57 protein-coding genes, 1 tRNA gene and 1 other annotated feature (1 of these 59 running past the window's edge) are annotated in these 54,916 nt (G+C 65.9%); of the genes, 18 read left to right on the top strand and 40 right to left on the bottom strand.

Annotation, left to right across the window (positions count from 1 at the left end; genetic code table 11):
- On the bottom strand, nt 1-804 hold the 5' portion of the coding sequence (locus AC0L6G_RS01685) for a TrmH family RNA methyltransferase (RefSeq protein WP_473252747.1). It extends 21 nt beyond the left edge of the window; 804 of the gene's 825 nt are visible here — the first part of the coding sequence; it begins with the start codon at nt 802-804; its stop codon lies beyond the left edge, outside the window.
- Between the two features lie 49 nt (nt 805-853).
- Between AC0L6G_RS01685 and AC0L6G_RS01680 the strand changes: the two genes are divergently transcribed.
- The 4 genes from AC0L6G_RS01680 to AC0L6G_RS01665 all read left to right on the top strand — a co-directional run bounded on the left by AC0L6G_RS01680 (nt 854) and on the right by AC0L6G_RS01665 (nt 3,112).
- A tRNA-Asn gene (locus tag AC0L6G_RS01680) sits at nt 854-928 on the top strand.
- A 279-nt stretch (nt 929-1,207) separates the two neighbouring features.
- Nucleotides 1,208-1,570, top strand: coding sequence for a hypothetical protein (locus tag AC0L6G_RS01675; protein WP_184273275.1), 363 nt, complete (start codon nt 1,208-1,210; stop codon nt 1,568-1,570).
- A 155-nt stretch (nt 1,571-1,725) separates the two neighbouring features.
- Entirely contained in the window at nt 1,726-2,337 is a 612-nt protein-coding gene (locus AC0L6G_RS01670) for a hypothetical protein (RefSeq protein WP_313634453.1), read from the top strand.
- Between the two features lie 70 nt (nt 2,338-2,407).
- Nucleotides 2,408-3,112: a hypothetical protein gene (locus tag AC0L6G_RS01665; RefSeq protein WP_184273269.1), complete on the top strand. Its 705-nt coding sequence runs from the start codon at nt 2,408-2,410 to the stop codon at nt 3,110-3,112.
- A gap of 27 nt (nt 3,113-3,139) precedes the next feature.
- Here AC0L6G_RS01665 and AC0L6G_RS01660 read toward each other — a convergent pair whose 3' ends face one another.
- The 12 genes from AC0L6G_RS01660 to AC0L6G_RS01605 are packed head-to-tail and all read right to left on the bottom strand — an operon-like array spanning nt 3,140 to nt 12,904.
- Nucleotides 3,140-3,688 carry a helix-turn-helix transcriptional regulator gene (locus AC0L6G_RS01660; protein ID WP_184273266.1) on the bottom strand — a complete coding sequence of 183 codons (549 nt, stop codon included), beginning with the start codon at nt 3,686-3,688 and terminating at the stop codon, nt 3,140-3,142.
- Nucleotides 3,573-3,860 (bottom strand): hypothetical protein, encoded by a 288-nt coding sequence (locus tag AC0L6G_RS01655; protein ID WP_184273263.1) that lies wholly within the window; start codon nt 3,858-3,860, stop codon nt 3,573-3,575. The genes AC0L6G_RS01660 and AC0L6G_RS01655 overlap by 116 nt, the downstream gene beginning before the upstream one ends.
- Entirely contained in the window at nt 3,857-4,456 is a 600-nt protein-coding gene (locus AC0L6G_RS01650; RefSeq protein WP_312205498.1) for a lytic transglycosylase domain-containing protein, read from the bottom strand. Before AC0L6G_RS01650 ends, AC0L6G_RS01655 begins: the two co-directional genes overlap by 4 nt.
- A complete protein-coding gene (locus tag AC0L6G_RS01645; protein ID WP_312205497.1) occupies nt 4,450-4,944 on the bottom strand; it encodes a S26 family signal peptidase in 495 nt (164 codons plus the stop codon). Before AC0L6G_RS01645 ends, AC0L6G_RS01650 begins: the two co-directional genes overlap by 7 nt.
- Nucleotides 4,941-6,089, bottom strand: coding sequence for a TraB/TrbI/VirB10 family type IV secretion system protein (locus AC0L6G_RS01640; RefSeq protein ID WP_312205496.1), 1,149 nt, complete (start codon nt 6,087-6,089; stop codon nt 4,941-4,943). The genes AC0L6G_RS01645 and AC0L6G_RS01640 overlap by 4 nt, the downstream gene beginning before the upstream one ends.
- Nucleotides 6,086-7,099, bottom strand: coding sequence for a TrbG/VirB9 family P-type conjugative transfer protein (locus tag AC0L6G_RS01635; RefSeq protein WP_313517761.1), 1,014 nt, complete (start codon nt 7,097-7,099; stop codon nt 6,086-6,088). The genes AC0L6G_RS01640 and AC0L6G_RS01635 overlap by 4 nt, the downstream gene beginning before the upstream one ends.
- The gene (gene trbF / locus AC0L6G_RS01630) at nt 7,078-7,761 is read right to left on the bottom strand and encodes a conjugal transfer protein TrbF (protein ID WP_312205881.1); all 684 of its coding nucleotides are present in this window, start codon (nt 7,759-7,761) and stop codon (nt 7,078-7,080) included. Before trbF ends, AC0L6G_RS01635 begins: the two co-directional genes overlap by 22 nt.
- 1 nt (nt 7,762) lies before the next feature.
- Nucleotides 7,763-9,196 (bottom strand): P-type conjugative transfer protein TrbL, encoded by a 1,434-nt coding sequence (trbL, locus tag AC0L6G_RS01625; protein ID WP_473252746.1) that lies wholly within the window; start codon nt 9,194-9,196, stop codon nt 7,763-7,765.
- Between the two features lie 11 nt (nt 9,197-9,207).
- Complete coding sequence (locus AC0L6G_RS01620) at nt 9,208-9,858, bottom strand: TrbJ/VirB5 family protein (protein WP_376856243.1); 651 nt, start codon at nt 9,856-9,858, stop codon at nt 9,208-9,210.
- Entirely contained in the window at nt 9,758-12,322 is a 2,565-nt protein-coding gene (gene trbE, locus AC0L6G_RS01615) for a conjugal transfer protein TrbE (protein ID WP_313040547.1), read from the bottom strand. The genes AC0L6G_RS01620 and trbE overlap by 101 nt, the downstream gene beginning before the upstream one ends.
- Before the next feature lie 7 nt (nt 12,323-12,329).
- Nucleotides 12,330-12,608, bottom strand: a complete 279-nt coding sequence (locus AC0L6G_RS01610) for a VirB3 family type IV secretion system protein (RefSeq protein ID WP_312205197.1) — start codon at nt 12,606-12,608, stop codon at nt 12,330-12,332.
- Nucleotides 12,608-12,904, bottom strand: a complete 297-nt coding sequence (locus tag AC0L6G_RS01605) for a TrbC/VirB2 family type IV secretion system protein (RefSeq protein WP_312205196.1) — start codon at nt 12,902-12,904, stop codon at nt 12,608-12,610. The genes AC0L6G_RS01610 and AC0L6G_RS01605 overlap by 1 nt, the downstream gene beginning before the upstream one ends.
- Before the next feature lie 493 nt (nt 12,905-13,397).
- Here AC0L6G_RS01605 and AC0L6G_RS01600 point away from each other — a divergent pair, with 493 nt between their 5' ends.
- Nucleotides 13,398-13,565, top strand: coding sequence for a hypothetical protein (locus AC0L6G_RS01600; RefSeq protein ID WP_313040548.1), 168 nt, complete (start codon nt 13,398-13,400; stop codon nt 13,563-13,565).
- 15 nt (nt 13,566-13,580) lie between these two features.
- On the opposite strand, the gene AC0L6G_RS01595 is transcribed toward AC0L6G_RS01600, so the two are convergent.
- The 5 genes from AC0L6G_RS01595 to AC0L6G_RS01575 all read right to left on the bottom strand — a co-directional run bounded on the left by AC0L6G_RS01595 (nt 13,581) and on the right by AC0L6G_RS01575 (nt 18,362).
- Nucleotides 13,581-14,390 (bottom strand): hypothetical protein, encoded by an 810-nt coding sequence (locus AC0L6G_RS01595; protein WP_313040549.1) that lies wholly within the window; start codon nt 14,388-14,390, stop codon nt 13,581-13,583.
- 75 nt (nt 14,391-14,465) lie between these two features.
- A complete protein-coding gene (gene trbB / locus AC0L6G_RS01590; protein ID WP_312205193.1) occupies nt 14,466-15,422 on the bottom strand; it encodes a P-type conjugative transfer ATPase TrbB in 957 nt (318 codons plus the stop codon).
- On the bottom strand, nt 15,423-15,869 hold the full coding sequence (locus AC0L6G_RS01585) for a hypothetical protein (protein WP_312205192.1): 447 nt from the start codon (nt 15,867-15,869) through the stop codon (nt 15,423-15,425). It abuts the gene before it with no gap.
- The gene (locus AC0L6G_RS01580; protein WP_313040550.1) at nt 15,862-17,736 is read right to left on the bottom strand and encodes a type IV secretory system conjugative DNA transfer family protein; all 1,875 of its coding nucleotides are present in this window, start codon (nt 17,734-17,736) and stop codon (nt 15,862-15,864) included. Before AC0L6G_RS01580 ends, AC0L6G_RS01585 begins: the two co-directional genes overlap by 8 nt.
- Nucleotides 17,733-18,362 carry a GntR family transcriptional regulator gene (locus AC0L6G_RS01575; RefSeq protein ID WP_312204909.1) on the bottom strand — a complete coding sequence of 210 codons (630 nt, stop codon included), beginning with the start codon at nt 18,360-18,362 and terminating at the stop codon, nt 17,733-17,735. The genes AC0L6G_RS01580 and AC0L6G_RS01575 overlap by 4 nt, the downstream gene beginning before the upstream one ends.
- A 230-nt stretch (nt 18,363-18,592) precedes the next feature.
- Between AC0L6G_RS01575 and AC0L6G_RS01570 the strand changes: the two genes are divergently transcribed.
- The 3 genes from AC0L6G_RS01570 (at nt 18,593) to AC0L6G_RS01560 (ending at nt 21,765) form a co-directional block, all read left to right on the top strand.
- Complete coding sequence (locus tag AC0L6G_RS01570; protein ID WP_312204908.1) at nt 18,593-19,078, top strand: helix-turn-helix domain-containing protein; 486 nt, start codon at nt 18,593-18,595, stop codon at nt 19,076-19,078.
- A 312-nt stretch (nt 19,079-19,390) separates the two neighbouring features.
- Nucleotides 19,391-20,005, top strand: coding sequence for a lasso peptide biosynthesis B2 protein (locus AC0L6G_RS01565; RefSeq protein WP_312204907.1), 615 nt, complete (start codon nt 19,391-19,393; stop codon nt 20,003-20,005).
- Nucleotides 20,006-20,007: 2 nt separating this feature from the next.
- Nucleotides 20,008-21,765 (top strand): asparagine synthase C-terminal domain-containing protein, encoded by a 1,758-nt coding sequence (locus AC0L6G_RS01560; protein ID WP_312204906.1) that lies wholly within the window; start codon nt 20,008-20,010, stop codon nt 21,763-21,765.
- On the opposite strand, the gene AC0L6G_RS01555 is transcribed toward AC0L6G_RS01560, so the two are convergent.
- From AC0L6G_RS01555 to AC0L6G_RS01540, 4 genes are read right to left on the bottom strand one after another with little or no spacing between them, the layout of a single operon-like run.
- Entirely contained in the window at nt 21,698-24,208 is a 2,511-nt protein-coding gene (locus AC0L6G_RS01555; protein ID WP_313040553.1) for an alpha/beta hydrolase family protein, read from the bottom strand. The genes AC0L6G_RS01560 and AC0L6G_RS01555 overlap by 68 nt on opposite strands.
- 9 nt (nt 24,209-24,217) lie before the next feature.
- Nucleotides 24,218-27,160: a TonB-dependent receptor gene (locus AC0L6G_RS01550; protein WP_313517770.1), complete on the bottom strand. Its 2,943-nt coding sequence runs from the start codon at nt 27,158-27,160 to the stop codon at nt 24,218-24,220.
- A 46-nt stretch (nt 27,161-27,206) separates the two neighbouring features.
- Entirely contained in the window at nt 27,207-28,214 is a 1,008-nt protein-coding gene (locus AC0L6G_RS01545; RefSeq protein ID WP_184273256.1) for a FecR family protein, read from the bottom strand.
- 13 nt (nt 28,215-28,227) lie between these two features.
- Nucleotides 28,228-28,731, bottom strand: coding sequence for an RNA polymerase sigma factor (locus AC0L6G_RS01540; protein ID WP_184273253.1), 504 nt, complete (start codon nt 28,729-28,731; stop codon nt 28,228-28,230).
- 465 nt (nt 28,732-29,196) lie between these two features.
- Between AC0L6G_RS01540 and darT the strand changes: the two genes are divergently transcribed.
- The 6 genes from darT (at nt 29,197) to AC0L6G_RS01510 (ending at nt 33,818) form a co-directional block, all read left to right on the top strand.
- A complete protein-coding gene (darT, locus tag AC0L6G_RS01535; protein ID WP_184273250.1) occupies nt 29,197-29,850 on the top strand; it encodes a type II toxin-antitoxin system toxin DNA ADP-ribosyl transferase DarT in 654 nt (217 codons plus the stop codon).
- Nucleotides 29,847-30,887 carry a type II toxin-antitoxin system antitoxin DNA ADP-ribosyl glycohydrolase DarG gene (gene darG / locus AC0L6G_RS01530; RefSeq protein ID WP_312205157.1) on the top strand — a complete coding sequence of 347 codons (1,041 nt, stop codon included), beginning with the start codon at nt 29,847-29,849 and terminating at the stop codon, nt 30,885-30,887. The genes darT and darG overlap by 4 nt, the downstream gene beginning before the upstream one ends.
- 258 nt (nt 30,888-31,145) lie before the next feature.
- On the top strand, nt 31,146-31,526 hold the full coding sequence (locus AC0L6G_RS01525) for a DUF2026 family protein (RefSeq protein ID WP_473252745.1): 381 nt from the start codon (nt 31,146-31,148) through the stop codon (nt 31,524-31,526).
- Nucleotides 31,519-32,747, top strand: a protein-coding gene (locus AC0L6G_RS01520) for an IS3 family transposase (protein WP_278448215.1) whose coding sequence is annotated in 2 segments (ribosomal slippage) — nt 31,519-31,807 and nt 31,807-32,747 — 1,230 coding nt in all. Because the reading frame shifts where the segments join, the coding sequence is not laid out codon by codon here. Before AC0L6G_RS01525 ends, AC0L6G_RS01520 begins: the two co-directional genes overlap by 8 nt.
- Nucleotides 31,800-31,914, top strand: a sequence feature (AL1L pseudoknot). Its footprint overlaps the gene before it by 115 nt.
- A gap of 64 nt (nt 32,748-32,811) precedes the next feature.
- Nucleotides 32,812-33,093, top strand: a complete 282-nt coding sequence (locus tag AC0L6G_RS01515; RefSeq protein WP_473252744.1) for a DUF2026 family protein — start codon at nt 32,812-32,814, stop codon at nt 33,091-33,093.
- Nucleotides 33,087-33,818: a hypothetical protein gene (locus tag AC0L6G_RS01510; protein WP_312205158.1), complete on the top strand. Its 732-nt coding sequence runs from the start codon at nt 33,087-33,089 to the stop codon at nt 33,816-33,818. Before AC0L6G_RS01515 ends, AC0L6G_RS01510 begins: the two co-directional genes overlap by 7 nt.
- A 32-nt stretch (nt 33,819-33,850) precedes the next feature.
- Here the strand turns inward: AC0L6G_RS01510 and AC0L6G_RS01505 are convergent, their stop codons facing one another.
- The 3 genes from AC0L6G_RS01505 to AC0L6G_RS01495 form a co-directional block, all read right to left on the bottom strand.
- Nucleotides 33,851-34,783: a nucleotidyltransferase and HEPN domain-containing protein gene (locus tag AC0L6G_RS01505; protein WP_184273241.1), complete on the bottom strand. Its 933-nt coding sequence runs from the start codon at nt 34,781-34,783 to the stop codon at nt 33,851-33,853.
- Between the two features lie 266 nt (nt 34,784-35,049).
- On the bottom strand, nt 35,050-35,190 hold the full coding sequence (locus AC0L6G_RS01500) for a hypothetical protein (protein ID WP_184273238.1): 141 nt from the start codon (nt 35,188-35,190) through the stop codon (nt 35,050-35,052).
- Nucleotides 35,191-35,867: 677 nt separating this feature from the next.
- Nucleotides 35,868-37,070, bottom strand: a complete 1,203-nt coding sequence (locus AC0L6G_RS01495) for a MalY/PatB family protein (RefSeq protein WP_184273235.1) — start codon at nt 37,068-37,070, stop codon at nt 35,868-35,870.
- A 145-nt stretch (nt 37,071-37,215) separates the two neighbouring features.
- Between AC0L6G_RS01495 and AC0L6G_RS01490 the strand changes: the two genes are divergently transcribed.
- Complete coding sequence (locus AC0L6G_RS01490; protein ID WP_260398553.1) at nt 37,216-37,377, top strand: Lrp/AsnC family transcriptional regulator; 162 nt, start codon at nt 37,216-37,218, stop codon at nt 37,375-37,377.
- Nucleotides 37,378-37,533: 156 nt separating this feature from the next.
- Here the strand turns inward: AC0L6G_RS01490 and surE are convergent, their stop codons facing one another.
- Complete coding sequence (gene surE, locus AC0L6G_RS01485) at nt 37,534-38,670, bottom strand: 5'/3'-nucleotidase SurE (protein WP_184273232.1); 1,137 nt, start codon at nt 38,668-38,670, stop codon at nt 37,534-37,536.
- 79 nt (nt 38,671-38,749) lie between these two features.
- Here surE and AC0L6G_RS01480 point away from each other — a divergent pair, with 79 nt between their 5' ends.
- On the top strand, nt 38,750-39,661 hold the full coding sequence (locus AC0L6G_RS01480; protein ID WP_184273229.1) for a LytTR family DNA-binding domain-containing protein: 912 nt from the start codon (nt 38,750-38,752) through the stop codon (nt 39,659-39,661).
- A 103-nt stretch (nt 39,662-39,764) separates the two neighbouring features.
- On the opposite strand, the gene AC0L6G_RS01475 is transcribed toward AC0L6G_RS01480, so the two are convergent.
- From AC0L6G_RS01475 to AC0L6G_RS01450, 6 genes are all read right to left on the bottom strand, one after another.
- Complete coding sequence (locus tag AC0L6G_RS01475) at nt 39,765-40,517, bottom strand: energy transducer TonB family protein (RefSeq protein ID WP_184273226.1); 753 nt, start codon at nt 40,515-40,517, stop codon at nt 39,765-39,767.
- Nucleotides 40,507-40,896 carry a YbaN family protein gene (locus AC0L6G_RS01470; protein ID WP_221415965.1) on the bottom strand — a complete coding sequence of 130 codons (390 nt, stop codon included), beginning with the start codon at nt 40,894-40,896 and terminating at the stop codon, nt 40,507-40,509. The genes AC0L6G_RS01475 and AC0L6G_RS01470 overlap by 11 nt, the downstream gene beginning before the upstream one ends.
- A 22-nt stretch (nt 40,897-40,918) precedes the next feature.
- Nucleotides 40,919-41,509, bottom strand: coding sequence for a biliverdin-producing heme oxygenase (locus AC0L6G_RS01465; protein ID WP_184273220.1), 591 nt, complete (start codon nt 41,507-41,509; stop codon nt 40,919-40,921).
- Between the two features lie 26 nt (nt 41,510-41,535).
- The gene (locus AC0L6G_RS01460) at nt 41,536-45,087 is read right to left on the bottom strand and encodes a TonB-dependent receptor domain-containing protein (protein WP_221434178.1); all 3,552 of its coding nucleotides are present in this window, start codon (nt 45,085-45,087) and stop codon (nt 41,536-41,538) included.
- 202 nt (nt 45,088-45,289) lie between these two features.
- Nucleotides 45,290-46,336, bottom strand: coding sequence for a FecR family protein (locus AC0L6G_RS01455; protein WP_184273213.1), 1,047 nt, complete (start codon nt 46,334-46,336; stop codon nt 45,290-45,292).
- A gap of 128 nt (nt 46,337-46,464) precedes the next feature.
- On the bottom strand, nt 46,465-46,968 hold the full coding sequence (locus AC0L6G_RS01450) for a sigma-70 family RNA polymerase sigma factor (RefSeq protein WP_473252743.1): 504 nt from the start codon (nt 46,966-46,968) through the stop codon (nt 46,465-46,467).
- A gap of 282 nt (nt 46,969-47,250) precedes the next feature.
- Between AC0L6G_RS01450 and AC0L6G_RS01445 the strand changes: the two genes are divergently transcribed.
- Nucleotides 47,251-48,216 carry a CsgG/HfaB family protein gene (locus tag AC0L6G_RS01445; RefSeq protein ID WP_311769968.1) on the top strand — a complete coding sequence of 322 codons (966 nt, stop codon included), beginning with the start codon at nt 47,251-47,253 and terminating at the stop codon, nt 48,214-48,216.
- Nucleotides 48,216-48,653, top strand: a complete 438-nt coding sequence (locus AC0L6G_RS01440; RefSeq protein WP_473252742.1) for a GNA1162 family protein — start codon at nt 48,216-48,218, stop codon at nt 48,651-48,653. Before AC0L6G_RS01445 ends, AC0L6G_RS01440 begins: the two co-directional genes overlap by 1 nt.
- A 110-nt stretch (nt 48,654-48,763) precedes the next feature.
- Here AC0L6G_RS01440 and AC0L6G_RS01435 read toward each other — a convergent pair whose 3' ends face one another.
- The 8 genes from AC0L6G_RS01435 to radC form a co-directional block, all read right to left on the bottom strand.
- Nucleotides 48,764-50,005 (bottom strand): DUF3363 domain-containing protein, encoded by a 1,242-nt coding sequence (locus AC0L6G_RS01435; RefSeq protein ID WP_184273354.1) that lies wholly within the window; start codon nt 50,003-50,005, stop codon nt 48,764-48,766.
- A 330-nt stretch (nt 50,006-50,335) separates the two neighbouring features.
- Entirely contained in the window at nt 50,336-50,728 is a 393-nt protein-coding gene (locus tag AC0L6G_RS01430) for a DUF2493 domain-containing protein (RefSeq protein ID WP_312165565.1), read from the bottom strand.
- 25 nt (nt 50,729-50,753) lie between these two features.
- A complete protein-coding gene (locus AC0L6G_RS01425) occupies nt 50,754-51,146 on the bottom strand; it encodes a GcrA family cell cycle regulator (RefSeq protein ID WP_473252741.1) in 393 nt (130 codons plus the stop codon).
- Between the two features lie 135 nt (nt 51,147-51,281).
- Nucleotides 51,282-51,689, bottom strand: coding sequence for a single-stranded DNA-binding protein (locus tag AC0L6G_RS01420; protein WP_184273188.1), 408 nt, complete (start codon nt 51,687-51,689; stop codon nt 51,282-51,284).
- Nucleotides 51,690-51,723: 34 nt separating this feature from the next.
- The gene (locus tag AC0L6G_RS01415) at nt 51,724-52,095 is read right to left on the bottom strand and encodes a single-stranded DNA-binding protein (RefSeq protein WP_184273185.1); all 372 of its coding nucleotides are present in this window, start codon (nt 52,093-52,095) and stop codon (nt 51,724-51,726) included.
- A gap of 122 nt (nt 52,096-52,217) precedes the next feature.
- The gene (locus AC0L6G_RS01410) at nt 52,218-53,255 is read right to left on the bottom strand and encodes a ParB N-terminal domain-containing protein (RefSeq protein ID WP_473252740.1); all 1,038 of its coding nucleotides are present in this window, start codon (nt 53,253-53,255) and stop codon (nt 52,218-52,220) included.
- 72 nt (nt 53,256-53,327) lie between these two features.
- Nucleotides 53,328-54,212: a toprim domain-containing protein gene (locus AC0L6G_RS01405; RefSeq protein ID WP_184273181.1), complete on the bottom strand. Its 885-nt coding sequence runs from the start codon at nt 54,210-54,212 to the stop codon at nt 53,328-53,330.
- A gap of 7 nt (nt 54,213-54,219) precedes the next feature.
- Nucleotides 54,220-54,903, bottom strand: a complete 684-nt coding sequence (gene radC / locus AC0L6G_RS01400) for a RadC family protein (RefSeq protein WP_184273179.1) — start codon at nt 54,901-54,903, stop codon at nt 54,220-54,222.
- Between the last annotated feature and the right edge of the window lie 13 nt (nt 54,904-54,916).

The following is a 54,916-nucleotide window of genomic DNA, read 5'->3' as shown; positions in this document are numbered from 1 at the left end:
GGTCAGGTGATGCAGGGCCGCCGCGCTGGTGGCGGCGACATTCAGCGAATCGAAGCCCCCGGCCATCTCTATGCCTATGGGACTGCAACGGGCGATCGTCTCCGCCGGCAGGCCCGGCCCCTCCGACCCCAGCATGATCGCGACCGGACCCTCGCGGCGATAGTCCGCCAGCCTTGCATCCGCCGAGGGGGTCAGCGCCAGCACCTCGACCCCCGCCCCGGCCAGAGCATCCAGAAGAGCGGACGACCCGGCGACCGCGAACGGCGTGCGCAGCACCGCCCCGACCGAGACGCGGATGGCCTTGCGGTAGAAGGGATCGCAACAGGTCGAATCCAGCAGCACCGCCCTGGCCCCGAACGCGGCGGCGTTGCGGAACAGACCGCCCATGTTGTCGTGATTGCCGATGCCGATGGCGACGACGAACACATCGTCCGGCCCGACCTGCGCCAACAGGCTTTCCAACGGCGGCGGCGCGGGCTTTTCGCCCAGGGCCAGCACGCCCCGATGCAGTTCGAACCCGGCGATCCGATCCAGAACTCCCTGCCCCGCCACATAGACGGGCGTGCCCGCCGGCAAGCGCTCGATCACGTCGCCCAGCGCCGCCACACGCTTTTCCGCCAGCAGCAGCGACAGGGGCCGCGCCCGCGCGGCGTCGGAGGCGAGCACCCGCACCACCACCTCCCCTTCGGCGATGAACAGGCCCTGACGCCCCGTCAGATCGCGCTCGCGAATGTCGCGATAGGCGGCGACGCGCGGGTCCTCGGGATCCTGGATAATTATCGGCAAGATGACTTTATTTCCCATTGCAAGATCGGAACCCCCGCTGCTATAGGCCCGCCTCCCGAGCAGATGTTCCGCAGTAGCTCAGTGGTAGAGCAGCCGACTGTTAATCGGCTGGTCGTAGGTTCGAATCCTACCTGCGGAGCCACTCGGGGGCATTAAGCCCATGAAATCGCTAGGCTTAATATTTAGCCCACAGGGCTTCCCATCCACCTTCCCATCCAGCAGCCACGGCAGTCGTTCTCGCGCTGACGTCGACTTGCACGGCTTTGCACCGCTTTTCAGGCTTTCGCGCGTTCGAAAGCCCTCATTGCCGTGCGCATGACGGCCGGCATGGCAGACAGACAAATGAGCCGCTCCTCTGAACTTCCGACCGATCCTGACGTATCCAAGCTTCACGGTTACCCCAAGGATCAGGAGAGGTTTCATGGATCGTCGTGTCGTTCGCGTTCGAGTGCCCAGCGTCGTGGAGTATGATGTCGTCATCGACGACGGCCGCCCCGTCTTCGTCGGGGCCGTCATTCGTCGCGAAGCCTCGCGCCAGGGCCCAGACGCAGGGAAATGGATCGACACACATCGAACCACCTGGGACGGGCGCGGCGGCCGCAGCGACGGCATTGAGCGCCATCCGCAAACAGGCCAGGCGCTCGGAACCCGCAGCATGGTCATCGAGCAGGCGATCGCCGTCCTCGCGGCTGATCCCACGGCGGGGACACACCTGAAGGCTCCCAATCAGATGGGGCGACCTTCCAGGGCTTCGCGTCGCGCTACGTCCGGAACGCCCGCCTGATGTCGAACGATCATGAAGACGACGCCCGCGAATTCGCCTGCGCCCTTCTTGAGGAAGTGGACCTGGCTCCGCCGCGCGAGCGCCTGGCCCTGGCGATCCAAGCCATTAGAGCCGCCCCCTCGCTATCCGACAGCTACAGCGCGGCGGCGGCGGCCATGCGCCAGAGCAGCCCCGAAGCGCTCGCCGCCTGGCTGGCGGCGCGCGAAATCACACGACGCGACGCCGGCGACCGAATCGAATCGGACGCAGGAAGGCTGGGAGACAACCTCTACGCCCGCCCCTATCTCAGGGCTTGCGTCGGCTATGCGCTGTGCGCGCTGGAAAACGGCGAACATGACGAAGCCTTAGCCCAGTTGCGCCAGGTGCTCGCACTCGATGTCGATGACCGGATCGGCGCTCGATACGCCCTGGCGACCGCTCTTCTCATCGCCGGACGGTTCGAGGATTTCACCGCCCTGCGAACCACGCAGACTGAGGATACGACGGCCTTCTGGCTCTATGCCGACGCCTACCACGCCTTGGCGGCCAAGGCTCCGATCACGGATCGCAAGACGCGCCTCGCACGCGCCCTTGCGAGCAATGCACATGCGCCGCTGCTTTTCGCTCTCGACGAACAACAACTCGGCGAGCCCGCCGACAGCTTCGCCCCGGGCGGCTTTGAGGAGGCCCGCGCCCTCGCCTGTTCGCTCACCGGTCGCCTCTGGCGTCGCGACCACGTGGCGCTTCAAGCCCTCCTGAAGGCGAGCCGCCCTTCCCAGCAGAAGTGATCGTTTCGATCGCCTCGCCCCTCCGTCGCACGTCGCCGCGGCGACCTTTTCAGCAATTCCTGGAATACCGATGAGCCAACCTCAGCCGCCCCAACGGGGCTTCATATATTGGCGCGATCTTGCGCTTCACACCCTCCCGGTCGCGACGGTGCTCGGCTTTCTTGCCGTCATCGTCTTCCTGAACTCGGTGTTCGGGATATGGGGGCTGTCGGTGGCTCAATTGGTCACGCCGGGGGACACCATCGTCCCCGGCGTCATCCTGGGCATTCTGTTGGTCGCCCTGTTCATGTTCGCCTTCATTCCGGGCACGCTGCTCGACCCGATCCTGAAAAAGATGCCCATGCGGATACGCCCCTATGCCCTGGCGGGCGTCGTGGCGGCCAGCGCCGTGTTCTGGATCCCGAACGGCGTCGGCGGCTTCGGCGTAAAATTCGTCGCCACTCTGATCGCTCTGGGCTGCGCCATGCACCCCTTTCTCAACCGTCACGATTTCGAGAAGATCCCGCACATGGCCAAGGCCGCCATCGTGGTCGTTTTCGCACCGGCAGCCGTATGGCTCACACTGGCCTTCACAGAAGCTCCCAAGCTTTTCGCTGCCTCGGGCTTCATGAGCGGGGCAAGCATTGAGAAGCAGGAGGGCGTGCCCTGTGATGCTCGTGTCCTCTGGCTTGGAGAAAGAGCCGTCGTCTTCAGATGCACCGCTCCTGAAGGAGATATCTGGGTGGCGACGACGACCGAGGGACTGGTTTTCCGTCCCTCCGCGTCATCGGCCTGACCTGAAGCCCGTTCATGGCTCACGGTCCTAGAATCCGAAGTCAATCTGGTTGCTCGACGCCTTGGCTGTACCTCGACGCCGTCGCGCCGAACTACCTGCGTGAGATGATGGCGCCGCAGTCGCAGTCGCAGTCGCTGTCGACTTCGGCGTGAAATCCGGCGGCGTGCGCGACGAGCGCGCTGTTTCAATCAGCCGAGGCGCTCGCGGCGCCGAAAGGAATCTCGGCCTCAGCGGCTTGCGGGATTTGCGACTTTCCTTCCAGGCCGTGAGTTCGCTTTCCCACCACCCTACCCGGTTGAGCGATATCCGGACCGGCTCGGGGAAGTCTCCGATTCGCTGAAGCCGCCACGCCGTCGACCGGCTCAACCCGACCACGTCCTTCACCTGCTTCCATGGAAGCAGACGATCTTCCTTCCCGCCTGCCTCAGGATGATCGCCTTCTGGATCAAAGGTCCGGCGTTCAACCACGACGACGCCCTCTTGCAGCGGCCGGCGCCCCGGTCCTGACCTCAGTGATCTGGGACCTGGCCCAGTCCCGAAGCAGGCCGCGCGGATAGTGGGGTTTCGAGCGGACATGCCGACACGGCGGACCGTCATTCCCCGTGGACCACAGGCGGGCCAGGGTCGCCGGCTTCATCCGGATTCCGAACAGGCCGAGAAAGGCGGAGGCCTCCGCCCGCGTCAGGAGATCCTCGTCGCCGTCCGCCAGCGTGGCCTCCACCTCGTCGATGTCGCGATCGGGGATCATCGCCCGCCCTCAACCGACGCGCATTGCCGCGAACTCGTCAGACGCCGGCCCGCCGTCAGGGCGAGGTAGCAGTCCACGACCGTGGCGACATAGGCGCGGGTCTCGGCGATCTCCGGAATGCGGCCGAGGCGAGCGACCCGGCCGGGACCGGCGTTGTAGGCCGCCAGGGCCAGGCGAAGATCCCCGAACCTGACGATCTGCCGCGCGAGATAATCGGCGCCTCCCATAAGGTTTTCAACAGGATCGAACCGATCCCTCACGCCCAGCTCGAGCGCCGTGGCCGGCATGAGCTGGGTCAGGCCGCCCGCCCCAGCGGGCGAACGCGCGTCTGGACGATAGGCGCTCTCCGTGAGAACCAGGGCGTGAAGCAGCTTCGGATCCAGGCCATGCCGCTCCGCCGCCGCAGCCACCGCCTCTGCGAAAGGCTGGCTCAACGGCATAAGGCGTGGGCCTTCGCCCGCGACCGGCAGGCTTTCCGTCGCCTCGATCGGACGGCCGAACAGATCGCCGCCGGCCCGGTTCCAGTCGATCTCTTGAGCGTGTACGGAGGCGGGCGCGCCCAGGATCAGGACCGCCAGCAGCACAGATCTCACCACGTCAGAATCTCCCGATAGTTTCCCTTGGCCGCCCCCCGTTTCACAGGGCCGAAGTAGCGGCTGTCGAAGCTTCCCGGCGTGTCGCCCAGCAGGAAGAGTTCGTCAGGCTCCAGGGAGCGGCACCCTTCCCAGACCCGGAGGGCCTCGCCCTGTCCGTCGTGGGCGCGCGTCGACACACGACGTCCAGGCGTCTGGAGGACGCCGCCCTCGACGCACACCGTGTCTCCGCCAGCCGCCGCGACGCGCTTCAGCAGCAGGACCTCAGCCGGCATCCCCAGCCGAGCCAGATAGGCCCTGACTTCTACAGGCTGGCCCACGGCCACGATGGAGCCGCGTTCGATCCGCTCTCCCCACCGCAGATAGAGACCGCGGGGCAGGCTCGGACTTTCATTGATCAGGACATGCGCCCTCCCGACTCCGCTCGCAGCCAGGGCTATGAGAAGGACGAGGCCCGCCGTCGCGCCCGCGAGGATCGCCTTGCGGGTCATGGCTGGTAGGGCTCCAGGATCAGGTCGCGCGTGATCAGGACCTGAACCGGCGCTCCCGCACGAAGCCGGATCGAGGGCCGCACCTCCAGTTCGCGATCCACCAGACGGCCGCCGACCTGCGCCCCCTCGATGGCGGCCGCATCCCCGGCGTCTCCAAGCCATCCGCCCGGATTCCGCCCGCCGTCATCCCTCGCCATCTGTCCCAGGGTGGTGACGGCGCCGGCGAAGAGCGTGCCGATCAGGAGAGGAAATATTCGACGGTCGACCTGCCCTCGCACGCCGACCGCGCCTTGGGCATCCACGCCTGGCTCGCCGTCCAGCACCAGGCTCTTGCCGTTCGGCAGGATCAGGCGATCCCAGACCAGGAAGGCGCGGCGGTCTCCATAGGCGCTTTCGCCCTCATGACGACCCAGAAGCCGCGCCCCCTGTGGAATCAGCAAATGTCGCCCTGTCACCGTGTCGAAGACGTTCTGGGTCACGGCGGCGACCACGGGCCCGGCGCGAGCCGTGTCGACGCTCGTCAGCAGGGCCGCGGGCACCACGGCGCCGGCCTTGAGTTCGAAGGGCGAGCGAGGCGCGACAAGGGCGTGACCGTTGTAGTCATCGCTCCGACGCCTGCCGGGCGCCGCAGCCACGGCGGATTCGGCGCCCTGGGCCTCGCCGTCCGATCTCGTTCTGCCCGGCGCCTCGAAGAAGAGCCCTGAACGCGCCGCCTGCTCCGCGCCGCTCGCGGTCGCTCTGGTCTGCATCAGCGGCGCCCCATGGGCGCGCGGAACATAGGCGGGCGCAGGAGACGAAGCCTCTGGGCGCTCGACAGGGTCGCCGATCCTGGGTTCCGGCAAGCGGTCGTAACTCGAAGGCTGTCGGGTGACGACTTCGGTCGGCCGCACCACGCCCCGCCCCTGTTCAGGACGTTTTTCAGCCTCCCGCTCCCGGGCGTCGGCCCGAAGTTCCGGCTGGACCACCAAGGCCCAGGCCAGGGATCCCGAGACCAAGATCGCACCGGCCATGACCACCATCTGGACCACGGACCGGCGCAACCGGATCACCGGCGGGCGGGGCGCGCGCAGGGAAAGCCCCGGAGGCGGCTCCTTGGGCGCAGGCCCGTCAGAAGCGTTCGCATCAAGGCGGTTGAAGTCGGTCATCGCCCTTCTCCCCCAAGGCGATGGAGCCGCACCACCTGGGGCCTTCGTCCGCCCAGGCGCAGTTCGGCGCGATCAAACAACCGATCGACCACGAAGAGACCATCCTTCTGCCGGTAGTTGACCAGCTGGGCTTCTCCATCCGGCGCCAGAACGAAGAGGACCGGCGCCTCGTCGATCTGGAGCGCGTCGCCGAAGACGATGAAGGTGCGTCGACCGTCGTTGAAGACGGACAACGGCGTCCAGCGCGCGCGGCGTCCCTGCGGCTCTATACGATAGCGCGCATCAAGCGGGCCTGACGGCCTCAGGTGCGGGTCCGGGGCCTCGACATCGCCTGCGCCCTGCCCCTCCCCGACCGAATCCTCTTCCCAGGCGACGGCCATATTGAAAGCCTCGGCGGCCCCGCTCCTGAGGTCCAGGAGATAGACGCGGCGATTGGTGGTCAGGACGAGATTGGTCTCCAGCCCCCGTTCGAGCGGCTTCAGGAGAACATGGGTCCGGCGCGCCGCGCCTGCGCCCGACGTGGTCTCGCCGATCTGCCATCGAACCGTGTCCCCGGCCGCCTTCGATACCAGGACCTCGCCTTCCCCGAGCGTGAGCGTGGTGACCCGCAAGGGCGCCGTCCAAACCTCGAACACCCGGCCCAGGGACCAGGAAAAGACCTGCACCCCGCCCACGAAGCCGTCCGTTCGGGAAGGCGCCCGCGCCGCCTGGTTGGCGATCGCTATGGCGGCGCGGCCGCTCTGTCCGCTCCTTGGCGGAACCGCCCGTTCCGGCTGTGTCGCGACCGCCGCCAGGTAGGGGATTTCCGTTGAGACCCCTGCCGTCCCTAACGGCTCGACAATGACGAGCTCAGCATCGGACCGCTCGCCCGCCTTCCGCTCGACGGCGGCGGGCGGCGGCGCGATGTCCGTAGAAGACGCGTCCAGGCCCGCCAGCGCGGCGCAGCCGGACGGCAGCCATGCGACGGCCGCAAGCGCGGACACGGGGGTCAGGAGGCGTCGGGAGTCCATGATACGTCCTCGATCTTCAATCCCAGGGGGTTCTTCATCAGCTCCGCCTCGGTGCGGGGCGGTTGCAGGCCTGTGGTGATCAGGGCGCGCCAGCGCGCGCTCCCGGCCTGCTGCCCGTTCACGAAACGGGTCTCGCGCCATTGCAGGTCATAGGTTCGCTCCGTGCGGCGCACCACATTGAGGACCTCGACATTGACCGCCTCCCTGCCGACTTCCGTGAAAGGATCGTGGGTCTGGGCCCAGGCGTTGAGGAAGGCGGCGGCCTTCGGCGTCATCAGGTCGTAGGCCCGCAGCCAGTTCTGCCGGATGACGATGGGGTCGATGCTCTTGGAGCGTACGTCGCGAATCCAGCCGCCGAGCGCATGCCCGACCTGGGCTTCCGTCGGCTCATAACGCCCGCCTATGGCGGTGATCCTCTGGGTCTCGCCCCAGTCCGAAACCTCGACCACGAAAGGCTTGACCACGGCCCGATCCGCCTGGACCCACCAGCCCGCCCCGAGGAAGGCGGCTAGGGCGAGATTGGCCAGGGCCATGCGTCGCCAGTTGCGGGCGTGGGCGAGCGACAGGCCCATCCGGTCGTCCCAGACCTGGGCGGCGCGCTGATAGGGCGTCGCCTCGGGGACTGAGGTCAGGGCCCGTTTCGGTCGGAAGAAGGGGTGCATCTCAGGGCTCCTCGGTCTTGAGGGATGGCGAGAGGGTTCCGCTGGTCTCCATGGACGGCATCAACCCACGCCCGGCGTTGGCGAGGAAAAAGGCCTGCAAGGCGGCGGATCGGTTCGGACGCGGGCCTTTCGTAATCGTTTCGTCCACCGCCGCCGCCCTGTGAAAGTCAGCGCGGGCCGCTTCCGCCTCCCTGGCGATCTTCGCGGGCGTGCGGGCAGACCTCTGCTCCCCAGGCGCGTCCCGGCGCGCGGCGTCGTGGAGAGACTCGATGTCCACAGCTCCGCCTCCCCCTTCAGCCTCCGGGGGGCTTGCCGGCCGTGCCTGCCCAGCGCCGCTAGGCGCACGATCACCCGCTTCATTTCGTCCAGGCCTCGGTTCTGAACGAGCGCCCGGAGCGCCGCCGGGACGGGTCGGCCCGGACGGTGGCGGCGGCGGCGGCGGCGAAGGCGAGGACGACGACGCAGGCGGAGCGGATCTTCCGGATCCCGCGCCCGATGCGGCGCGAGCGGATCCCGCCATGCGAGCCCCTGCTCCGGCCGCCAGCCTTCCTGCTCCGACCAGGGCCGCCCCCGACAGAAGGCCGGCTCCCCCGACCGCCAGGCCGCCGGTCGCCAGCGCGCCGGCGCCGAGGGCCGGACCGCCCGTAACCAGGGCCGAGGCCAGGTTTGGAATGAAGACGGCCAGCATGGACAGGAGGATGGCGGCGACCAGTATGGTCAGGGCTTCGTAGATGTCGGGATTGGCCGACGGCTGGAGCTGATCGAAGATCGTGCGCGCGCCCGACACGACGATGGCCAGGGCCAGGACCTTGAGCCCGGAAGAGACGACATAGCCCAGCGGCCGCTCAGCCAGGAAGGCGGACTTGCTCCATATGCCGAAGGGCAGAAGGATGAAGCCGCCCAGGGTGACGATCTTGAACTCGACCAGGGAGACGATGATCTGCAGGGCCAGGACCGCGAAGGCCAGCATGATGCCGATCATGGCCAGGCCGAGGATCAGGGCGTCGGTTAGGTTGCCGGCGATGTCGAGCGGGTTCTCGACGGGCGCCGGCGTATCTCCCAGAGCCTTCACGATACGCCACCCCTCCGCGAGGATGGCGCCGGGGTTGAGGAAGTCGGCCCGGCTCAGATCGCCGCCGCCGGCCGTCAGCCCAAGCTCCAGGAAGCCCGCATAGAAGGTCTCCGATAGGGCCTGCCAGTCGTTGATCAACCAGGCGAAGGCCCCGATCAGCAAGACCTTGCCAAAGCCCGAGGCCAGGACCTCCCGATTGGACGACAGGGCCCACTGTATCCCGGTCAGGGCCGTCACCAGGACGATCATCAGCCCGAAGACGCCGTTGACCGGGCCCTGCAAGGCGCTGAAGCCCGCTGAGACCGTGTTAGAGAAGACCGCCATCAGTTCGTTTGGAGTCTCCACGCCGACCGAGGTCGCCATCGTCCTGCTCCTCAGTTCCGGGCGTTCGACAGGGGATCGAAGGCTGGCGGGTTCGGGACCGCGACTGGACGGCCCCAGGACCGGCGCCGCGCCTCGGCTCCCGCCGCCCGCTCGGCGGCGTCGCGTGCGGCCCCCTCGGACAGCAGGCGGGCCTGAGCCAGCATGACGACTCTCAACGCAGCAAGGTCCTCGGCCAGCACCGCCAGCATCTGGTTCGTCGACTGGACGGCCGCCGTCTGCCCCTGGGCGGTCTGGCTGGCTCCGAGGGCCCCGGAGACGCGCTCGCCGCGTCCCTGCCCCAGCCGCTCCAGTTCGGCGGCGGTCCGCGCCAGGTCTCCCGCCGTGCGACGCGCCGTCTCGGCGCGTCTGCGGCCCTGTTCGAGCAGGCGCGCGGCGTCGGCTCCTGACAGATCCTCGGGATAGAGGTCCTCGAACTGCCGCTCCAATCCGCTGACCGAGGTCGCCAACCCCCGGGCGGTGCGGGCCAGCTCGGCCATGTCCTGCAGGGCCTGGCTGTTGCGGGTCAGATGGCTGTAGGGCGATGCCGCCAGGCCGCGCGCCTCATTGGCGAGGCTCTCGAGCTGGCGCGCCGCCTGGAGCGCATTCTCCATGTGATTGCGCGGGTCGAACACGACCTGCTGGCCTTGGGCCGGCGCCGCCATGACCAGCGCCGCGGCCGCCAGGCCGAGGCTGACGAGTCCATTCAGCCGCAAGCGGCGACGCGGCGAAGGCGTCGAAAACGGAATCCACATCTCGTACTCCCTTGGCTTTGAGGAATTGACGGGCGAAGCCGGCCTCGCCGGATCGCGCGAGCACAGCATCGATGAGGGCCTGGTCATCGGACGATCCGGCGCCGCACAGGGCCAGGGCCACGCCCGACAGACGCAGGTCGAATAGCCGACGGCCCTGGGGCTGGCGCCAGTAGTAGGCGCGCTTGGGCGTCGCAAAGGCGATCAGCTCCAGCTGGCGTCGGTTCAGGCCGAAGCCGCGGTAGAGGTCCGCCGACGAGGGCTCGAGCGCCCGTGGATTGGGCAGGAAGACCTGGGTCGGACAGGATTCGATCAGGGTGGCGGCGATCGGCGAGGCCGCGACGTCGTCCAGGCTCTGGGTCGCGAAAACCACGCAGACCCGCTTCTTGCGCAGGGTCTTGAGCCATTCGCGGATCTTGGCCGCAAACCCCGTCTCGCCGAGGAAGAGCCAGGCCTCGTCCAGCACCAGCAGGGTCGGTCGTCCGTCGAAACTGCGTTCAAGCTGGTGGAACAGGGCGGACAGGACCGGCGCCGTCGCCGAGGGCGTCGCCATCAGGGTTTCCAGCTCAAAGGTGTCGAACCGGCTCGGTTCCAGATCGTCTCCCGCCCCGTCGAGGAGGCCGCCATGAGCCCCTTTGAGGGTCAGGGCTTCCAGGCCGGCAGCGACCGCCTTGTTCTGGACCAGGGCGCAGAAGACCGTCAGGCTTCTCTGTTCCCGCGGCGCTGCGCCGAGAGCCTTCAGGGCCGCCCAAATCTCTTCCCGGACGGAAGGCGTCGGCTCCAGACCGGCCTGGCGCACCGTCTCGGCGATCCACTCCGCGGCCCAGGCGCGTTCATCCTCCCGGTCGATCCCGGCCAAAGGCTGGAGCGAAAAGGCCTGCCCCGGCTCCAGCGCCCGCCAGCGTCCGCCGGCCGCCAGGGTGGCCGCCCGCGCCGAGCGTCCCTTGTCGAAGAAGATCACCCGGGCGCCGGGATAGCGAAACCACTGCAGGGCCAGGAAGGACAGCAGCGCGCTCTTGCCGGATCCCGTAGGCCCCACGACCATGGCATGGCCGACGTCGCCGACATGGAGCACGAGACGAAAGGGCGTGGAGCCCGTCGTCCGCGCAGTCGCCAGAGGCGGCCCGTCCAGGCAGGCGTCCCGCGACGGCCCGGCCCAGACCGCCGAGACCGGCAGGAGATCCGCCAGGTTGAGGGTCGAGACCAGGGGGCGGCGCACGTCGGCATAGGGTTCGCCCGGCAGGGAGCCGAGCCAGGCCTCGACCGCGTTGAGGTCCTCGACCCGCGCCGTCAGTCCCTGGGCGTTGAGCGCCGCCTCGATCGCTCGCGCCCTGGCCTCCGCGCCTTCTTTTGTCGGATCCATGATCGTGACCGTCAGCGTCAGATAGCCGAAGGCGCAGACCTCGGCCCCGAGCATCTCCAGGGCCCCGTCGCACTCTTCGGCCTTCGAGGCCGCGTCGGTGTCGACCAGGGGCTGCTCCTCTCGGGTGATCGCCTCCCTGAGGAGGGCGCCGACGCCCTTGCGCTTGGCGAACCAGCGCTTGCGCAGCTTGACGATCTCCCGTTCGGCCTCCGCCTTGTCGAGGCCGATCCAGCGCGCGGTCCAGCGATAGGCGAAGGGCAAGGCGCCGAGGGCGTCGAGCAGTCCAGGGCGGGTCGCCGAAGGCAGGCCGCGCACAGACACCGTCCTGAGCCATTGATCGCCCAGCCGCGGCGCCACGCCGCCCGTCAGGCCCGCATCGGCCAGCCAGGCGTCGAGAAAGACGGGCGTCTCCGGCGGCTGAACGGGATGGGCGTTCGGCGAGACGCAGGCGTGCAGCCAGGTCAGCAGGTCCGCATCCTCGAGCGGCGCGATCTCCGGAAGGGCGTCCGCCAGAAGATCAAAGGTCGCATCGGCCCCCCGCCGGAAGGTCGCCAGGGCCTGGCGCCAGTCCTGTCCGCCCCTGGCCAGGCCGTCGAATAGCCACCTTTCCAGCCGCCGGGTCTCGTCGGCGGCCCGCAGCCAGGTCAGGGCCAGCCGATAGTCCGTCTCATAGGCCGGTTCTGCGGCCTCGAAACGCTCGCGCCGCTCGGCGTCGACCAGCCAGGCCGCCTCCATCTCGAAATCGCTTTCGGGATAGGCTCCCGCCAGTCTTCGCCGCGCCTCCACATGCAGGCACCAGCCCGTTCCAAGGCGTTTCAGGGCGTTGTTCAGCCGCGCCCGAACCGCCATCAGCTCCTCGTCCGTCGAGGACTCCAGGTCCGGCCCTCGAAACCGAAAGGCGGTGGTGAATGAACCGTCCTTGTTCAGGATCACGCCCGGCGAGACCAGGGCGGCCCAGGGCAGATGGTCCGCCAGGCAGTTCGGACGCCGACGATGTTCATCGAGAAAGCGCATGACAGCCTCAGGCGTCCAGATGCCCGGGCAGGGCCAGATGCCGCCGCAGGACGTCGAAGAAGCGCCGATCGGCGCGGGCCGCCCACAGACCGACCGCATGGGCCACGGCCCACCACAATAGGCCCAGCCACCAGATGCGCAGGGCCAGGCCCAGGACCATGGCCGTCGTGCCCATGAGCACGGCGTAGTCCCGGGGCATGCCCGCCATCAGCACGGGCTCGACCAGGGCCTGGGCCACCGGCAGATCCCATCCGTCGGGCCGCAGATTGTCGACCGTGCGGGCCATCAGCCGATCTCCGCCCCGCCGGCGAAGCCGAAGAAGTCGAGGAAGAAGGTCGAAGCGGCGAAGGCGATGGTCAGGCCGAACAGGATGCCCAGGGCCCGGCGCATGGAGGACCCGCTTTCACTCATGGCGACGCCGATGCCGAACAGGACGACGGCGATCACTGCCGCGGCCTGAACAACCGGCCCGGTGATCGACTGAACCACCTGCTGGATGGGCCCCTCCCAAGGCATGCCCGATCCGCCCGCGACGGCGGCGCCCGCCGCCAGCCAACCGCATGTAACAACCGCGCCGAACAAGCGCCTTCCTACTCTCCGTGTCATGATCCGCCTCCCTGGTCCCAGCGCATTTCAGCGCGCCGCGACTCATTGCAAGCAAAACAATCCACAGATTGTCAACGACATTTTTCAATAAAAATCAGCGAGTTAAATACGACTTTTGAACAAGTTTCTCATGACTTCTCGATACGTCGATCCGACTTGCCCGCGCCCGATCCGAAGCACCCGACTTGCGACTTGAGCCGACTTGCGCAGAACGCCCGTCCCTGCGGCTTGCGGCGTCAGACGCCTCACTCACATGCGCGCAGAGATCATCGCCATCGCCCCCGCGTGATCTTCCAGTCGGTCCGGACGGGCGCGAGATCGACAGATGTCTGACCTGGGAAGAACCGCCGTGCGCCTGTTGAGAACCCGCCCCGCCGCATTGGCGCCAAGGCCGAACAGCTGTCTTCCAGTCCCCATGAAACGACTGACGCCGATCGAATACGCCAGGGTCAAGGGCAGGAGCATCACCATGAGCATGCCGGATCGCGAGCCGGAGGCGCGCGCTCGCATTCTGGCCTGGCTGGAACAGCGTCCCGGCGACAACTGGCGCCACGCCAAGGGCGACAACTATGCTTTCGAGACGGCTGCCGACGCGGCTGCGTTCAAGCAGTGGCTGATGAGCGCCCTCATCGCCTGAGGGCGCGTCGGGAGGTCAGCCGGTCCCAATCAGGGCCCGAACGACGGGCTTGCCAGTGTGATACATCAGGGAGCCCGCGCCATAGGCCCGGACCAGCCAGTCTCCGGTCTCGGCCACGGACTTGGCGGCCGACACCTTCTCGTAAAGCGTCTTGATGACCGCACCGACCTTCTGAAGCATGGCCGCAGCTTCAGGATTCTGCGTGGGATCAACGCCGCTGCGCTCGAGCAACATGTAGGCGGCGATCACCTCGCGAAGGGACTCGAGCGTATAACCCCAACCCAGCCATGTCAGGCGCGCCATGCGGAAACGCATGTGTTCCAGTCCCTCCATCAGCGACTGCCTGATGAAGTCCTGTTCGGCCAACTGATGCTCCTGCAGCCAGGTCAACAGGGCGGCCACCTGCTCCTCCAGTTCGGCGATCTCGGCGTCCGACAGCTTGCGATAGGCGACCTGCTGGCGCACCAGTCCGGAGATGGCCTTCAGAGGGCCGACGTTCACCTCCCCGACCTTGGTGTATCCGTAGTTCTGCCAAGGGTTACGCGTCGAACCTGAGGAAAAAGCCTCCATGATGTCGGCAATGTTGGCGACCAGACCGGCGCGATAGTCATCGTCGATCTCGAGCGTCTCAACAATCGACTGCAGGAGCGCGCATCGCTCGGCAATGACGAAGAGGATCTGGAAGAAATCCTTGGACCAGGGCTGAACCCCGAACTTCTCCGCCAGAAACGTCTCTCCGGCCATATCCGTGCGGACTTGAAGGCGCCCGCATAGCTCTGCGAGTTCACGAGCGGGATCGGTATAGGCAATCGGCTGGCTGGACATATAACCGCGCTATCACAGCCAAGCTGCGCGGGTCGAGGGCCTGGATCGAAAGACAGGCCATCCACCACCGGGTGATCATGCGAGGTCGCGGACCCGATAGTCGCCGTCTGCATAGCCGAGAACCTCGACCACGGCCTCGACCCGGCGGCCTGACGACGTGCGGCGGATATGGACGACGCATTTCACCGCCTCGCCGATCATGCGATGGGGAACCTGGCTCGCGACCTCGCCGATCAGGTCCTCCATACGGCGGAGCGCTTCGATCGCGGAGTTGGCGTGGACCGTAGACAGACCACCGGGATGGCCCGTGTTCCAGCTCTTGAGGGTTTCAAGCGCAGCGGCCCCGTCGCGCATTTCGCCGATGACGATCCGATCCGGCCTCATGCGCAGGGCGTCGCGAACAAGGTCTGCCACGCCGATGGCCTTCGGTTGGCGACGTGTCACGACCGACACGACGTCCCATGCCGAACACTGCAGTTCAGGCGTATCCTCGATGAGAAAGACCCGGTCCCCGGCGAAGGCCGGCTCCGCCAGGACGGCGTTGGCCAGGGTCGTCTTTCCCGATCCTGTTCCTCCAGAAATCAATATGTTGAGACGATCTCTCGCTGCAACGCGCAAAGCCTCGGCCTGAGCCCCGCTCATCACGCCGTCGCGCACATAGTCGTCGAGCCGCCAGATCACCGCCGGACGCTTGCGGATGGAGAAGGCCGGCCCGGCGGCGACCGGCGGCAGCATTGCCTGGAAGCGCTCTCCCGTCTCGGGCAGGACGCCCGAAAGTCGCGGATTCTCTCGCGTCACCGTCTCGCCGACATAGTCCGCAATCAGCCTGATCGCCCGCTCCCGGGCTTCCAGCGACAAGACCTGCCCGGTGTCGCAGCGCCCTTCGCCGATCCTGTCCAGGATCAGTCGGCCGTCCGGATTGGCCAGGATCTCGACCACTGCCGCCTCCTCCAGGCCTGCAAGGACTGTCGCTCCAAGCGCGTGGCGCAGGGCCTCCAGCTTGCGCTCCGCAATGATCGGATGGGCCGCCACCTAGTTGGCGGTCGCGAACGACGTCGGCTCGCTCATGGCCACGGCCCTATCCCTGTCGCGGCGGCCAGAAACGATGCGAGCGGCGGTGTCGTCCAGAAGACGTTCGATCCGCCGCTCCACCGCCGCCTGCACCGTGGGGTCTTCGTCCGCCAAGGCGTCCGGCAGGCGCAGGAAGAAGGCCTTGGCGACCTCTATCAGAAGCTCCTGCACAATCTGCATGTCCCGGCCGGTCGATCGCATATGATCGCGCAGCGATCGTTCCAGGGTCAGTAGCCGGTCCTCCGGATCCGCCCTTGGGCTTTTGAGCAGGCCGCGGGCGATCGCCTGGCCTGCCGCCTGGCTCAGGGCGATGCGCCCGGCCCTGGCCTCCCGGTTGAGGCCCGAGACCACCTTGGGGTCGTTAATATAGACCTGCACGCGCGTAGCCGCCGCATCCCTTCTAGCCATCTTTCCCTCCTTGCAGTTGATCCAGCACCGCCTGCTGCGCCGCCATCTCCTGGGCCACCCGCCCATAGAGGTCGGCGGCGCGAGCGGCGGCCTTCCTGTCGTCCATGGCGCCGGCCACCTCCTTGAACAGCGGCAGGTTCGCGCCGGCGTCGCGACCCAGGCTCCGTCGGCCGAGCCAGGGATGAGGCGTCCGGCCCGGTGCATCGACACGAACCGCCTGATCCGGCGGCGGAGCGCCCGCGCGGCTGCGGAACGGCTTTTGGCGGTCATAGCAGAGCTTCTGCGTCCGCAACGGTCGTTGCCCCGCGATGAAGACAAGTTGCTCATCGTCAGGCAGGGCGCGAATTTCACCGGGCTCCATCAAGGGCCTCTCGACCTCTGAACGGGACACGCTGCCCCGTCCCGGCGCCAGGCCCGACGGCGCGCTTCGGCTGGTCCGGATCTCGGATACGGAGCCGGTCAGCTTCGACACCTTGTCCTGGGTCAGGGGATCCAGGGCGGAAAAGGCGGTATAGACGTGGCAGTTGTCGAGGATGGTGTTGTGGGCTCCGTAGGTCTCGACGATGTCGTTCAGGGACTGGGCCACGAACATGGCCTTGATCCCGTAGCCGCTCATCAGCCGCAGCGACTTCTCGAAGAAGGCGAGCCGCCCCAACAGCGGAAACTCGTCCATGACCATCAGCAGCCTGTGGCGCTTGGCCCGTCCGGCAGCGTCCCGCTTCTCCTCCGCGGTCAAGGCCTGGGCCGCAGCGTAGAAGAGCAGTCGCACCAGGGGCCGGAGCGCCATCGCATCCGCCGGCGCCACCTGGATATAGAGGGACATGGGCGCCTCGGCGCACATCAGATCGCCCATGGCGAAGTCCGAGGCGGACATGACCCGCTCCACATCCTCCCCCGCCAGCCATTTCAGATAGGAGCGGGCGGTGCCCTGGACCGAGGTGCGGAAACGATCATGCATGGCGGCATAGCCCTTCACCGCCGTCTGGATGAAGGGATGGGCCTGCGGTTCACCGTCCGGGCCTGGACGATGCAGGGTCTTCAGCATGACGTCGGCCGCCTCATCGAGGTCGGCCAGCAGTTCACGAACCTTGACCAGGGTCTTGTCCTGATCCTCCGCCGTGTAGAGGACGTGCAGGATCACGGCCTCAAGGATCTCCGACGCCGCCTTGTCCCAGATCGCCTCCTCGTCCCGCGCTCCGCCGGGATCGGACAGGATGGCGACCAATCTCTGGACTTGGGCCAGTTCTCCAGGTCCCGGCCGGATTTCGGCCAGGGGGTTCCAACAGGCCGAACTCGGCATTCGGGGGTTAAGATAGAGGACGTGGGAGAACCGGGCTCGCCAACCGGCTGTCACGACCCAGAGCTCCCCCTTGGGATCATGAACCAGGACGCTGTCGGTCCAGGCGAGGAGCGTAGGCACGACATGCCCCCGTCCCTTGCCGCTCCGTGTCCCGCCGGTGACAAGGGTCGGTCGAAGGTCCGTCGTCGCCAGGACACGTCCGCCGAAGAGGCCCAGGACCACGCCGTTGCTGCAATGAAGCCCCGCGCGGCGAATCTCCCGCCACCCGCCCCAGCCGCGCACGCGGCGCGTCACCCTTCCCTGTTCGAACAGGCCCACCAGGCCCAGGCCGGCTGCGGTTCCCAGAAGGACGAGAGGCGCTGATCGGACCAGACCGACCTCCGCTTCGGCGCCGAACCGGCTTCGCCAGGAGAAGATCGACCATGGCGGATAGAGGACCAGGTCAGGTCCTGCATGAAGCCCCACGCCGAGCGCCTCGTCCCATCGATAGGTCCAGGCGAACATCTGGGTCGCCGCCTGAAGGCCGAACAGAACGCCGACGACCAGTCCCCCGAGAAGAAGTCTCATGCCCTCCCTCCGTCAGTCGGTCGGAGAAGGTCGGCTTCCCGTTCAAGGATCAGGAGCGGCGCGGCGTCCATTCGGCGCTGGTGATAGGCGACGAGGGCGGCGCGCAGCGCCGGAGGCGAGGCCTCTTCGAACAATCGCGCCACCCCGAGGGCCTCCTCGACCAGGTCCGGGAACAGTTTCCTTTCCGCCGACGCCAGCGACAGAACCTGCCTGCCGACCCGCTCGAAGGCGTTGAACAGGACCTGGTTGCCGGCGCTGCGCACAAGGATGTCGAGGCGATCAGCGAGGGTCAGGCCCGATGCAGCCGTCAGACTCGCCGCCAGGTCCGCCGCTTGATCGGCTATGAGGTCCAGGCTTGTCGCGACGCAATGAAGCCGGAAGGCGAAACGGTCGCGGACCACCGCTGCGTCCAGCCTCGGCGCCAGGAAACCGCCCTGGGGCGCGCGTTCGATCAGGCCCTCTCCGCAAAGCCAGGCCAGGGCTTCGCGGACAGGCGTCGTCGAAAGCCCAAGGCGGCGCGCCTCGTCGACGATGACGACCGGCTCACCGGGCACATAGCGCCCCGCCCCCGCGCGTTCACGGATTTGGTCGAGGGCGAGCATGAAGGGATCGCGTCTTCGGGTCACATCCGCCTCCTGCCGGAACGGAGACTATTGGCGGCCCAAACCGCCTCGCCAATAAGTTGCGACGCCGGAAACGAGAAACTCGCCGCAGAATGTCGCGCCGCCCCCCAAGAAACGGCGGATCATCCGCCACAAAGCGGCGGACTCGGCTCTTCATGCGGCCACGGCAAACGTAAAGAACATTGATCGTCGACGTTCCAAGCGTCACCATGGGCGCGAAAGGTGGTGCGCCCATGAGAGGCTCCACGGCCATGTCGGCAAGGGACGGAGACGTCCTGTCCGCGGCGCTGAAGGCGATCCGCCGTCATCGCGGCATGACGGCGACCGAAACGGCGAACGCCATGAACATGGCTCTGCGCACCTATGAGCGGTTCGAGGCCGGAGACACCCGGCTCAACGTCGACCATATCCACCGGTTCGCCGGCGCGACCGACAGCGATCCCTACGCCATTCTCCTGGCCGTCGCTCTGGGCTCGCCGGAAATGGCGCGGCGATGCGCCGACAACAAACTCGCCACCATCCTGACCATCGCCCTGCAGAAATACGACGTCGCTATGGGGGACAGGATCCAGCGCCAGGACACCCGCACCCTGATCGCCCTTGTCACCGAGATGTTCGACAAGCTCATCGAAGACGGCCGGGATCTGGAAAGCGCAGAAACCTGGCTGGAGAATGGAAACCGGGACCTGATGTCCAATCGACCGAGGCCTGGCCGGTAGAGTGTAAATATACTCCAGATATAGTTTTGAACTTGGAAAGAGCAGGCGCTCACTGAGCTCGCCACCTCCGTGGCGATCAACCCAAGGAGACTGTGATGAAGACCACCGCCATCAAGCGCGTCAGCTTCGGCAGCGCCAAGGTTCTCACCCAGCAGGACATCAAGGGCGACTACCTGGAACAGACGTTCCAGCCCAGCCGCGTCCCCATGGCGTGAACCAGGACGGGCGGCCGCTCAAGCGGTCGCCCGAACCCTGAGCGCTCACATGGATAACCGACAGCTCATCCAGGCCTGGCTCCCCGACCATGTCCACATGGCCTGGCGTGGCGGCGACATCATCGTCCTAGACACCCGCGAGGACGCCTATTCCTGCCTGATCGACGCGGCCGGGCATGTTCAGCCTGGCGATCGGACAGACGCAGTCCTGGCGCACGCGGAGATCCTGGAGGACCTCATGCACGCTGGCCTGGCGACCCTGCAGCCTCCCACCGTCAAGAGAGCGTCGTGTCGGACGCCGACGAAGATCCTGTCGCCTTGCCAGAGCCCGCGGGCGTCAGACGCCCTGGCAGTGGCTTTGAACGCGATCGACGGCGGCTTCGCCTTCCGGGGTCGATCTTTCGCAGAACTGATTGCGCCCCTTTCTCCCCGACAGGCCGCATCACCGGACGGATCGGAAACGTCCGAACGCCTTCGCCGGCAGGTCAGCGTCTTCTGCACGCTCCTTCCCTGGCTGCCCTTCCAGGGCCAGTGCCTTCACCGCGCCTTCATGCTCCGTCGGCTGCTCGCCGCCCGGGGCCTCCATGCCGACTGGGTCTTCGGCGTACGGACATGGCCCTTCATGGCCCATTGCTGGCTACAGGCCGATGATGTCCTGCTCGCCGACGATCTCGACCGGGTCCTCGGCTTCACCCCCATTCTGGTCGCCTGACCGTGGTCGCCTATGTCCTCGCATCCTGGGAGGCCGGCGATGCCGAGGCCGGCGGACGCGCGAGGATCCTGCGCGAACAGGCGGTCTCCAACGGCATGATCATCCATGTCCTGGGCGAACTGGCCTGGCTGGGCGTGGCCGGGCCCCGACCGCCCCGCCTTCTGCAGGTCGGCCCATGGCTGTTGGTTGGCGACATCCTGGATCGCCGGCAGAATTTCACGACGGGGATGCCCATGGTCGAGGACCAACACGCCTATGAACGCAAGATGTTCAGACGACTGTGGGGCCGCTACGTCGGCTTCAGGCTCGGCCCGCGCGGCCGAACCGAAGCCGTCCTTCGCGACCCTTCAGGCTCGCTGGACTGTTTCATCTGGACCGCTTCCAGCCTGACCCTCGTCGCGTCCGACGCGCCAGACTGGCTCGTTCGCGCCACACGGCCGGATTGGCGCATCAACACCAGCCGCCTCGCCAACGCGCTCGCCGATCCGCTCAGCAGTTGGGCCCATGCCCTGGTCGACGGACCGACCGCGCTTCTTCCCGGCGCCATGCTGACGCTGGGCGACAAGACCTCGCCCGTATCTCTATGGCGACCTGACGAATTCGCCCGCTACAGAGAGCAGGACTTCATTGACGACGCCGGGGCGGCAGAACGCCTCCGGGATGCGGTGGATGAAGCCGTGACAGGCCTGGCCCGGATCGGCGGTCCTCTCGGGGCGGAGATGTCCGGCGGCCTGGATTCCAGCATCGTGGCGAGCAGCCTCGTTAGATCAGAACACGCGGATATCCGCCTGTGGCTCAACGCCTACGGCCCCGACCCGGAAGCCGACGAACGCCCCTACGCGAAGAACCTGGCCTCCATGCTCAAGGTCGCCTTGACAACGGTGCGTCGCTCGTCAGACCTCATAACGGAAGACATGCTCATGGGACTGGGCCAAGGCCTTCGCCCCGGGTTCAATGGACTGGATGCCCCCAATGATGTTCTCCTCGGGCGACTGTGGGCAGAGGCCGGCGCCTCCTCCGTCATGACCGGCAAGGGCGGGGACGCCGTCTTCGTCCAGGCCGCCACGAGCGAGGTCTTCAGCGACATCTGGCGCCATCACGGGTGGCGCTCGGTCTTTTCGCCTGCCCTGCCCGCTCTGGCGCGCTGGAACGGCGGCTCGGTCTGGTCGCTCATAGCCGAAGCTCGCCGATCACACAGGACCAGAACACCGCCGTCGGATCGCACGCCTTCCTTCATTGCGCCGGCCCCTGCGCCGCCGCCTCATCCCTGGCTGGCCGCCGGCGACGACCTCGGCCCCGCCAAGCTCTATCAGATCGCCGGCGTCCTCAACGGCGTGACCTTCAGCGGCGCCTCGCCGCAGACAGCGGTCGTCGACCTGCTTCACCCCCTGCTGGCGCAACCGGTTGTCGAGGCTTGCCTCTCCCTGTCCGCGCCGCGCCTTACCCTCGGCCGGCGGGACCGTGCGCTGGCGCGTCTCGCCTTCCGGGACCGCCTGCCCGCCGAGATCGCCGATCGCCGATCCAAGGGAGAAATGACCGCCTATTATGGACGCCGGATCGCCGCCAGCCTCGATGTTCTGAAACCCTGGCTCCTCGATGGGCGCCTGGCCGCCCAGGGCCTGATCGACAGAGCCGTCGCCGAGGCCGCCCTCGACGAAGAGACCCTCATCTGGCGAGGAGGTTTCGCCGAGATCATGATCGCGGCGGCCCTGGAGGCCTGGGTGCGGGAATGGGAGAGGCGTCTGTCGACCGCGTCATGACGGCGGCGTCTTCGGCCAGGGTCTCGTCCAGCCAGGAAAGGATCTGACGGTAGAGATCGCGGATATTGGCCGGGCTCCAATTGAAATGCCCCTCCCCCCAATAGGTCACGAGCCGGGCCGGACGTCCTTGCCGGTGAAGGACGGTGAATATCCGTTCGGACTGGGACATGGGGACGAAGTCGCGATCCCCCGTAATCAAGAGGACGGGGGATCGGATATCCTGCGCCTGGAGATAGGGACTGCCGGCCTCGAACCGATCCCTGGCCCGCGACGGAGACCCGCCGGTTTCGCCCTGCCCGGATTCCACCCATCCCATCTGGGCTTGCAGGCTCAACCCCTCTTCGGGCACGGCGCGGCTCACGGGATCGAACTCGCCCCAGGCCCCATAGAGATCCGTCACAGCCGACCAGACCACATAGGACCGATAGCGGTGCGTCCGCGCCGCAACGGCCAGCGCCGCCGTGCCCCCGAAGCTGTGGCCGAGGATCGCGATCCGTTCCCCCGGCAGGTCTGGCACGGCCTTCAGCGCGGCGTCGACGGCCAGATCCACGCTGGCGACATAACCTTCGCCCGCCGCCGGGTCGTCCGCGCTTTCCGGCATGGCCGGCGAGAGGACCGCATAGCCCGCTGCAGCCAGCAAGGGGCCCCGTATCCCATAGAGAAGCACGCGAGGATCGATATGGGCGTCATTGCTGACCGAACCGGGATAGAGGTTCACGACGACGCCCTTCACCTCCCCGATCGGGAGGCCGACCGGAAGCGTCAACCAGCTCCGGGTCTCCCGCCCCAGTCGGTCGCGATGTTCGACCGGGATCGGCCTGGCGAAGGCCCTGGCCGCGAATTCGACGTTAACCGCGTCAATCGTTCGATCGACACCGCGCCCCGACAGCCACAGGGTTTCGGCGCCCTGGTCGCGGATCAGGGCCACCACGACCGTCGCCGAGGCGGCGCTGAGGACCGATGCGCCCCGCATCGGCCTGGTGGTGAAGCCCTGCCTTGTGCCGGATGCATCCATGATCAGGCCGCCTTCTTCGCCCAGTCGTCCGACGGCCCAATCACGGCGCGGCGCATTGTTGATCCTGAGCCTCAGGGCCTGCATGCCGTCGATATGGCCGCCGTCCGCCAGCCGCACGTCCGGGGGCGACAGCCGCGTCAGCCCGGCCTCGAGCTCCGCTTTCCAGAGCGCGCCGTCCGCGAACATCAGCAGGCTTCCATCCATCACCGCCGCCAGACGATCAGGCGGCGTTTCAAGCGCTGCGGTCAGGGCGCGCGGCGCCCGTCCTGCGACCAGAGCATACCAGTCGAACCGTTGGCCGCCGGCTTTCCGGGCGCGCAACACCGGGACCTCCGCCAGCCAGTCCGCCTGAACGCCGCGCAGTTCATCGACATCGCCTCCTTCGATCAGGGCGGACAACCCGCCCTGATCGAAGGACGTCTCGACGCCGCTGATGTCGATCCGTCGCAGACCGCCTTCTCGCCAGGCCTCCCCATCGGCTCGCGCCCAGACGAGGACCGCATCAGACCGGCCCGACCACCGAAGGAGGTGGAGAGCGACGTCCGTCGTCGGGGAGGCCGTGATCGCGCCGGTCTCAGCATCAACAAGCTTCAATCGGCTCCGCCGCCGCATCCCATGGGCGCGGACATGATCGGGGTCGGCCGCGATCGCCTCCCCGGCCTCGAGCACCGCGACCCGACGTCCGTCCGGCGACACGGCGATATCGAGAATCTCGCCCTGGGCCAGGATACGGAGCGCCATGCCTGGAACCGCCGCATCAATCTCCGCCAGCTGCAGGGACCCAGGTCGGGTTTGAGCCCTGGCGACGCCTCCCATCGTCCCGACCACCGTCGCGGACGACTGCTCGCCTTCGGCCATCAGGCGCCATCGTCGCTCGGTCTCGACCTGGCTCGCGCCGTCATGCCGCAGCATCCAGGGCAGGCTGCCGTCCGGTCGGATCGTGAGAAGGAGCCGGTCATCGTCACGCCAGCCCGCATGACTTCCGCTGAACGGAAGGTCTGGCGTCAGACCCGTCCAGCGCACCGTCCGGGCATGGGGATCGACGATCCCGGCTTCAAGGCGGTCGCCCGCCAACCGGTAAACCAGAAGGCGACGGCCCGACGGGGACCATGGACCGAGAATGAGTCCGACATCCTGCTCGGACGGCAGCAGCCGTTGCGGCTCGCCACTGGTCTTCAGGTCGACGACGTAGAGATCGGTGATCGTCCAGACCGACCGATGGCCGAGGTCATACCTTGGCGCACTGTCATAGGGACCGCGCCGCTCATAGACGACCAGGTCGCCGCCCGGCGCCATGGAGACCGAGCCGAAGGCCTCCATGGAGAGGACGTCGTCGATGTCGAGCGAGCGCACCTGCGCAGAGGCGGGTGAAAGCCAACACGCGAGAGCGATCGCCGCCCAGCCCAGGCGGATACAGAAGCCGGCCATGCCGCCGCCTCACCAGCGTCGAATGAGTTGCAGGGAGACGACCCGGCCCAGCTGGTTCGCCTGGCCGGCGTCGAAGCCGTAGCCTGTCGCTCCATTGTAGAAGGGCGGATCGGCGTCGAACAGGTTCTGCACGCCGGCAGACAGGTTCACTCCCTCCAGCCGTCCCGCCGAGGGCCGCCAGGTCAGCATCAGGTCCGCCGTGTTCCAGGCCCCGATCCGCGCTCCGGCGCTATCGGCGTAGTCGGAGACATGGCTCCAGTGCAGGCTGGCGGCCAGATTCTCCATGGTCCAGGTCGCCCCAGCGCGAAGCCGCAATGAGGTCGGATAGCCAACCCGGTCCAAAACGGATCTGACAACCGCAGTCGGCGTCATCTGGACCTCGTAGTCCAGCAGCCAGGAGGCCGAAGCATCAACGGTCATGACGCCCTGGCCCAGGTCCATCGGATAGCGGGTCGACAGGTCCAGCCCGCGCACCCGCACCGCCGCCGTATTGACCCAACGCCCGTCGAGGACGGCGCCGAAGGTCGAGGCCGGAAACTGACTGCCGAACCCGAACCCGGGGGCGCGGATGTAGCTTTCCACCAGGGCCTTGTCCTCGGCGCTGTTGGCGGCGTCGACGAAGCGGACGAAGGGCGCCAGGGCCGGATCCGTCAGGATGTTCGCGAGATTGCCGCTGGTCGGCCGCTCGATCCGATCCTCGAACCGCGTGTCGAAATAGCTCGCGCTCAGCACGAGGCCGTTTTCCGGGCGATAGTCGAATCCCGCCGTCCAGGTCTCAGCGGTTTCCGGCTCGAGGTCCGGATTGCCCCCGGTCAGATAGACAGCCAGCATGCGCGAGCCGTCGGCGCGCGGAACTAGGCTGGCTCCGGCGACCGGCGCGTCATGGATCTGAGTCAGGGCCGGAGCGCGGAAGGACGTGCCCCAGGACGCCCGCATGTTCAGGCCCTCCGTCGGCGACCAGACGATCCCGAGCTTGGGATTGGCCGTTGTGCCGAAGTCGTCGTAGTCCTCGACCCGCCCGGCCAGCGACAGCTCCAGCGCCCGCACGCCGGGCCTGGCGTTGGCTGGCCCCACCAGGGGCAGCCTCGTCTCGGCGAAAATCGCCGCGATGACTCGATCCTGCTTGGGAACGGCTTTCGTCACCGGCTCCAGGGTGGACAGGAAGACGGTGGAGCGGGTCTGGAAGTCTTCGCCGCGCGCCTGGACGCCGAGGGCGAGCTGGACCTCCCCGCCCGGCAAGGCAAAAAGCGGCCCTTCAATCAGGAGGTTGACCGAACGCGCCCGGCTGCGGTCCAGGTTGCCGGAGTATCCGGACCCGATGAAGTCGAGCACGGCGGCGCCATTGGCCGCGCCTGCCCCAAAGGGGTTGAAATAGCCGTCCCTCGCCGCCGCATAGGCCGTCGCCGGATTATCGGCGCGGTTGCCCAGCGCTTCCTCGAGGAAGAGCGAATTGACCTGGCCCGAGATCCGACTCTGGCCTCGCTCTTCCGCCCAGGCGAGATAGGCGTCCGCTGACCAGCCTCGGCCGAGATCCACAGCCGCGCCAGCCGTGAATCCGAGACTGCGCGATGAGCCTGACTGTCGCGACGCGCCGAGATCGCCAGAGAAGGAATAGGCCAGGGTGTGCGACGCCGCTCCGCTTGGCGACACGAACCAGGGATTGGCGCTGGTGACCTCGATGACGGTCCCACCGGGGGTATTGGCGAACCCGTAGGTCCGCCGGTTGAACCGAAGATCGGCCGTCAAGTCGAGACGATCACCCATAGATTGGCGCAGACGCCCGTAGACGCTGTGGCGCTCGATATCAGGCATTAAGTCCACGCCCTGGGACGTGGCCTGAAGATTGGTCTGGCCCGCCGCGAAATCCGCCGGCGTCTGGGCTGTTCCGCTTGGGCCCGGCCGGATCGCCCACTGCGACACATAGCTGGCCCGCGCCGGATCATAGGCGACGATGTTCCCAGGCGAACTGAACAGGGTGCGCCAGTCAGACCCGCCGAAAGGACGCAGGTCGCCGTCCGCCGTATAGGCCCTGTCCAGAGAGCTCAGCGCGTTCTGCCGTTGATACTCGTAGGATAGGAGGGCGGATCCGCTTGACCAGGAGCGTCCCGCCAGATGGGAGGCGATCACCGTCTCCATGCCGCCCTCGGCGGCGGACAGTCGCACGCGGCTTTCCTGCCCGTCGAAAGACCGCCGCATGATGATGTTGATCACCCCCGCGACTGCGTCCGACCCGTACAGGGCCGAAGCGCCGTCGAGGAGGACGTCGACCCGTTCGACCGCCGCCGAAGGCAGGGCGGAAACATCGGCGAACTCGCCCCGGAAGCCTGTGCCGGCCATTCGACGACCGTTGATCAGCACCAGGGTGGCGTCAGTCCCCAGTCCCCGCAGGTTGACACCCGTCGCCACTACCCCGTTGGACCCGCCCCGGTCCGCCCCTGACAGGAGCGCGCCCGCCGTCCCGCTTCCGGCGTAGTTCTGCGGCAGCTCGGCCAGCACATCGGCCACCGTCCCCCGTCCGCGCCGGTCGAGCTCGTCCCGATCCAGCATGACCACGGGCGACGCCAGTTCTCCTGACGCCTTCAACAGGGTGCCGGTGACGACCACGTCGTCCACGACCGTGGCGCGATCGACCACTGCGCCGCCGTCTGAACGCCTCAGGAAGATGACCCCGGGACGCGTCTCGGACCAGGCGAGGCCCGTTCCCCCCAGCAGTCGGTCAAGCGCCGCCGACGGCGCATGCCGCCCCCGCAAGCCCTGCGTCTTCAACCCGTCCACCGCCTCGCCGGAAAAGAGAATCTGCTGATCTGACTGGGTCGCGAACAGGTTCAGTCCGTCCCGCAACGTCCCAGCGGGGATATTGAACTCACGCGCTTCCTGGGCGCAGGCCGTCGCGCTGACGGCGATCAGGCCGGCGGCGAGAATGCTTCCGGATAATAGGCTGGCTCGTCTCATGGTCCTGGGTCCCCTCCACGCCACGCGGCGTCAGAGAAGAGACGGTTCAGACCCCGGGCGCCCCCGGAGCGCCCCTCGAATTTCTTGCGTCGAACAGAAGAACCCGGCCGTCAGCCTTCTTCGACGCCTTCAGACCGAACACCTCGGCCGCCGTGGAGACGAAGGCGTCGCGGTCCCCCGTCTTGAACACGCCGTTGACAGACGCCTCCTCCTGGGCCGCGGCGTCGAGCACGATCTTGTGGGTCAGATACCGGTTCACCTCGGCCACGGCGTCGCGCAGGGGCGTGTCCCGGAAGACAATCCGCCCGTCGGCCCAACTCGTCTCGGCCCCTACGTCCACCACCCGCGTCACCTGGCCCTGCGGCGTTAGCGAACTCTGCTGCCCCGCCGCCAATCGTTTGACCGCCCTGCCCGTCCCGCGCTCCGATACATCAACGACGCCTGAAACCAGGGTCACCTTCACCCCCGCGCCGTCATGGCGGACATCGAAGACCGTCCCGACAGCCGTCACCCGGGCGCTGTCTGTCTGGACCACGAAGGGCCGGTCGGCGTCATGGGCCACGATGAACAGGGCCTGCCCGCCTTCGAGCTCTATCAGCCGACGGTCTCCGTCAAAGCGGACCCTGATCCTGGAATCCGTATCCAGCCGCACATTCGACCCGTCCGCCAGTTGCACGACCCTTTGCTCGCCCACGCTGGTCGTGAACACGGTCCGGGACTGCAGCCACAGGGCCCCGCCGACCGCCACCGCCATGACGGCGCCGCCGATAGTCGCGCCGATCAGGGTGCGGGGCAGCCGTCGCGGCTGCGGCGCGCTCTTCCTGCGCGACAGGGCTTCGCCCAACGCCTTCGCGATAGCGGGATCCCTATCCAGCCTGCCTGCCGCGCCCCAGACCTGCTCGACCCGCCGATAGGCGTCGGCGTTGGCCGGCTCGGACCGCCAGGCGAAGAATTCTTCGATGGTCTGGGTGCTGACGCTGCGCGCGCCAAGGCGGGCGTGCCACGCCGCCGCCTCGGTCTCGCTAGTTTCAACCCGGATGTTCGGGTTGGTCATGATCACCCTCATCCTAGCGCCGGAGCTGGGCGGCGCAATGCGCCAAGGCCCTGGTCATGCGCCACTCAACGGTTTTGGGAGAAATCCCGAGCTGCTCGCCTATCTGCACATTCGTCAGTCCGCCGAACCTTGATAGCACAAAGACATCGCGCAGGGGCTCTGGCAAGCCGAGGACCAGTTCCCGGGCCAGGACCTCGTCGATCTGCGAAGGGGCTTCATGGGCCAGTCCATGTGTGGCGCCGATCTCGTCCACATAGCGCGCCCGATGAAACCGCCGCGCCCGGCGGTCCGCCATCAGGTTCGCTGCGATGCGAAGCAGCAGGGCCCGGGGATGCCGGATCGTCTGAACGGCATGATAGGGCGCCAGCCGCAGCCAGGCCTCCTGCGCCAGGTCCTCGGCGTCCTGGGCGCCATAGCGCCGGACCAGCCGCGCCCGGAACCAGTGGGCGTAGCGTCCATAGAGGACATCCAGCCCCAGGGGGGCGGCTGGCGACAGCTTTTCCAATCCATCCGACACGGGCTCGCCTCCGGTAAACAGAGGCGAGCCCGGCCGAAGCACCGGGTGTTGAGAACATGCTCAAACACATGCGCCGACGTCTTTAGCCCCCCGAGGGAGGGAGCCTGGACATGCACGCGGGCCACCCGCCGCCACGGAGCGCGAAGTGGGATTTTCAGGATCTGCTCAAGCGAGGTTCTCACGCCTCGGCGTCAAATCAGACGCACCCCAAGTCTGATTCACCCGGATTCACTTGGCAAGTCGGATAATGCCGGTGTCTGATTCATCCGTTCGCTCGGGTGACCCAAGCCAGTCTCGCCGACACCTATGCCGCTTGAATTGCCAGACCTCCCCGGACTGGATAGCCTCATGGCGGCGAGTGCGGTCTTTGGGGGACAGGCGATCTTGGAAGGACTTAGACAGGCTGGCGACCGCAGGCGCCTGACGTCCCCCGATGAGCCTTGCCTTCGTATTGCAGGCTGAGTCGTGCCCACACCTGCAAACCCGAAAATCTATCACATCGTCCACGTGGACAGGCTGGCTTCGATCGTCGCCAGCCGGATGCTGTTGTGCGACGCGGCCATCGCCGCCCAGGCCGTCCCGGGAACCACGATTGGCATGAACACCATCAAGCAGCGCCGACTTCGGGAGCTCCGGTTGCAGAATCACCCAGATCTGCACGTGGGCGACTGCACGCCGTTCTATTTTTGTTCTCGCTCCGTCATGCTCTATCTGATATACGCTCGTAGCCACGACCTCGCTTACCAGGGCGGCCAAGAGCCCATCGTGCACCTTGAAGCAGACTTGCGAGCGACCGTTGCGTGGGCAGAAGCGAATAATCGCCGCTGGGCGTTCACCCTGTCGAATGCGGGCGCCTATTACTTCGAGGATCGTGTGAACCTGAACCAGCTCGACGAGATCAACTGGAATTCGGTTCAGACCCGACAATGGGCCGGCGCGCCGAAGGAGGGCAAGCAGGCCGAGTTCCTGCTCGAGCACAGCTTCCCCTGGCATCTGGTCGAGCGTGTGGGCGTCTTTTCAAACGCCTACGTACAACCCGTTTCTGACGCCATGGGGCCTGGGGGCCATCGTCCCCCCATCGAAATCCGGCGCGACTGGTACTATGGGGGAGCGGCATGATCGAATTCACCACAGGCGACATTCTTCAGGCCGACGCCGAGGCGCTGGTCAATACGGTCAACTGCGTCGGCGTCATGGGCCGCGGCATCGCCCTGCAATTCAAGAACCGCTTTCCGGAAAACTTCAAAGCCTATGCCGCAGCCTGCGCCAGCGAGGCGGTGCAGCCCGGACGAATGTTCGTCCATGAGACCCGCAGCCTCACCAATCCCCGGTTCGTCATCAACTTCCCGACGAAGCGTCACTGGAAGGGCAAGAGCCGGATCGAGGACATCGAGTCCGGCCTCAAGGCCCTGGTCGATGAAATCCGTGAACGCGACATCCGCTCGATCGCCATTCCGCCGCTCGGCGCCGGGCTCGGCGGCCTGGACTGGGCCGACGTCCGCCCCCTGATCGTCGCGGCCATGGCCCCCCTCGAGGATGTCCGCGTCCTGGTCTTTGAACCCATGACTGCGCCTGTGCCCACCAGGTCACGCGATATCCCCGCGATCACCCCGGGCCGGGCTGCGCTCGTAGTTTTGGTCAACCGTTACCTCAGCGGCCTGCTGGATCCGTTCGTGACCCTGATCGAGCTGCAGAAGCTCATGTACTTCATGCAGGAAGCCGGACAGCCGCTCCGCCTGAACTACGTCAAGCATCACTACGGGCCCTACGCCGACAACCTGCGGCACGTCCTGGTCAAGATCGAAGGCCATATGGTCTCCGGATACCATGACGGCGGCGACGCTCCGGACAGGCAGCTTGAACTTGTTCCAGGCGCGGTGAAGGACGCCGAGGCCTTCCTCGCCGACGACCTGGAGACGAAACAGCGTTTCGACAGGGTCGGAAACCTGGTCGAAGGCTTCGAAACTCCCTTCGGGCTGGAGCTTCTGGCGACGGTCCACTGGGTCGCGACCCGGGAAGAGGCGAGGTCCTCAGACGAGGTTCGCGCAAGGGTCTACGCATGGAACGAGCGCAAGAAGCAGTTCTCTCCGCGCCAGATCGAGATCGCCCTCACTGCCCTCGGCTCCAAGGGCTGGTTGAGCGCGACCGTCCAGTAGACTGCGCCCCTGCGTCGAAGCGCGATGTTAGCGCCGTGCGTCGCGCCCAACCGCCGAAACGCGCAGACATGACCGTACAGCCAAGCTTATAGTCATGCGCTCGCCGGGATTCCGACCTTTTCCCGAACGGCATGATCCGGCGGCGGCCCGCAAACTGTCGCCGGATCGCTTCCCCTTCCAACTGACGGCGCACAGCTACCAGCGGATTTTAACGCGCCCAGCCGTGGCCGACCATCCGAAGTTTAAAGAAACAATCGCATGAGCCGCTTTCTTATTCCGTTGAGCGAATACAACCGGATTTACCAAGTGACCCATGGCGTAAGCCAAACCTTCGGCGGAGCGGAAAAGGGCTGTATCTTCTTTGCCTGTTGCGGGGCGCTGATCCTGAATAAGCACTACAAGATCAAAGCATCGGCGGTCGCCGGCGCTTTCGCACTCTGCGTCAACGACACGCCGGAAGTCGCCTTTTTCGGTGAGAACCAAGGCGGGCGCATCGTGGTTTCACTGAAAGGTTTTCACATGTGGGTCCAGACTGAGACCCATCTGATTGACTTCATGGCTCCCATCTTCCCTGAATCTGAAGCGCCCCGGGTTTTCCGGAGGCTCCGATTTATGAGAAGGAGCTTTCGTTATGAGTAGAACCCGGAACAAGTTTTCACCTGAGATCCGCGATCGTGCAGTGCGTATGGTTGGCGAACATCGCGCCGATTACGGTTCGGAGTGGGAGGCGATGTCTTCGATTGCCGCCAAGATTGGCTGTACGGCCGAGACGCTGCGCCGCTGGTGCCGCGAGGAGGCGAGCCGACGAGCGGGGCCAGCGGCGCTTGCCGCTGATGAGAAGGCCAGGATCAAGCTGCTCGAGCGCGAGGTAAAGGAGCTGCGGCGCGCGAACGAGATCCTGCGCAAGGCATCGGCGTATTTTGCGCTGGCGGAGCTCGACCGCCGCGAGAGGTGATGATGTCGTTCATCGACGCGCATCGCGAGGACTTGGGTATCGAGCCGATCTGCCGCGAACTGGCGATCGCCCCGTCCTCCTATCGTGAACATGCTGCCCGTCTGGCCGACCCCGCCAGGCGTTCAGCACGTGCCCGGCGCGATGACGACATGCGCGAGCATATCAAGCGCGTGCACGAGAACAGCTTTGGCCTCTACGGCGCGCGCAAGGTCTGGCATCAACTGCGCCGCGAGGGTATTTCGATTGCCAAGTGCACGGTGGAACGATTGATGCGCAGCATGGGCCTGGCCGGTATCCGGAGGGGCAAGAGGACCGTCACCACGGTCAGCAATCCCAAGGCTCCGTGCCCGCTAGACAAGGTCAACCGGGAGTTCCGTGTCGCCCGGCCCAACGCCTTGTGGGTGGTGGATTTCACGTACGTGCAGACCTGGGCAGGTTTCGTTTACGTGGCCTTCGTGATCGACGCCTATGCGCGGCGTATTGTGGGTTGGAAGGTCAGCACCTCGGCGACCGCAGGGTTCGTTCTGGATGCCCTCGAGCAGGCCATTCATGCACGTCGCCCTAGACCTGAGGATGGCCTGATCCACCACAGTGACAGGGGCGTTCAATACCTTGCCATGAACTACACCCAGCGCCTTGCCGAAGCCAACCTGGTTCCTTCAGTCGGCAGTGTCGGGGACTCTTACGACAACGCTTTGGCCGAAACAATCAATGGTCTCTACAAGGCAGAGGTAATCTGGCACCAGCGCTCCTGGCCGAGTGCATCGGCCGTCGAAATGGCCACCTTGCGCTGGGTCCACTGGTACAACGAGCATCGCCTCTTCGGTCCCATCGGCTACATTCCGCCCGCCGAGGCAGAGGCAAATTACTATGCAGCCATCGAGACCCTCGATATGGCTGCCTGAGCCAAACCGGATAGCCTCCGGAAAACCCGGGGCGCTTCAATCCTTTGTGGACCAGAAGCTCAGCGTGCCCCGAAAAATGTTGCAACGCTCCATGTCGTCGGAAGCTTCGAGCCTGGACGCCGTGAACACGCCCGGTGACTTCTACACCATACCGGATCTCGAACTGACAAACGTCCTGCTCGACAAGTTCCTGGATCGACCGGCGATGCGAGACCTCCTGAACATCGTCGACACTTGGCACGGTGCCCGGCGAAAACCCCAATTGCCGTCGATCACCATGGGCGACAGCGCTGGTGATACCCATAGGCTCACGCTACCGCGCACGACGGCTTGCGGCTCATGGTGATCAAACACCCAGGACACGCCGACGCACGAGCGCCCTTGGGAACTGCTCAACCTGTTGGAAAGACGCCGCCCGAAGCAGACACTTCTGACGACGCGTCGCTCAACAAGCGAATGTTCGCAGACCGGGACTTGTCGCCTCGCATCTCTCAGAACATCACCGACGCCCTAATGTCTCGCGTCATCTTGCCGGGCCTCGCCGCCTTGCCCACTCATGAAAACATCCCCAAGCAAGGGGCCGCGTCTCAAGAGCAGTTTCTTGAATGGTCAGCAATGCACTTCGACAACGCTACGGCCGGCGAGGCGCGTCGGGCGTTCGCACTGACCTTGGCCGCGACCTTCGAACGTCATCTTCGCCGATGGATGTTTCGACACAAGACGCCGAAAGCTGGCAAGATGACCTTCGATGCGCTTTTGGCGGCAGGCCTCGAACGGATCCCCAAAGAAACAGACTACAGCTTCATTGCAGCCACCCTTTCAGAACTCGTTCTGGTCGGTAATGTGCTTCGCCACGGCAACGGTCGTTCGGTCACCGCCCTACGTCACCAGTCTCCGGATCTATGGCACGATACGCCTGAGGAAGACCATCCGTGGCTCGAAGACACTTATCTTCATGCCGAACTGATGCGCGTCGATGAAGAACGCATCCGTCGATACGGCAACGCCATCGTACAATTCTGGGGCGCGGCTGATGAACTTACGGGCACGATCAACGCCCCCCGCTACTGACCGTCCGCGCTAGAGAAACCAGCTCGCAAGCCTCAGGTCAGGTCTGCATCTCTCGCAAGTTCAGCGATCCGCTCCGCGCTAACCGTCTCCACAAGGTCGCGAAGGCGTACGACGGCATCCAGCTGCAGAGCCAGATCCTCGGCCTCGACATCATACTGGTCGGAATAGCGCGCCTCCACATAGGCGCGTTTCAGCAGTTCGAAGCGGCGGCGGTCGGCGCGCTGTTCCCTCGGCCAAGCGGCGGTCAGGCGCTTGTCGGTGTCCTCCGCGAGGGAGCGGAGGAACTTGATGTTGTGAGAGCGCGGGAAATAGAAGGTGTGGGTCAGCAGGAAGCAGGCATAGGCGGTCTCGGTCGCCTGATGCAGAAGGAAGGCAGCCCTCTTGCGAACGTGCTGCCCCTCCCCCGCGTTGGCGATATACCGCCCAGCGTCGTCGATCCACAGGTCCACATCCTTGATCCTGGCATCAAAGTAGCGCTGCGCAGCCTCCCGCGCCTCAGCCGCCGTCATCGGCTGCGGCTGGGCGAACGGATGCCCCGGCAACTCATAGAGCGTCACCCCGTCGCGCAGGATGTCGGTCCAGAAATACTCGCCCCGAGTCAGGGCCTGGTTCACCTCGGCCATGGTGTGAACGACGATGTTGACCGTACGCCCCACGGCGGGATCGCGTAGGATCTTGTCCTCGGCCACGTACCAGTAGTCGGCGATGTCGGTCAGCTTCTCGTGGCTGACAATCACCAGCAGATCGAAGTCGGACAGATAGCCGTTGTCGGGTTCATCGACCCAGTCGTTGCGGGCGTAGGATCCGAACAGGATGACCTTCAGCACCCGACCGTCGCGCCGCCAGGACTGGGTGCCCCCTCCCCCGCTTTTGATCGCGGCCTCGAACTCGGTCAGCAGGGTCGTGCGGACGCGCTCCAGCTCGCGCTGCTGTTTGGCTGGAAGATGATCCAGGTCAGCGCGCATGGGACCGCCCGCCCTGGATCCGCAGGGTCGCTGGAGAGATCATCATGCCTGCCGGTTTCGTTCGCATCCGCGCCCCAAATCACTTCCGCAAAAAGCCTACCCCGCCTGCTCGCCAAGCGCCACAATAAGGGAGTGTCCGCCGGACAGTTGAGAACACGAGAGCTCGTGCGCCGACGCCTTTAGCTTGCGCCTGTACATAACGCCGGCCAGCCGGGGACGCCGGACTGTCGCCGGTCCGGCGGCGGGAGGCAAGTGCTCCGCCTTGTTCAGGTCAGGCTAGCGACGAGATAGACCTGTTCGACCGTCAAGGCGCTGGTCGATCCCGGCGCCAGGATCAGCTCCTCCGGCGCCGTCAGTTCGAGCCAGCGCAGACCCGCCCGGCGGCAGGACCACGGTCTGGCGAGCATGATAGGTCCCCACGGCCGGCCCCAGCGCTGTCGTCAACATGGAGAAGGCACCGTCCCTGACCACGCCAGCGATCCAGAAGTCGGGCAGGCCTGCCACAGCGGATCCGTGAACCCATAGAAGCCGTCGGCCGGATATGGCACCGCGTCGGCCGCGCGAAAAAACGTGCTTCAGACCGGAAGTTGAAGACCGTCGGCCATTCGGCCCGCACTCCCCTGTATGATGACCGGCGCCCGGTCGCAGACCCGATAGTACTTGGGCTCAGGGTTAGGTATGCAATCCGGTGCCTCCAGCCTGCGCCCCGCCTCGACGAAAAGCGCAAACAACTGATCGGCCGGAACATACAGTGGGTAGTTGTTGTACCGGCCGCACCCTCAACCTGGATACAAGACGGACCCGCGGTGGGCTTGGTCAGCAGCCACTAAGAGTCGGGTTTTGCAGCATCATGACGTCGCCGATGCGCCAGTACCTGTCATTGATGGCAAGCCTAGAAGTTGACCTTCAAAACTGCCCCAAATCCGTCTTCGGGTCTGACTGACAACGACGTGCAGCTTGGCGACATGCCGCAACATCACTCCGGTCCAACCGCCCGCTATAAGGTCCACAAGTTCGACAGCATCTGTATCGACCACGAAATCTAACATCGCTTCACCAAGCGAACGCTGTGGAACCATTCCACTCAACCAGTCGCTAGGATCGCACTTCGCATGCGCTCCAGAGCTTCCTGCAGAACAGCGCGCGGGCACGCAAGATTGAGACGCACGTGCCCCTCGCCATTGTCCACGAACATCTCGCCGCCCTCTAGGATGACGCCAGCGCGTTCGAGGAAGAAACGGGTGAGGTTCATAGGTTCAGGCAAATATGCCCCGACATTCATCCATGCGAGATAAGTTGCTTCCGGGACGTCCAGTCTGGCTTTCGGCAGATACTGTCGGACGAAATTCGTCGCTAACGCAAAATTTCCATCCAGATAGACGCGCAAGTCCTCAAGCCATCTCTCTCCGCCGCGATAAGAGCCGATGGCAGCAGCAAGGCTGATCGGATTGACTAAAGGCGAATGTAGATCCTTCCACACCGCGCGCAGGTCGGGATCAGGAATAATGATAGTGGCGATCATCATCCCGGCGAGATTGAAGGTCTTGCTTACTGCCATACAGGTGATGATGTCGCGGCTATCGGGAAAGAGCTTGGCCAGCGGCGTATGATTGAGCCCCGTGCGCAACAGGTCGCAATGTATTTCGTCCGACACGATCTTGACGCCATGGGCGAAGCAAATTTCCCCCATGCGCCGCAGTTCCACTTCGCTCCACAACCGTCCGGTAGGGTTATGCGGATGGCAGAGGAAGAAGACCTTGACTGCAGGATCGGACGCTTTCACTTCGAAATCCGCAAAATTGACTTCGTAGCGGCCGTTATCGTTGATGAGCGGCGATGTCACGAATGTGCGTCCACTCTTGGTGGTTGCGTGCTTGAAGTATCCGTAAGAAGGACTGAGCGTCAGAACCTTGTCATCAGGCCCGCACACATAGCCAACGAGGCCGAATAACGCTGGGATGACGCCAAGCGACAGAACCATCTGCTCGCGAGGAAAAATCCAGCCATACCGACGGTCGCACCACCTGCTGAACACATCATAAAGCTGGTCATCGAAATTCATCGTGTAGCCGAAGATCGAATGTTTCAGACGATCGGCCATGGCGTCAAGCGCCGCCGGCGGGGCAGCGAATTGCATATCTGCCACCCACATATTGATGATGTCCTCCCTTGGGCGATCAAGGGTCAACGATGCGGAGTCGGCTCCAAAGAGATAGCCTTCATACCCTTCAACTGCGACGGCATTGGTTTCGTGGCGGGGGATCAGGCGATCGAAATCGTGCTGCATCTACAGTCTGCCCGGGATTGGCGACCAGCCAAACAGGTCGCAGATCAGTGAATTGACAGAACTGTACACCAATCTGCATTGAAAATCCTGCCTGTCATCCAAATCTGCGGCGTTTCGTTGGCGGAATCTGTCAGGTATTTCCGATATGGACGAGATTGATTCCAAGATCATCATCGAACCGCAACGAGATGGACGCCTAACAAATCAAGAACTGAGCGAGCGAGTAAATTCATCTCCGTCCCCATGCCATCGACGCGTGCGCATCTTGGAAGATACGGGCGTGATCAAGGTTATGGTGCACGCGTAAGCCATCGGGCGCTTGGCATGTCGATCATCGCTGCACCTCCGCCCTCAACGACGAGAGTGAATCAGCAGGGAGCCCTCATGCCACCGGACATTGGCGTCGCCCTCTCAAGAAGACATGCGCGGAAGCGCCTGAAGCCCAGTCGCTTCCGGCCGCGTTTCACTGACGCAGACGCCGAACCGTAAGTTCCAGCACGACGTCGTTGCGTTGAACGCGAAGCGCCACCTCAGATCCGCACGACTTGCCAGCCAAGGCATCTGACATCGTTCTGACTGGGCTGTCCAGGCCGACCAGATTCGTTTCATCGACCTGTATCAAAATGTCGCCCGACTTCAGACCAATGGCTTGAGCGACACCATCCGGCGCAACCTGAAACACTCTCGCCCCAGCCGCGGCATCTTCCACCCCCACGCCGAGCGGACAGGAAGGCGCGGCGAGCGCGGGCGTCCAGCTCGGCAGGACATCTGCACGGCGCGCCAGCGCCGCCATTCGGTCGAGCTCCATATCCCCCACGCGCATGGTCGCTACGGCGATGAACCCGCGGGACATGACTTCCATATCTTCTCCCGGCGTCGCTTCCGAAATGCCGAGTGGCTTCAACGTCCATGTTTCCCACTCGCCGGACTGACCGTCTTTTTCGGCGACGGCATCAACGAACCGGTTGGCGCGCGGCGCCAGAACGGCCCCTTTCACCTGATCCAGAGGCAACTCCGGAAAGGATACGGTGACATAGTCCGGGGCCTGAAGCTCGCTGACGATCGGGGCTCTGACCAGATCGACGACCCAGTCGGCCGCCGCGCGATGGTGTGCGACAGGCCGGGACGGGACGCCTGAAACGGCCACGGCCCGCAACCCGATGGCCGCCGCTGTGCGCGCCGCTCCGACCGTGCCCGACCCAATCCAGGATTCCCCGGCGTTGGCGCCGCCGTTCATGCCAGAGACGACCAGCGTCGGCGGCCGGTCGCGCATCGGTCCGGTGACGGCGAACACGACGCTGTCCGCCGGAGAACCGTCCACGGCATAGGCCCGGATACGAGGCCCCATGATTACCGACTTCACACGAAACACGCCCTCGCCGGTCGCAGGCGCGTAGTTGGTGAAGCCGCTGCGGTTTTCCGCCGGCGCCGCAACCCAGACTTCCGCTCCGGCATCGGCGAAGGCTTCGGCGAGCGCGACGAGACGGCCGTCTTCAATTCCATTGTCATTGGTGATCAGAATCCGCGCCGGCGTCTCGGACGGTTGCATCCGTGCCTGCACGCCCGACGACCAGAACGTCAGCAGCGCGCCGCAGGCCATGAAGACCGCCCATTTCTTCGACCGTAGATCATGACGGCTTGAGCCGTGTAGCCTTGGTCGCGTATCGCCCCATGCATGAGTGCAGGACGTGACGACTGCGGGGAATTTCGAACGGGACATGAAACAGGCTCTCTTGAACAAGACGAAGCGACGCCTTCCCGCCCTGACCGCGCTCCGCCAAGCCGTGAGTGACCAGCGGCGGGGATTTCGGGATCAGCGGCGGTTCCCCTTGTGGCTGTCAGCCTTCCTGGTGGTCGGCGTCGTCTCGGCATTCACCCTGATCAACACTCTGACGATGCAGGCGGACCGCCCCCAGACGCCGGCATGGGAGATCTGGACCTGGTCCATTACCAGCGCGATCTTCACCCTGGGCCTGATCTGGATTCCCTGGATCGCCGCCCGACTGGCCTCACCGGGCCAGACGCCTTGGCTGGCCCTCATCGCGATCCACCTCGCGGTCGGCGTGGTCTATTCGGGTCTTCACGTGGCCGGTTTCGTTGCCGCTCGAAACCTTGTCTACGCCTTGGCTGGCGAGACCTATGGCCTCGGTCCGCTGCTGGAGGACTTTCCCTATGAGCTTCGAAAGGACCTGCTGACCTACGGCAGCACCGTCGCACTCTTCTGGCTGACCCGAAAAGATCCCGCGCCCGCGAACCAAAACCACTCCCCGACCCTGTTCGACATCAAGGACGGCAAGCGAATCACGCGGATCGAAGTTGCAAGTCTGCTCGCCGTGCGCGGAGCCGGAAACTATGTAGAATTCCTCCTCGAGAACGGCAGCCGCCCCCTGATGCGCGTCACCCTGGTCGCCTTGCAAAAGGAACTGGGCCTGGTTCGAGTTCATCGCTCCTGGCTGTTGAATCCGTCCTGCGTCACAGGCCTTAGCCCCGACGGCTCGGGCGACTGGACAGTCCAACTTGGAAGTCTCCAGGTTCCGCTGTCGCGCCGATACGCCGCAGCACTCGACGCTCTTCGCGCTGCTAGTTCGTAACGCCTAAGGCCCCTTAGCTCAAACGAACGTATGGACGGTCGGAGTTGCGCCAGTTGCGGTCTTTGGCCTCGTGCTGGAAACCTGACATTCGGCGGAGCCCCCTTCACCGTCCTCGGGTGAAGAATTCTACCGGGACGGTCAGGGTGATGCGTTCGCCGGGCGTCTCGGCGGGCGGCGGGGGTAGCGGCTGGGCGCGCTGGAGGAGGGCCAGGGCCTCGCGGTCAAGGGCGGCGTGGCCTGAGCTGTGCTCCAGGGCGGCGGACAGCACCCGGCCCTGGCGGTCCATGGTGAAGCGGACATGGGCCACGCCCTGAAGACGCCGCGCGCGAGCTTCGGCTGGATACCGCTTGCGCCGTTCCAGATGGGCCAGAAGCCGGCCCTGCCAGGTCTGGGCCGACGACGAGGCCGAGGCGGCGGGCGGCGCCGGACGGCTCGGCGGGGCCGTGGTTTCGGGCGCGGGCGGGGTCTCCGCCGCGGCTTCCTGGCGCGGCGTGGGCGGCGGGGCTGACAAGGGCTCGACGTCGGCGACGGCCGCGACCTGAAGGCGGGGCTGGATGGGAAGCTTGGGCACGGGTTGCTGGGCGGCAGCCTCGACCTGGGTCGGGCCGGGCGGCTGCTCGGACGGCGGGCGAGGCGGCGCCTGCAGGCGCACCAGCTCGACCTCGAACACCGGCTCGGGCGGCAGGACGACCGACGGGCGCGAGGCCCACAGCCCACCCGCCACGATCAGAGGCGCGACGTGCAGCAAGACCGAGGCCGCGACGCCCGCGCCCCATCGGCCTCCCTGGCGGGACCGACTTCTGCCCCGAACTTCGGCGGCGCGGGGCGCCGCAGAGGACTTCAGATCAAACGCCATCTCGCCCTCCCGGTGACGGGCGCGACACGACGAAGAGCGCGCAGGCCGCCATGACGAGCGCCACGGCCAGACCCAGCCAGAGACCCGGTCGGACCGTCAGCCAGAACAGGCCGTAGCCGACCGCCATGCCCAGACAGGCGGCGATCTTGCCCCGGCGCGACACCGCCCCCTCGGCCCGCCAGGCGCGCAGGCCCGGTCCGAACCGGGGATGGTTCAGCAGCCAGGCCTCCAGCCGGGACGACGACCGCGTGAAGCAGGCCGCCGCCAGGATCAGGAAGATGGTCGTCGGCATCAGCGGCACGAAGGCGCCGACAAAGCCCAGCCCGACAAGGACCAGACCGAGGACCAGCCACCCTGCGCGTACGGATCGCCGGCCCATGGTCATCGTCCCGATTCCAGCCTCAGCGAAGGGCGGCATTGGCCAGGGCCTGCACCCGCGCGAAGGCGGCCCTGGCCCCGGCGACGGCGCGAGCTTCCTCCTCGGGTGTCAGGACGGCGGCGTCCAGCGCGGCGGTGAAGGCGCGCCAGTGGGCGGCGGGCCCGCCGCCGGACGGCGCCAGATGCCGCGCGCCGTGGCTGTCGGACAGGCCCAGCTTGGCCGCCTCCTTGCGCAACAGGGCCGCGCCCAGGTTCGAGCCCTCGGCCACGTAGAGCCAGCCCAGGGCCGTCGCGACGTCCGCCGGCTGATCCCGCAGGAAGACCGGCGCCGTCTCGACCTTAGGCGTCGCCAGACCCAGATCCGCCAGATCAGCCGCGATCAGAGCCATGCGCCGACGCTCGGCCAGTCCCGGCAGCAGGGCGATCAGGGCGGCGTCGTCATAGAGGGCGTCGATGTCGCGGTGGAAGGTCCACTGCACCCCGGCGAACCGGCCATAGCCCTCCAGACTGTCGAACGACGAGGCCTCCATGATCGACTTGTCCAGCCGGTCATGAACCTCGTGCGTCATCGCCTTCAGCCGTTTGGACCGGGGCAGATCAAGCGTGTCCGTCATCAATGAAACTCCTGCTGAAATGCGGTTCAGAAGCGATAGCTGAGGCCAACGCGGACCATGTGCAGATCCGCATCCGAACGAACCTTGCGACCCTCCACGATGTTGACGGTGCCTGGGCCGGATTTTGAAACGCGCACGCGCTCTCCGGTCACTGGGTCACGGACAAAGCCGTTGAACGCATAGGCCAGACCCACGCCGGCGCGTGCGTCCTCATACTCAAACGTCTCACGCCCAAAGTTGGCATAGTTGTATTCGGCGCGCAGCGACCAGCGGTCGTTGAGGGCACGCTCGGCGCCAACGCCCAGCACGGCGCCGGTCCGGACATGGCGGTCCTGCTCGGTGAAATAGTGTTCAAGAGGCAGGCCGCCCGGCGAATAGCTGCTGATGCCGAAATCAGTTCGGCTTGTGGGCGGCGTCGAGCGGTACTGGCGACGCGTCTGGGTTTCGTTCATCCAGCCCACGCCTGCGGTTCCGTAGACTAGGTTCCGCCCGAAGGCGTAGCCCAGCTTACCGTGCAGCGTGACCAGCCGATCCCACTTGTATCGGGTGTCCGATTCCAGGATGCCCGCCGCACGAAGGGACGCCACGCTGGGGCTTTCGCCCGAAGTGGATGAGACAACCACCCCGGACCAGGCCGCCAGGTCTCCCGTCGAGATGTCGCTGCCCAGGCCCACGACGACATTGTTGGCGAACTGATAATTATAGCCCGCGCGCGCGCCGCCGATGAAGTTACGGATCTTCTCGTCAACGCGGCTTCCGTTGTCGATATCAGCAGCCTTGCCAGCCGTATCGGTCACGCTGCCCTGGGTGCTGCCGGAGCCGTAGCCGAAGTCCAGTCCGACATAGGGGCCGGTCCAGTCGACAGTCTCGGCATCACCTGCATCGCTGAACCAGTCGCCGATCGACAGACCGCCGCGCGAGCCCAGGGTCTGGGACAGGCCGATGCGGAATGTGCGGCCGGGCGCCGGGATGAAGCCCAGACTCATCGGCTCCGTATAATAACGGTCCGTCAGATTATCGACGCTCCAGTTGATCGAAAGCCCATCATCCACCTTGAAGCTGCCAGTCAGGTCGACCAGCGTATAGGGGCGCCATTCAACAGCGGTGATCAGGGGCAGGTAACCGACCGTCGGCTTCTCGGCGCCGATGGAGCGTTCGCCCATATAGGTCACGCGAGCGCCGATTGTCGCCCGATCATTCAGGAACTTCTGATTGACCGACAGATTGGCCGACCAATCGGGCGGGATGTAGTTGGTGGCGTAGTCCGAGGCCAGCGAACTGGCGATGCAGCTTTCGCCCGGACGACAGAAGCGGATGCTGTCGTACCAGGTGACCCCGGCGTCCAGGCTGAAGCCGCCCGACTTGTATCTGAGATTGCCTTCCAGCCCCCGGAACTGCGCCCGGTCGATGTTGTACATCTGCATCGAGCCGAGCTGCAGGATGTAGCGACGCGAAATATAGCTATCGATGTCGTTGTCGAACCAGACCAGCTTCAGCCCCAGCTCGTCGTCAGGTTTCAGAACATCGTAGCGGATGTAATTGGCGCCGATCTCCCAGTTGCTCGCCGTTTCCTTGTGCAGATCGGGATTGGCCACCATGAAGAAGTTGGTCGTCGCCTCCAGCAGCGAGGGCAAACGCGACGCATGCTTGTAGTTGGCGAACAGTTGCAAGCCGTCCATCGGCGTCGCCACCGCGCCCAGCGACCAGTTGAAGGCGTCCTCGTCGCGTTTCAGACGATCGCCGTGGTGCACCGTGCCGGACTGGCTGTCTTCCAGCGTGTAGTTCTGATAGCGCACGCCTGCGGTCAGGCGCAGCCATGACGTCGGGTCCAGCGCCGTATCCGCGAACAGGCTGTACTCGCTGCGGACGCCTTCACGCCCCGGCGGAATAGCCGTTCCGGCAGCCCATTCACCGTCAGGCCCCGCCTTCTCATGCAGATAGGAAACGCCGTAGTCCGCCGAGAACAGGCCGATGGGCGTCGTCAATCTGGAGGCATTGCCAACGTCGGCGCCCCAGCTGTCGACATAACGGCGCGCCGGATCGGAGTTGTAGAATGAAGGCGCGCTTTCCTTCAGCCTGGACACCCAGCCGTTCAGCTTCAGATCAATCAGGTCGCTGCCCGGGTTCCAGCGGTGCCGCGCTGTGAAGCGATCCAGGTCCGTATTGGAGAAGATCGTGTTCTGGAACACCGCCCCCGTCGTGCTGGCGAGCGTCCCCGGATAGTTTTCGCCGAACGTGCTGCGATAGCCGCCGTAGCCCAGCTCAAGCACATGGTCCTGAGCCGGGCGGATCACGGCCTTCAGCAGCATGGACTCTGTCTCGCTGGAGGTGTTGTAAACCTCTTCGCCGCCTACGAACGGCGTCGAACCGTGCATGTTGTAGAAGGCGACCGCCCGTTCGCAGAGCTGGCGCAGCACGGTCTCGTTCGTGCCTGCCGCGCAGAAGGGCGAAGGCGTCCCGGTCGCCTTGGGCGCGTATTTGCCGCTCGCGCCGGCGAAATAGTTGCCGGTGTTGCGGTAGGAATAGCCTGCAAGCAGGTCCACCCTGTCGCTCTTGCGCGCGACAACCAGACTGGCCGAACCGCCGCCGGGCAGCAGGAAGCCGGGCCGTTCGCGTCCGCGCGTCGCGGCAAGCGGATCGCCGTAGAAGCTGAGCGGCTCAAGGAGGTTTCGCGTCATATTCGAGTTGGGCGTCGCGTTGTTGCCGGACAGCGAAGCCATGAAACGCACCGCCATGACATCGCCCTCGGGGACGATGTCATCGACGCCCAGAGTCTTCATCGACACCGATCCGCCGATCCCGCCCGCGATCGCATTGCCCATCGAAGGGCCCTTCTCGATGGCGACATGGCTGATGAAATCCGGGTCAACGAAGCTGCGATTGCTGGTGCCCTGATAGCCGCGATAGACGGTCGTTCCGTTGATCGCCCCATCAACCGTTACCGGCACCCGGCCCTGGCCCTGCATACCGCGAATATTGACGTCCAGGCCGCCGCTGCTGCGCGCCTCGCCTGAGATAATGCCGGTGGCCCCGCGCAGCATGTCGGCCGGAGCCTGCGCCGGATAGGCTTCCAGCTGGTCGCGGTTGATCACGCTGACCGATCCCGGCGTCACATAGACGGAATCGCCCGCTCCATCCCAGCCCGCAGCGCGTCCGTTGCCGGCTCCAGTTCCAGCGTCGGCGCCGCCGCCCTCGACCCGCACCGCGCCCAGTTGGATTACGCCCGGCTGCGCCTGTGGCGCGCGCTCAAGCGTGACGACGTTCCCGCTGATGCGATAGGTCAGACCGGTGCCGACCAGCAAACGGCCAAGGGCCTCTCTGGGGGTCATGACCCCTGCCGCCGATGTAGAAGCACGACCGATCGCCAGGGTTGCAGGCACGCTGACCTGCAGGTTCGCCTGACGGCCGAAGACCGCCAACGCAGAGGACAACGACTGGGCCGGAATATCGAAGCTGCGCTGTTCATCGCGCGCTTGGGCCGCAACAGGATCGGTCCAGGCCACGCCGGAGATCATCGTCGTCGCCAGCAATGCGCTCATCCACAGCGCGCGCCGCTTGGCTTGGCCCCCATCGGTCATCATCAATCGTCCTTCCGTCAAAATCACTCGATGAGGGATGCGATCGACCGATTTGCAAACGCGATGCAAATGCAGATGCCCTCACCTCATATCGACAGGCGGAGCGAGGATTTTTTCGCCAAATAATGAACCGCGCTCAGAGCGATAGCCATATTTGTCATATTTTACAGAGCGTTGATGAAAGAAAAACTTTTCGGGCCACTCAGCCGTCCGACAGAATCAGCAACCAGGGCGTGATCTGGGTGACGCGCCCGCCAGAGGCCTTGGTCAAGGCGCCCAGGGCCCCAGCCGTATCCTGCAAATCATAGATGCCCGTGACGCGCCGCCCGGCCAGCGCGCCGGGGCGCACCAGAATTATGCCGCGATGCCAGGGACGCAACGCGTCCACGACTTCGCTCACTGACCGATCCTGGACCGCGAGCCGTCCGTCACGCCAGGCCCCGATCAGTTCGGGCGGCGCCGTCCCGAGCAAAGCCTTCCCCGCTGGATCGACTGAGACATCCTGACCGGCGACGAGCCGTTCCGAGATGGTGCGGCCGGTCCTTGCGTCGTCGACCCGTACAATCCCGTGTCCGACCGCGACGCGGGTGGCGCCGTCGGTCAGCCCGACCTCGAAGGCCGTTCCGATGTCGGTCGTCTCGACATGGCGTGCGGCGACACGAAATGGCCGTGGATCATCCTGCACATCGAACCATGCCTGCCCTCGAAGCAGGCCGATCCGCCGCTCCGCCGAGGAATAGTCGATGCTGACGGCGGAGCCCGGCGACAGGCTGATGTGGCTTCCATCCTCCAGCGTCATCGTGCGCAGTTCGCCGGTCCCGGCGATCGCGTCGGCCTGCCAACGCAGAACGGCTTCAGGCGCAGCGAGGACGACGACGAGCGCTGCTGCGGCCGCAGACAGGAGCGCCGCGATAGGCGCCCGGCCCTTGCCAGAGGCGCGGCGCGCCTCGGATCTCGTTCCGGGCGTTGTTCGACGTCTGCGAGCGCCAGGGATCAAAACGATCGAAGCGGCGTCATGTCGGCCACGCAGCCTCGACCAGTGTTCGGAATGGACCGGGCTGACCTCGCCTAACCCCTCATAGATCCTGGCGCTCTCTACCCAAGCCCTGGCGTTGGCCGGGGCGGCGGCGCGCCATTGGTCGAAACGCGCCCGCGCCTCGAGATCCTCCGGCGCCTCCTGCAGAGCAATGATCCAGTCCAGGGCTTCCGCGTCGGCGCGCTTCCGATCAGGGTCAGACGCTTCAGTCATCCCAGTCTCCTCCCCCGGCTTGCGTCAAAACAGATTGTCCCTGTCGCCCGGACTTCACAGGCGTCATTTGATACCGACTGTCGAGCCGTCGCTTTTTTCGGATAATTCTCCCCCGACCTCACCACGGGTCACCGCAGCCGCGAACGGCAATGGGCCACGCCTGTGACGACCAACTCATGCGCGACCGTAACGGACACACCCAGTTCGGCGGCGATCTCCCGCAGCTTCGCTCCGCCGAACCGGTGCATTTCAACCGCGATCCGGACGCGCTCGGGCAAATCGGCAAGGGCGGCCTCCAGCCGGGTCAGTTCATCGCGCGAAAGGGCGATCTGTTCCGGCGTGGGCTGGGCGGCGGCCAGCCCGTCGAGTGCGGCCTGACCATCCGGAGCGAAAACCTCGCCGTCCCGGCGCGACCGCCATAGCCGATCTATCGCCAGATTGCGGACGATCCGCGCGAGATAGCCGCGGGGGCTCGCCAGATGCTGCTTCTTGGCCATCTCGCCAAGACGCAGATAGGCTTCCTGCACCACGTCTTCCGCATGATCCCGGTTGCCCGTGATCCGACTCGCATAGCGGATGAGGTTGCGGCGCTGGCCTTCAAACTCTTCGTGCTGAAGCCTGGTCCGCCCCACGTGGATCGCCTTATGCGCAGCGCCCTTCCCCAAGACGACGCCTGAACCGACACCCGCAATAACTTGCGAATGATTTGCAATCATTAGCCGTCACGCTGGAGCGCCGCAAGAGCGAGCGTGGCCATAAACCCCTTTTCGAACACCGAACGGCACACGACGTTGAGAATCTGATGGTTGGTTCGACGCCGAAAAACTGCCTTTCCGGCAGCAGTTCTATTTCTATCCGCCCGCGCTCGCTTTGACCTTCGTCGGCAGGGCTAGCTTAACCGCGCACGCTATGGCATGGCGGTTTTATCTAACAGGGGCATTCCAATGCTAAACTTTCCAAGAGTTTTCGTCGCTTGCGCGGCTCTAACTCTGTGCGCGACCTTCGCCCTTCCTCCGGCTGCCTTGGCTCAGACCTCGTCTTCCTCAACGGCGTCAGATCACGGGCCGGTTTTGAAACGTCGGGTGGCTGTCGGGCGGTTCACCAACAGCACGCCATATGGGCGCCTTCTGCTAAGCCCCGGCCAAGCTGACCCAATCGCCGCCCAGGCCAGCGACATGCTGACCAATGCTCTCGTCGGCTCCGGGCACTTCTTCGTTTTCGAGCGAGGCGACCTGGAGGCGCTGAACGCAGAACGCGCCATGTCCGCTACGGACACCGCTAATCTGGTCGGCGTAGACGCCCTCCTGCTAGGCTCGATCACCCAATTGGGGCGCCGCAATGAGGGCAAGAAGGGCTTTCTCAACTCGCAGCGCCGCCAGGCCGTCAACGCCACGGTCGAAATCCGCCTCGTCGATGTGCGCACAGGTCAAGTTTTCTTCACTGCTACGGGCGCAGGCGAAGCGACAACCGAAACGGGCGAAGTTGCGGGTTTCGGCACACGCGCCGGCTATGATTCCACACTGAACGACCGCGCGATCGCCGCTGCGATCGCCGACACGATGACGAGCGTCATCAACCAGCTTCAGCAACGGGCCTGGTTCACCGACATCCTGCGGGTTTCCGGCGACACAGTTTTCGTCAGCGGCGGCCAAAGCCAGGGCTTGCGGATCGGTGATCGTTTCCAGGTCGAAACACCCGGCGAGGTGATTGTAAGCGGCCAGTCCGGTCTGCCTATCACCCTGCCGGGATCTCGCATCGCTGAGATCGAACTGACGGGCTTCTTTGGCTCCACGCCCGAAACCGAAGGATCAACCGCGCGCCTTGTCGGGGGAAGCCTGCCCGCCGACACCAAGGGGCTGCGCGTGATGGAGAACCGATAATGAAAGCTCTCGACGACGAAGGTCTGTCGGACGCCGGCCTGGTTCACCAAGCCGACGCCTCGCGTTTCGCCTCCCTGTTCGGTTGCGACACGGTGATGTTCGTCGAGATCAAGAAGTGGGAGTCTCAATACGTAGTCATCTCGACCTCGACCAATGTCGAGTTCGACTACACGCTCAAGAGCTGCCGTACAGGGCAAACCCTGTGGTCGAGTTCCCAGGCCATGTCCTACAGCCCGCAGGCCACAAGCTCCGGCAATCCGCTCGCCGACCTGCTCGCCCAGGCCATCATCTCGGCGATCGAAAAGGCCAAGCCAAACTACATCCCTCTGACCCAGCAGGCGAACTTGGTCGCCACTCATACGCTGGGACAGGGCCTTCCAGCCGGCCCCTACCTGCCCGCGCAATACGGAAGCGATCAGAAGCAGTTTCCTGACTGATCATAAGGCCGCCGTAAAAAGCGGCGGCCTTGCCATCTTGCCTCCGCCTCCAGGCGAGACCCTCCACACCTGCTTCAGAAATGCGCCAAAAGCAGCCCTCCAGAGCGCCCCTACAATTCCAAATGTCGCCCCTTCATCGCAACCGCCAACGCCCCCCCCAGGGATCCCGGCTTCAGCATCACCCCTTGCCCAACCGCCAATGACGGAGTTCCAACCTTCAGCCGTCCATAGTGCTCAATCTCCTGGGCATCCCGCACCACGACGAATGGCGCCGCCCCAGCCTCATCATGGAACCCCGTCTTCACCACCACGCCCGTCACCCGCTCAACTCCCAGAACCCGCACTTCCCGAGCGCCCTCGAGCCGACGCTGGTTCATCGTCCTGATAATATCTCGGCGCGCCTGAAGCGTCCGAAGCTTGACCTCCATTTCAGGATCAAGCCGGTATCGTCGCCCGGCCCGCACGGCCAGCCCTAGCCCCTCCAGATGCCGGAGCCGCCCGCGGGTCAGGGCCGCCCATGCGTCGCTGGCCCCCACCCCGTCTGCGACCGTCCCATCCGCATCCGCCGCATCCAGCAGCCGCCGGTCCATGCCCGTGAACCGATCCGCCTGGGTCTCCTTCCAGACCCTCCGCTCGGCCTCCATGCGCGACAGGTCGCCCAAGCGTTCCTGTGCAACCTCCTGGGCCCGCGCCCGGAAACCGTAACCGATGTAGTCGCGAGGAATGACCAGATCCCGTCCATCTCCCCGTCGCCCCCGCACCAGGACATGGGCGTGCGACTGGTCGGTGTCGTAGTGGCAGGTCGCGATCCAGCGCAGATTACGCTCGCCCAGATCCGCCGCCACCCGATCCATCACCGCACGCATATAGTCCCTGAGATCACTGATCCGATCCCCATGCTCCGGTGAGATGATGAAGCGAAAATGATGGCGGTCCCCGCTCCAGCCCCGTGCCTCCTGTGACGCATCCACGCTGTCGTCCATCCGATCGAAGAAATCCGGACGGGCCCCATCGGCGCCGGCGCCCGAGCGCCCGAGATAGGCGACATGCGCAGCCAGCGCCCCGCCCCTGACGGCGGCCCTTCCGACATGCTTCGACACCAGCGCCTTCACGATGACCCGCTGACGGACATCCATGCGGAAGCCTCTGCCCGATCGTCGCTGCGCCGCCTTGAGAACGCCTGAACGATCCCCGAGGGAGAACGAACGCGATGTCGCCAACCGCTGAAACATGCCGATGCGGACGGAAGCACGATCGGCCTTCAGGGACAGAGGAAGACGCACCTTGACGCCCTCGGCGTCCTGCACCGCGCCGAGGGACAGCCGGGTCTCGATGGCCTCACGAATGAGCATCTCGCACCTCTCGAAAGCGCCGCCTGAACCGCCCGGAAAGGGCAACTCTCCACAAGTCACCCATTGCCCGGCATTCACGGGCTAACCTACCTAAAGAATAGACGAAACAGGACCAGGCAACCCCCTCCTTTTATCTTGCCCTGAGCCCCATTTCCCAGATTTCCTGACATCGACTTCACAGGTCGCCGCACCTGACCAAACCCCCGCAAACACGGCCCGTTATGCTTTCGCCAATCTAATCGCTGTCAGCCATCCGCCCCAAATGACATGAAGAAACCCGCTCGGCCGAAGCCGAGCGGGTCAGACCCGACGCCGGAGCGCCGAGGTTCCTCAATGCGGTCGCGACCTCACCGCCAGATGCCGGAGGCCCTGCCCCATCGCCTTCTGCCCCAGGTTGAGGGCCGGGCCGAATGGACGTCCGACCTCCGCCCGTGAACCGTCGAGCGAACCCGCAAGCGTCAGGCAGCAGACCGGCTCGAGGGCGATGAGCTCGTCGTTGGCTTTGAAGGGGGCCGCCTTGCCGTTGGCGTCGAAGTCCGCGCGCGCGAGGATCAGCGTCACTCCCTTCTGCTGGGCCCATCGGATGGCCAGCTTCTCCGCGCCTTTCGCCCCGGTCGTGGCGAGCGCCATGTCCGGCCACTCCGCCAGCGCCCAGTTCAGGGCGTCGAAGATGCGCGCCGCATCCTCGGCCGTGTCCGCCGTCGGCGCTCCCCGAAAGGCCACAACCGATCCAGCATGATGCGCCTCGTCAGCTCGCCGCTCGCGTAGCGCCCGGATGGCCGCAAAGACCGAAATCGACAGATCCGGGCGTCCCGTAGGGCCAGCGGCACTGACCTCGTCTCACGGACAGGACGGTGGCCTCCGGCCGTTCCGGCGCCGCAGGCGATGAAACTTGAGACGCCGGACGCGACGGCGCGACCTGTTGAAACCGCCGCTTAGGAAAAGCTGAAGCGCCGCGCGGTCGCGAAGGCGGACGGGCAGGCGCCGCCCGGACCAGGCCAAGACGATGGACCTTGCCCAGGACGGCGCAGCGCGAAATCTCGGGCCCAAGCCGGTCGGCGATGGCGGCGGCGGTCCGGCCTTCGCCCCACAGGGCGATCAGCCGGCGTATTCGTTCAACGGTCCAGACGGATGCGGACATGACGGTTCTCCGGTCACGGGTCCGATCGACCCGCCCGTCCCCGCCCTTCCTTCGCCTTTCAGACCAAAGGCCCGACGCCTCGGCGCCGGGCCTCGAGCCGCTTCGACAAGCCTGGACCGGACCGGCCGCCGGACGTCAGAATGGAATGTCGTCGTCCAGGATCGCCGGGCCCTGGGCCGCGCCCGCCGCCGGCTCCGTCGCATCATCGCGATTTCGCCGGTTCTTCAGACGCATGTCCGCCACAACCACCCTCAGGTCGTAGTGTTCGACACCATCCTTCCCGGTCCAGCTGTCATTCTCGACATGACCCTGGATCACCACCCGGCTGCCCTTGCGGGCATAGGGGGCGATGTAGTTCTCGGTCGTGTTTTCATTGAAGCAGACGCAGTTGAAGCCGGTCGTCCGCTCGCCTGCCTCGCCGTCGGAACGGCGATAGCGCGTGGTCTCCAGCACGCGGAAGCTGGCGCGCTTGCGCCCCGATCCCTGGGCCAAAAGAATGGACGGGTCAGCGGCCAGATAGCCTTCAATGACAAGGGTTTGCATGATCAGTCTCCGGGAATGAATGAGGTTAGAGGGTTCAGGCCGCGGCCTGTTCGTCATCGATCTCAGCCGCCGGCGACGCATCCGCCTCCCGGTCGACCGCCCAGTCGAGGACCGTCAACCGATTGACGACCAGCTCCTTGGCCGCCCGCTCGGTCCCGTCCCGCGCCGTATAGGCGGTGTCGACGAAGGCGCCGACGACGACCGCCTCGCAGCCCCTGGCCAGGGCCCGGGCGATGACCTTCTCATTGAGGCCTTTCGACCAGCTGACACAGTTGACGCCGACGATCCTGTCCTTGCCGTCGAGGCCCACGCCGCGTTTCTCAAGCAACCGGAACACCGCCTTGGCGAAGTCCGGGCTGATCTGGGGATCGGCCGCCAGGCGGCCGGTGAACACCATGGTCTGCATTCTCAGTCTCCTTGATCGAGAGGCCCGGAAACCTTCTTCCCGGATCGCCTCACCCTCTTCTTCCCTCCGCTTCCGCCCGCAGGCGGCTCCGCCGAACACCGCCGACGAAACCGCCCTTGCGGTTACGCCGCCGCGCCGCGCAGGGCCGCCTCTCCCTTAGGCGTGACGATGAAGACGCCCCGGCCCGAGGCTTCATCAGCGCCGTCGATCTCTTCGCCATCCGCAGCCCCGGACGAAGGCTCGCCGGACCCGTCGCCGGCCGCGTCCGCGTCTTCATACGTTGATGTCGCCGCATCGGCCGGTTCAAAAGCGCCGTCGGCCTCGCTCTCGGCCTCGCCCGCCCAGGACAGGCAGGCGGGCGTCCAGCGCCGGGCCGCCGCCTGCTCCTCGGTCCAGGCGACCAGGTCGCCCTTCCGCATCCGCGCCGGCGCTTCGGTCTCCGCCCCCATGCCCTCGAGCATGGACAGCAGCTGTTCGCGCGAGTGCGGCCGCAGATAGGCCCCGTCCGGCGTCCACCAGCGCGAAAGGTCGGCGTCGCACAGGACGGCGATCTCGGCCGCCTCCGCACGGGCCGCCCGTCGCACATGGCCCGTGCGGGGCTCATGCAGGTCCAGGCTCAAAGCGGTCAGTTCGGCCATGAGACCGAACCGATCCTCCGTCTGGAGGGCGTGAACCCAGGCGATCACGGTCAGGCCGGAGGCCTCCCAGGCGCGTCGCCGCTCGTCCAGCCGAGCCTTCAGCATGCGGCCCATGGCGGCGATCACATCGGCGATGTGGACCGGCACAGCCGTATTGGTCAGGACCACGGCCGCAGCCTGCCGCGCCCTGTCCGTCTCGACGAAGACCTCGACAGGATGGTCGTCGTCGATGCGCCCTGCGTCACGCAGGAGGCGCAGGGCCAGAAGGCGCCGACGTCCGTCCAGCACCATATGGGCCGCCTCGCCGCGACGGCCCGGCCGGACGGTCGGATATTGCAGCAGGCCCGCGGCGGCCACGGTTTCGGCCAGTTGCGGGATGTCGTCGTCCGGGGCTTCGCCGTAGCGAAGGTTTTCCGGCGCGACCTCAAGGTCGCCCAGTCGGACGACCAGAGGAATGCGCGAGGGCTCGGCGGCAGGGCCGCAAGGCGCCGCTGCAGCGGCTGAAGATCGGGAACAGGACATGAGACTTCTCCAGCCGGTCGGCCAGGTCCATCCCGACCGTTCCGGCGCTCCTCCACGCCCTTCCTCCCCCTTTCAGGTCGCTGCGTCGTTCCAGTCCCCCGCCCCAGGCGGCGGTAAGCGGACAGCGGCCCCCAGCCCCGCCGCCTCGAGTCGGGTGCGAAGCCGGGAGGCCGCGTCTTCGCCGGCCGGGCCGCGATCCGCGGCGATAAGGACGCGGCAGACTTCGGTTGGCGCAGTCCAGGCCGCCAGGTTTCCTGCAGACAGAAGGGCCCAGCCTGGCAGGCGAAAACGGGCCATAGCGGACAGGGCGGTCGCAACCCCCTCGGCCACCAGCAAGGTCGGGGCCGCCGCGCAGAGGCGCACGGCCGAGCCCCGCGGCAGGACGCCCACCGTCTTGCGCTGGAGCCTGAGCCGACCGGCGGGACGTCCGTCCGGATCAAGATAGGCGATCTCCACGGCGCCGATAACGCCGTCGGGCGCCCGGATCGCTGCGATCAGGGCCGGACAGGTCGGGCCGGCCGAGCGAAACACCGAAACCGGCGTCGCTGGATGGCGTCGAAGATCATGGGGCGGCGCTTCGAGGCGGAGGCCTCGGCTCCGGAAATAGCGGAAGCAGAGATCGCCCTTCGCGAGCGGCAGGGCCTCCGACCAGAGCGCTTGAGCGGCGGCGATGCGGACATGGGCCGCAGGTCGGATCGCTGCGACCGGCCCCTCCGCCGTCCGCAGCGATGCGCCCGTCAGGCGCCCTCTGGCGTCGATCAGCCCCAGGCTCAGAAGATGGTCGCGAACGCTACGCCAATCGGCGGCGCCGAAGCCATGGATCACCACCCGGTCACCGTCGAGCATGAGGGAAACCGAACGGTCGGCCGCGCTATGGCCCGGGGCCGGCACGCTCGCGCCCAGGCCGCCGTGGCGAAGCTCGCCCCCAAGGGCGGCGACAATGGGGTGAAGGCTCATCCCGGCCTCACATCAATCCGAGGGATCTGAAGCTGGCGGTCGCCTCGCGCCCGACGACCAGGTGATCATGGACCTCCAGGTCAAAGACCTTCGCGGCCTCGACCAGTCTGCGCGTCATGTCGATGTCGGCGCGGGACGGCGTCGGATCGCCGGACGGATGATTATGGACCAGGATCAGGGCGGAAGCGGAGATCTCGAGCGCCCGGCGAAGGACCTCGCGGGGATAGACGGGCGCATGATCCACGGTTCCATGGGCGACGAACTCGTCGCGCAGCAGGGCGTTGCGCTTGTCCAGGAAGAGGGCCCGGAATTGTTCTCGCGGTTCATGAGCCAGGGCGACCCGGACATAGGCCAGAAGCGCCGTCCAGGAAGAGATCCGGGGCCGCTCCCCCACTTCGGACCGAACCAGCCGCACGCAGAGCTCACGCAGCACCTTGAGGTCGGCGACGAAGGCGGCGTCCACCCCCGGCGTGCGCGCCAGTTCCGGCGCGTCCGCCGCGACGATCGCCGCCAGGCCCCCGAACCGTTCGAGCAGGCGTCCGGCCGCGAGGCGGGCGTCCCTGGCGGCGCCGCGCCGGCGTAGCCAAAGGGCGAGCAGATCTCCCTCCGCCATTCCATCGAGCGGCGGGCCATAGGCGTCCGCTAGGCGCACGCCTGGCGGAACGATTTCAAACCTGGGCGCAGGCCGCATGGCGAAGTCCTCG

This window comes from Brevundimonas sp. D3-1P (genome assembly GCF_055809335.1).
Note: the sequence above shows the minus strand (reverse complement) of the source record. Positions and strands in the feature narration are given on the sequence as shown.

Bases quoted from the DNA above. Each gene is read 5' to 3' on its own strand.
- AC0L6G_RS01675 (WP_184273275.1), top strand. From the start codon at position 1,208: ATGGATCGTCGTGTCGTTCGCGTTCGAGTGCCCAGCGTCGTGGAGTAT.
- AC0L6G_RS01670 (WP_313634453.1), top strand. From the start codon at position 1,726: ATGCGCCAGAGCAGCCCCGAAGCGCTCGCCGCCTGGCTGGCGGCGCGC.
- AC0L6G_RS01665 (WP_184273269.1), top strand. From the start codon at position 2,408: ATGAGCCAACCTCAGCCGCCCCAACGGGGCTTCATATATTGGCGCGAT.
- AC0L6G_RS01660 (WP_184273266.1), bottom strand. From the start codon at position 3,688: ATGTCCGCTCGAAACCCCACTATCCGCGCGGCCTGCTTCGGGACTGGG.
- AC0L6G_RS01655 (WP_184273263.1), bottom strand. From the start codon at position 3,860: ATGATCCCCGATCGCGACATCGACGAGGTGGAGGCCACGCTGGCGGAC.
- AC0L6G_RS01645 (WP_312205497.1), bottom strand. From the start codon at position 4,944: ATGACCCGCAAGGCGATCCTCGCGGGCGCGACGGCGGGCCTCGTCCTT.
- AC0L6G_RS01640 (WP_312205496.1), bottom strand. From the start codon at position 6,089: ATGACCGACTTCAACCGCCTTGATGCGAACGCTTCTGACGGGCCTGCG.
- AC0L6G_RS01635 (WP_313517761.1), bottom strand. From the start codon at position 7,099: ATGGACTCCCGACGCCTCCTGACCCCCGTGTCCGCGCTTGCGGCCGTC.
- trbF (WP_312205881.1), bottom strand. From the start codon at position 7,761: ATGCACCCCTTCTTCCGACCGAAACGGGCCCTGACCTCAGTCCCCGAG.
- trbL (WP_473252746.1), bottom strand. From the start codon at position 9,196: ATGGCGACCTCGGTCGGCGTGGAGACTCCAAACGAACTGATGGCGGTC.
- AC0L6G_RS01620 (WP_376856243.1), bottom strand. From the start codon at position 9,858: ATGGCGGCGCCGGCCCAAGGCCAGCAGGTCGTGTTCGACCCGCGCAAT.
- trbE (WP_313040547.1), bottom strand. From the start codon at position 12,322: ATGCGCTTTCTCGATGAACATCGTCGGCGTCCGAACTGCCTGGCGGAC.
- AC0L6G_RS01610 (WP_312205197.1), bottom strand. From the start codon at position 12,608: ATGGCCCGCACGGTCGACAATCTGCGGCCCGACGGATGGGATCTGCCG.
- AC0L6G_RS01600 (WP_313040548.1), top strand. From the start codon at position 13,398: ATGAGCATGCCGGATCGCGAGCCGGAGGCGCGCGCTCGCATTCTGGCC.
- AC0L6G_RS01595 (WP_313040549.1), bottom strand. From the start codon at position 14,390: ATGTCCAGCCAGCCGATTGCCTATACCGATCCCGCTCGTGAACTCGCA.
- AC0L6G_RS01585 (WP_312205192.1), bottom strand. From the start codon at position 15,869: ATGGCTAGAAGGGATGCGGCGGCTACGCGCGTGCAGGTCTATATTAAC.
- AC0L6G_RS01580 (WP_313040550.1), bottom strand. From the start codon at position 17,736: ATGAGACTTCTTCTCGGGGGACTGGTCGTCGGCGTTCTGTTCGGCCTT.
- AC0L6G_RS01570 (WP_312204908.1), top strand. From the start codon at position 18,593: ATGAGAGGCTCCACGGCCATGTCGGCAAGGGACGGAGACGTCCTGTCC.
- AC0L6G_RS01565 (WP_312204907.1), top strand. From the start codon at position 19,391: ATGGCCTGGCGTGGCGGCGACATCATCGTCCTAGACACCCGCGAGGAC.
- AC0L6G_RS01555 (WP_313040553.1), bottom strand. From the start codon at position 24,208: ATGGCCGGCTTCTGTATCCGCCTGGGCTGGGCGGCGATCGCTCTCGCG.
- AC0L6G_RS01550 (WP_313517770.1), bottom strand. From the start codon at position 27,160: ATGAGACGAGCCAGCCTATTATCCGGAAGCATTCTCGCCGCCGGCCTG.
- AC0L6G_RS01545 (WP_184273256.1), bottom strand. From the start codon at position 28,214: ATGACCAACCCGAACATCCGGGTTGAAACTAGCGAGACCGAGGCGGCG.
- darG (WP_312205157.1), top strand. From the start codon at position 29,847: ATGATCGAATTCACCACAGGCGACATTCTTCAGGCCGACGCCGAGGCG.
- AC0L6G_RS01525 (WP_473252745.1), top strand. From the start codon at position 31,146: ATGAGCCGCTTTCTTATTCCGTTGAGCGAATACAACCGGATTTACCAA.
- AC0L6G_RS01510 (WP_312205158.1), top strand. From the start codon at position 33,087: ATGGTGATCAAACACCCAGGACACGCCGACGCACGAGCGCCCTTGGGA.
- AC0L6G_RS01505 (WP_184273241.1), bottom strand. From the start codon at position 34,783: ATGCGCGCTGACCTGGATCATCTTCCAGCCAAACAGCAGCGCGAGCTG.
- AC0L6G_RS01500 (WP_184273238.1), bottom strand. From the start codon at position 35,190: ATGCTCGCCAGACCGTGGTCCTGCCGCCGGGCGGGTCTGCGCTGGCTC.
- AC0L6G_RS01495 (WP_184273235.1), bottom strand. From the start codon at position 37,070: ATGCAGCACGATTTCGATCGCCTGATCCCCCGCCACGAAACCAATGCC.
- AC0L6G_RS01490 (WP_260398553.1), top strand. From the start codon at position 37,216: ATGGACGAGATTGATTCCAAGATCATCATCGAACCGCAACGAGATGGA.
- surE (WP_184273232.1), bottom strand. From the start codon at position 38,670: ATGGCCTGCGGCGCGCTGCTGACGTTCTGGTCGTCGGGCGTGCAGGCA.
- AC0L6G_RS01475 (WP_184273226.1), bottom strand. From the start codon at position 40,517: ATGGCGTTTGATCTGAAGTCCTCTGCGGCGCCCCGCGCCGCCGAAGTT.
- AC0L6G_RS01470 (WP_221415965.1), bottom strand. From the start codon at position 40,896: ATGGGCCGGCGATCCGTACGCGCAGGGTGGCTGGTCCTCGGTCTGGTC.
- AC0L6G_RS01465 (WP_184273220.1), bottom strand. From the start codon at position 41,509: ATGACGGACACGCTTGATCTGCCCCGGTCCAAACGGCTGAAGGCGATG.
- AC0L6G_RS01460 (WP_221434178.1), bottom strand. From the start codon at position 45,087: ATGACCGATGGGGGCCAAGCCAAGCGGCGCGCGCTGTGGATGAGCGCA.
- AC0L6G_RS01455 (WP_184273213.1), bottom strand. From the start codon at position 46,336: ATGACTGAAGCGTCTGACCCTGATCGGAAGCGCGCCGACGCGGAAGCC.
- AC0L6G_RS01445 (WP_311769968.1), top strand. From the start codon at position 47,251: ATGGCGGTTTTATCTAACAGGGGCATTCCAATGCTAAACTTTCCAAGA.
- AC0L6G_RS01440 (WP_473252742.1), top strand. From the start codon at position 48,216: ATGAAAGCTCTCGACGACGAAGGTCTGTCGGACGCCGGCCTGGTTCAC.
- AC0L6G_RS01435 (WP_184273354.1), bottom strand. From the start codon at position 50,005: ATGCTCATTCGTGAGGCCATCGAGACCCGGCTGTCCCTCGGCGCGGTG.
- AC0L6G_RS01425 (WP_473252741.1), bottom strand. From the start codon at position 51,146: ATGTCCGCATCCGTCTGGACCGTTGAACGAATACGCCGGCTGATCGCC.
- AC0L6G_RS01420 (WP_184273188.1), bottom strand. From the start codon at position 51,689: ATGCAAACCCTTGTCATTGAAGGCTATCTGGCCGCTGACCCGTCCATT.
- AC0L6G_RS01415 (WP_184273185.1), bottom strand. From the start codon at position 52,095: ATGCAGACCATGGTGTTCACCGGCCGCCTGGCGGCCGATCCCCAGATC.
- AC0L6G_RS01410 (WP_473252740.1), bottom strand. From the start codon at position 53,255: ATGTCCTGTTCCCGATCTTCAGCCGCTGCAGCGGCGCCTTGCGGCCCT.
- AC0L6G_RS01405 (WP_184273181.1), bottom strand. From the start codon at position 54,212: ATGAGCCTTCACCCCATTGTCGCCGCCCTTGGGGGCGAGCTTCGCCAC.
- radC (WP_184273179.1), bottom strand. From the start codon at position 54,903: ATGCGGCCTGCGCCCAGGTTTGAAATCGTTCCGCCAGGCGTGCGCCTA.